Genomic DNA, 54,487 nt, shown 5'->3' with positions numbered 1-54,487 from the left:
GGCTCAAACGAGCCGGTGCTCGATGGACGCCATACGGGGCTGAAATGACCGCCAAAGCGCGAGCAGCCTGGTTGAGCGATGCTTGGTCTCCCACCACCGGCTGGCCCCTTGCTGCCTGATTCTACAACTTATGAGTGCTCCCCCTTTCAGCCTTCCCGTCGCAGCCCCCAAAAACGCGGTAAAATCACCCCATGCGCCGTCCAAAACGCCTTGCCAATTTGGCCGTCATCCTCCTGCTCATTCCGTTCCTCACCCAGAGTCAGGTCGCGGCCTCCGACCGTATGGCGCGCATCCATGCCTTCACCCGCCCGCTGGAATTCAGTTACGGCGAGTGGTTGTGGCAGGCGTGGGAGACCAAACTCTTCGCTGGGGCGCTGGGCGCAGAGCGGCTGATGCCCGCCACCGCCGACCGCCAGGTGGTGCTCGATTACGTGCAACTGATGGGCGAAATCGGCCACACGCAGGCCCGTCTGGCCGACGCGCTGGCCAACCCCAACGGCGTTGATACCGCGCTGGTCGCATCGCTACGCAGCCGCCTGGCCGACGAGCGCGCCCGCAGCGCCTGGCTGGCCCCTCTGGCCGAGCAAGTGCTCCAGGCCCAAATCAGCGCCACGCTCGCCCAAAACGGGCTCGCTTTCTTGGGGCAACCTACGCCGCCAGTGATGTATCGCACCACGCCGGTGCCGATGGCGCTCATCGTTTCCCCCCGCACCGAAATCCGCCAGATTGCCAACATCTCCCTCAAGCCCGACCTGAGCATCGACCAGCAAGTGCAACTGGAAGACGCCGTGGCCCACGCGCTCGACGTGTCCACCCTGGTGGTGCCCATCGGCGGGGTGGGCGTTTACCCTACCATGGTGATGGAAACCGACAACTTCCCCTGGCTGGTAGACACCATCGCCCACGAATGGACCCACAATTACCTCGACTGGCACCCCCTCGGCATGCTCTACGACCACACCCCCGCCCTGCGGACGATGAACGAGACCACGGCCAACATCGTGGGCAAAGAAATCGGGCATCAGGTGCTGGCGACGTTCTACCCCGAATTACTGCCGCCGCCAGCGCCGCCGCCTTCCAGCCGGCCTCAGCAGCCTTCTTCCCCGCCGGCGTTCGATTTTCGCGCCGAAATGCGCAAAACGCGCGTGCACGTCGACCAGTTGCTTGCCGAAGGCAAAGTGGAAGAAGCCGAAGCCTACATGGAACAACGCCGCAAGTTCTTCTGGGAACACGGCTATCACATCCGCAAACTCAACCAGGCTTATTTTGCCTTCTACGGCGCCTATGCCGACGTGCCCGGCGGCGCCGCGGGCAACGACCCCGTCGGTGCAGCCGTGCGCCAGTTGCGCGCCCAAAGCCCTACCCTGGCCGATTTCGTGCATCGCATGGCGTGGATGACCTCTTTCGACGACCTCAAACGCGCCGTAGCAGAAGGGCAATAACTTCGCCTGTCCCCTTGCTTCTGAGGAGAAAACCCCATGCGCATCAACCGAGAAGGCACGCCGTTCATTTTGGCCCCCACCGCCCTGGCTGCGGCTTTAGGGCTGCTGGGCTTCCGCAAGACGGCAGCGGCCAGTGCACTCGCGGCTGCGGGGGTGGCCTATTTCTTCCGCGACCCCGACCGCAGGCCCCCAGCGCCGCGCGACCTCGTGGTTTCCCCCGCCGATGGTACGGTCATCGTGCTCAAGCGCACCTTCGAGCCCCGCTGGCTGAAAGGGGAAGCCTGGCAAGTTGGCATCTTCATGAGCGTGCTCGACGTGCATGTCAACCGCGCCCCGGTCACCGGCACGCTGGAAGCCATCGAACACCGGCCGGGCGCTTTCCTGCGCGCCTACGAAGCCGAAGCCATCACCCGCAACGAGCGCCGCTACTACTACCTGCTGCGCGATGACGGTAAGCGGGTGCTGATGGTGCAGGTCGCGGGCGCCATCGCCCGCCGTACTGTGCCGTTCATCGCCGCAGGGGAAACCTTCCAGCGCGGCGAGCGCCTGGGGATGATTCGCTTCGGTTCACGCGTGGAAGTTTATCTGCCGCTGGAAGCCGAACCCCTGGTCGCGCTCGGCCACAAGGTCCGCGCTGGCGAAACTCCACTTGCCTTCCTGCCTCGGGAGTAAACCATGCCCAAACGTGCTGCGCGCCGTCGGCAGGGCATTTCTTTGCTGCCCAGCCTGTTCACCACCGGCAACCTCTTTCTCGGCTTTGCTTCGCTGGTCTCGGGCATCGGCGGCCACTATACCCGCGCTGCGGCGCTGATTTATGTCGCCATGCTGTTCGATTTCGTGGACGGCCCCCTCGCCCGACTGACCGGCTCTTCCAGCGACTTCGGGGTGGAATACGACTCGCTCGCCGACTCGCTCTCTTTCGGCGTCGCTCCCGCCACTTTGGCTTACCTCTATGCCCTGCAACGCTACGACCGCTATGGTTGGATCGTCGCCTTCCTGTTCGCTGCCGGCGCCGCGCTGCGGCTGGGGCGCTACAACACCACCACCAGACCCGGGAAAGCCAACACCTATTTCCAGGGGCTTTCCACGCCCACGGCCTCGGGCACCCTCGGCGGGCTGGTGTTGCTTTCCACCCGCTATGCCCTGGATGAGCAAACCCGCGCGACCCTGTTTTTCATCGCGGTGCCGCTGCTGGCTTTCCTGATGGTGAGCACCCTGCCCTATTACAGTTTCAAAACCGTGCGGCTCAACCGCAAGCAAGCCTTCTATGCCACGGCAGGCATCGCGGTGGGCTTCGCGGCCATTGCGGCCGAGCCCACGCTGGTGCTGCCGTTGATGTTCCTCGTCTATGCCTTTTCGGGGCCGGTGCTGTGGCTGCTACGGCCACGCCGACGCAAGCAGGCCGCTCAGCAGTCTCCCGACGAAGCCCCCAAACCCTCGTCGGAGCCCTGACCCCACCGTCCTTGCAACCCCAGGAGCACCCAGGGTGGATACTGCCTTTCACGGCGATCCCCGGCACTACGACCAAAGCCGCAGCCTGCCGCCCGGCGTGCAGGAAGCCATCGTGGCGGCGCTGGCCGCGCGCCTGCCCGAGGGTGCGCGGGTGCTGGATGTGGGCGCGGGCAGCGGACGCCTCGCCCTGCCGCTGGCCGCGCGCGGTTTCTGGGTCGTGGCTGCTGACCTCTCGCCGGAAATGCTCGCCCACCTGCGCGCCAAACGGCCTGCGGGCGCGGCTTTTCCGCAGCCGGTGCTGACCGACGCGATGCACCTGCCGTTCCGCAATGCCGCATTCCCCGCGGTGTTCAGCGTGCACACCCTGCACCTGGTGGCCGACCTGCCCGCCGCGCTGGGCGAAATCCGACGGGTGCTTGCCCAGGGCGGCTCGTTTGCCTTAGGTTACATTGACCACGACCCCGCCGCGCCCATCGGCTGGACGCTGCACGCGTGGCGGCAGGCATTGGCCGCCCGCGGCCACGATCTGCACGCGCCCATGTGGCGCGATTACCCCGAAATCGTGGCCGCGCTGGCCGCGCGCTGGGGCACACCCCACACGGTAGAAGCCGCGCGCTGGCAGAAAACCGTGGTGCCAGCGGACGTGCTGGAAAGCGTAAGCACCCGCCAGTTCACGCCCTACTGGGGCCTGCCCGACGACGAGCACGCCGCCATCGTGGCTGAACTGCGCGCCGCGGCTCGCGCGGCCTTCGGCGACCTGCACCGCCCCCGCCCCGACCCCCGCCGCTTCGTCTGGCACTTTTTCAGGCGGTGAGGCGTGCACCGTCCTTCGACTTCGGTGCTCGCCTGCAGCTCGCACCTCCGCTCAGGACGTGGAAACGCGCTGAGCGGAGTGACCAACGGGAGCGAAGTCGAAGCGCATATGTTGAGCGCAGCCGAAGCGCCTGTGCTGAGCACAGTCGAAGCACGTCGCGTGCCGTTCCGCTCCATTTTCTGCCATCTCGTCCTTCGACTTCGGGCGTCGATGCGCTCCGCCCTCCGCTCAGGACGCCCGACCAAACGACCACCCTGACTAACTGACTACCCCAACTACAGGACTACCCCATGCGTATCGCCATCTTAGGTGCCGGCTTTGCCGGGCTGAGCGCCGCTCACGACCTGCTGAAAGCCGGCCACGACGTCACCATCTACGAAGCCGCGGACAAACCCGGCGGCCTGGCTTCCGGCTTCCGCCAGCCCGGCTGGCAGTGGAGCCTGGAATATTTCTACCATCACTGGTTCGCTTCTGACAGGCACGTCCTTGGCCTGATCAAGGAACTCGGCCTGGAAAGCAAGGTGCGTTTTCCCCGCCCCACCACGGTGGTGTACCACCAGGGCAAATTCTACCCCTTTGATTCCGCCCTCGCGGTGCTCGCCTACCCCGGCCTGAGCTGGCCCGACAAAATCCGCTTCGGGCTGGTGGGCGTGTATTTGCGCCTCACGCCCTTCTGGAAGCCGCTGGAACGCCACACCGCGCACGAATGGCTGCGCCGCGCCTTGGGCGAGCGCGCTTACCGCGCCCTGTGGGAGCCGCTGCTCATCGGCAAGTTCGGCCCCTACTATCAGGAAGTCAATATGGCGTGGTTCTGGGCGCGCATTCATGCCCGCACGCCGCGCCTGGGCACCTACGAGGGCGGCTTCCAGGCCTTCGCCGATGATTTCGCCGCCCAACTGGAAGCCCGCGGGGCGGTTTTCCACTACGAAGCCCGCGTCCGTCGCGTGCAGGCCGTCGCGGGCGGCTTCCAGGTAGAAGCCGAAGGCCGCGCACCCGAAACCTATGATCGCGTACTGGCCGCCATGCCGCCCCGCATCTTCGCCGACCTCGCACCCGACCTGCCCGAAGATTACCTCGCCGGCATTCGCGGCCTGAAGAACATGGGCGCGCTGGCGATTGCCCTCGCGCTCAAGCACCCGCTTTCCCGCGAGGGGTACTACTGGTACAACATCCCCAAGCAGGCAGGCTTCCCCTTCCTGATTTTGGTGGACCACACTAACTTCGTGCCGCCGGAAAACTTCGGCGGGGCGCACATTGCCTACGTGGGCGATTACCTGCCGCCCGACCACGAGTATTTTGGCCTCAGCAAAGAGGAACTGCTGGCGATTTACCTGCCCGCGCTGAAGCGCATCAACCCCGATTTCCGCGAAGAGTGGGTGGAAGGCGCGTGGCTTTACCGCACCCGCTATGCCCAGCCGGTGCCGCTGGTGAACCACAGCCGCAACATTCCGGCCATCCGCACCCCGGTGCGGGGGCTTTACCTCGCGAGCATGTATCAGGTGTACCCGTGGGATAGGGGCACCAACTTTGCGGTGGAAATCGGGCGGCGAGCGGCGCGGCTGCTGCTGGAGGATGCGGCATGAGCATTGCGGAAGGCATTTTGCTGGCTTCCCAATCGCCGCGGCGGCGGGAACTGATCAAACTGCTGGGCCTGCCGGTGCAGGCCGCGTCCGCGAATATAGACGAAACCCCGCTGCCCCACGAAGCCCCTGCAGTCTATGTGCGCCGCCTGGCCGCGGCTAAAGTGCGCGCGCTCACCCACGTCCTGAGCGGAGGGCGGAGCGCAGCGACGCCCAAAGTCGAAGGACGTGGGAGCGAAAGGCAGCGCACCGCGTCGGCAGAACCACCAACCTCATCACAGAATGCCCTCACCCCCACCCCCTCTCCCAGAGGGCGAGGGGCGATGCGCTGGGTCGTCGCCGCCGATACCGCGGTGGTGGACGGCGACGAGATTTTGGGCAAGCCCGCCGACGAAGCCGAGGCCGCGGCCATGCTGCGCCGCCTGCGCGGGCGTGAGCACGCGGTGCTCACCGGCGTGGCCGTGCTGGACGCGGCCACGGGCCGCCTGGAAACCGCGGTGGAGCGCACCGCGGTGTTCATGCGCGCGTTCACCGACGAAGAAATCGCCGCTTACGTCGCCAGCGGCGACCCGATGGACAAAGCCGGCGCGTATGCCATTCAAAACCGCGGTTTTTCGCCCGTGGTGCGTATTGAGGGCTGCTATGCCAACGTCGTTGGCCTGCCGCTGTGCACGTTGGCCTGCATGTTGCGCGCGTTAGGGGCTTCCCCCGCGGAAAACACTCCCGCCCGCTGCACCGCGGCTTTGGGGTACAATTGTGAAGGTGCGTTCCCTGCCTGCGGCCAAACCTTCGGCAATGCAGGCCCCTGAAAACCGCAAAAATGCCCTCCCGCGGCTGGAGTGCCTATGTCCCGCTTTCGGTTCCTTTCTGCGTTGTCGCTCTTTTTGCTTGCAGCAGTGCTTCTGGTGGCCTGTACGCCGCCGGGCACCGGCACGCCGTCGGGGCCCACGGCGCTGCCTTCCCCCTTCATCGCCACCACCCACGTGCCCGACCCGCAAGTCGTGGCCGAAGCCTACCTGCGCGCCTGGCAGCAAGATGACTACACCAGCATGTATCACCTGCTGACTTCCGTCAGCCAGGACGCCATTAGCAAAGACGACTTCGCCGCCTATTACAAAGACATTGCGGAAAACGCCGCACTGCAAAGCGTGGATTTCCGCATTCGCTCTTCGCTGCTGGCGCCCCGCAGCGCCCAGGTGGCTTACACTGTCACGCTGCACAGCGCGGTGGTGGGCGACATCACCCGCGACACCGTCATGCACCTCAGCCTCGAAAAGGGCATCTGGCGCGTGCAGTGGGATGAGGCGCTCATCCTTCCCGAACTGCACGGCGGCAAGCGCCTTGCCCTGGACCTGCAAGTGCCTGCCCGCGGGGAAATCTTCGACCGCAACGACAAGGTCATTGCCACCCAAACCGAGGCCATGTCCATCGGCCTGATGGCTGGGCAAGTGGACCCGGAACAGGAAAACAGCCTTTTCAGCCTGCTCTGGCGCGTCACCGGCATCCGCCCCGCCTACCTGCGTGCGGCTTACGAATCTCCCCCGCCGGGCGGCTATGTGCCCATTGCCGAAGTTTCCGCCGACGTGGCCGACAAATATTACAAGCAACTGGTCGGTTATTCAGGCATCGTGCTGCGCCGCTACACCGGGCGGTGGTACTACGGCGGCGGGGTTTCCCCCCACGGTGTAGGCTACATCAGCGCCCTGCAGCCCGACGAACTGGCAAAATATCGCCGCAAAGGCTACCGCGTCGACCAGAAAATCGGGCGCATGGGGCTGGAACGCTGGGGCGAGCCTTACCTGGCGGGCAAAAACGGCGGCACGCTCTACGTGGTGGACGACAAAGGCAACATCGTTCAGGCGTTAGGCAAAGCCTCGCCGCGCCCGGCCGACACCCTTTACACCACCATCGACCGCGACCTGCAACTACAAGCCCAACAGGCCATGAAAGGCTTCGTTGGGGCCATTGTGGTGCTAGAACGCGACACAGGGCGGGTGCTCGCGCTGGTTTCCTCGCCCGGCTTCGACCCCAACGCCTTCGAGGCCGCCAACTTCAACAGCGGCGCGCTGCTGCAACAACTCAACAGCCCGGCCAAACCCATGTTGGACCGCGCCACGCACGGCCTTTACCCCCCAGGCTCAATTTTCAAAATCATTACTATGGCCGCGGCGCTGGAAAGTGGCCGCTTTCAGGAAGACACCATCTACGACTGCGGCTACGAATTCAAAGAAATCCCCGGCCTGACCCTCTACGACTGGACTTACGACCACGGCTTCCACCCCAGTGGCAAACTCAACCTGCCCGAAGGGCTGATGCGCTCCTGCAACCCTTATTTCTGGCATATTGGGCTGGACCTTTACAAACATTACAAACCCAACGCCGTGGCGCAAATGGCCCGCGGCTTTGGGCTGGGCAGTCCCACCGGCATCGAAATCGGCGACGAGGCAGGGCAAATTCTCGACCCCACCAACGAGCGGGAAGCCGTGCAACAGGCCATCGGGCAGGGCACCACGCTGGTCACCCCGTTGCAGGTAGCCGACTATGTCGCGGCAGTGGGCAACGGTGGGACGCTTTACGTGCCACAAATGGTGGAAAAAATCGTCGGCCCTGACGGCCAGGTCGTCGAACAGTTCAAACCCAAAGTGCGCGGCCACCTGCCGGTCAGCCCCGAAAACCTGGCTATCATCCGCAAAGGGATGCGAATGGTAGTCGCCAACCCGCGCGGCACAGCCTACTGGCGCTTTCTCAATTTCGGCATTCCGCTATACGGCAAAACGGGCACAGCCAGCACCGCGGCAGGGAAACCCCATGCCTGGTTCGTAGCCTACACCGACGCCCAGCGGGAAGACAAGCCCGACATCGCCGTGGCTGTGGTGGTGGAATATGGCGGCGAAGGCTCAGAAGTGGCCGCGCCCATTTTGCGCCGCGTGGTGGAAATCTACTTCTACGGCAAACCGCGGGCGCTCTACCCGTGGGAATCGCAAATCGGCGTGACCCGCACCCCCACGCCTGAAACCACCGGCACCCCCACCGCGACCCCCAAACCCTGAAATGCCCAACGACAAAAACACCCCCGACGCTTTGCCCCGCGGGCTGGTCATCCGCTCGCAATCGGGCTTTTACACCGTGCATACCGACGACGGCGAAGAAATCACCTGCCGCCTGCGGGGCAGGCTCAAACGCGGCCCCAGGCGCGGCGACCTGGTCGCTGTGGGCGACTGGGTGCGCTTCCGCCGCCTGCCCGACGGCACTGGCCTGATCGAAGCCATCGAACCGCGCGTCCGCAAACTTTCCCGCATGGCCCCCACCCCGCGCGGCGAATATGAGCAAATCATCATCGCCAACCCCGACCAGGCCGTGTTCGTCTTCGCCTGCGCCCAGCCCGAACCCCGCCTGCGGATGCTGGACCGTTTCCTCGTCATCAGCGAAAAACAAGACATTCCCGCGCTCATCGTAGCCAACAAAGCCGACCTGGTAGGGCTGGAAAAAGCCAAAGCCCTCTTCGGCCACTACGAAACCATCGGCTACCCCGTGCTCTACACCTCCGCGGCCACCGGTCTGGGGGTCGAGGCCCTGCGCGAGCACCTGCAGGGCAAGGTCTCGGTGTTTGCCGGGCCGTCGGGGGTGGGCAAATCCAGCCTGTTGAACGCGGTGCAGCCCGGCCTGGGGCTGGCTGTGCGGGAAATCAGCAAAGCCACCGGCAAAGGCCGGCACACCACCGTGGTGCGGCAAATGTTCCCATTGGAGGGCGGTGGCTGGGTGGCCGACACACCGGGGCTGAAAGCGCTTTCTCTGTGGGATATCGAACCTGAAGAACTCGACGGCTATTTCCCCGAATTTCGCGAATTGGTGCGCCTGTGCCAGTTCAGCGACTGCACCCACATCCACGAACCCGGCTGCGCCATCCGTCAGGCCGTCGCGGAAGGCCGCATTCACCCGGAACGCTATGCTTCTTACGTGCGCATGCGCCTGGGTGAGGAAGGCTACCAGCGCGGCGACCTGATCGACTTGTAAGTTCCCCAGCCTCTCCGGGGAACCTCCTCGCTGTGTGTTGTCCCCGCAAAGCAGCGCGGCGGCTGCTGGCCTTCCTGGTGCTTTCTCTCATGGCCGATTACCTTTTTCTTGGGGCGCTGACCCGCGACTTCATCCTGCCACCGCACGGCAAACCACTGCTGGATGTTCCTGGCGGGGGCGTGCTTTACGCCGCGGCAGGCGCGGCGCTGTGGGGCGGCAAGGTGGGCGTGGTGGCGCGCGTGGGGGAAGATTTCCCTCGCACCTGGCTGGACACCATTCGCCAACGCGGGTGGGACATCCGGGGCATCAAAATTCTGCCTCAGCCGCTGGACACCCGCCGGGTGCTCATCTATCGCCCTGACGGCGGCCTCAGCAACGAACAGCCTGCCAGCGCCTTTGCCCGCCGTGGGCTCGACTTTCCCCGTGAATTGCTGAACTACGCTCCTCACACCCTGCGCCGCGCCGACCTGGAACAACCCACGCCCACCACCCTACGCCTGGCCGATTTGCCCCCCGATTTTGCCGACGCACGGGCTGCCCATTTTTGCCCCCACGACTTCCTGACACACCATTTGTTACCCGCCACACTGCGCACCGCGGGCGTGCCGCTTACCACCCTTTCTCCCCACCCCGCTTACATGACCTCCCTCTTCGCCCAGCGCATCCCCCCCCTGGTGCACGGGCTGACCGCGCTCATCACCCCCGAAACCACGCTCGCCGCGCTGTTTCGCGAACAGTACAGCGACCTGTGGGAAATGGCCACTGCCATAGGCCACTGGCAGGTGGAACTGGTGGTCATTCGGCGCGCAAGCGGCGAGGTATGGCTTTACGAAAGCACCTCCCGCCGCCGCTGGGTGATTCCTGGCTACCCCACCGAGGTGGCCGACCCCACCGGCGCGGACGATGCCTTTGCCGGTGCCTTCCTGGTCGCCTATCGGGAAACCCTGGACCCCGTCCAGGCGGCCGTGCGTGGCGCAGCCACGGCCACGCTGGCTGCCGAAACCCGGGGCGTTTTTGCCCTTGCCGATACCCTGCCCGCCTTGCTCCACGCCCGCGCCGAGGCGCTGATGCGTGATGTCCGTCAGGTGTGACAATGCCCTCGCTGCTTCCACGCCTGCTCGACCTGGCTGTTGCCATCCAGCAAATTCCCGCACCCACGGGGGAAGAAACCGCCCGCGCGGCCTTCGTGAAGGAGCGCTTTGCCGCCGAAGGGCTGGCCGTAGAAACTGACGCGGTGGGCAATGTGTACGCCCGCCTGCCGGGGGCTTCCTCGGCGCGGCCAGTGGTGGTTTCCGCACACCTGGATACGGTGTTCCCAGCCAACACCCCGCTTGCCATGCAGCGCGACGCCCACCGCATTGCAGGGCCAGGCATTGGCGACAACAGCGTCGCGGTGGCAGCCCTGCTCGGCCTGGTGTGGCTGCTGCGCGTCGAAAACCGCCGTCTGCCCACCGACCTCTGGCTGGTTGCCAACGTGGGCGAAGAAGGGTTAGGCAACCTCAAAGGCATGAAAAGCATTGTGGCGCGCTTTGGCGCGCAGGCCCGTGCTTACATCGTGCTGGAAGGGCTGGGGCTGGGCTGGGTGTACCCGCGCGCGCTGGGAGTGCGGCGTTATGCTCTTACCGTCCGCACAGCAGGGGGGCACGCCTGGGCCAATGCCGGTTCGCCTTCTGCCATTCACACGCTGGCAGCGCTCATCACCCGCCTGGAAGCCCAACAGCGCCCGCGAGAAACCTCGTTCAATGTCGGCACCTTCCACGGCGGCGTTTCCATCAACACCATCGCCCCTGAGGCCCGCGCCGAAATTGACCTGCGCGCCGTCCATGCCGACGCTCTGGAAGCCCTGGCCCAAAGGCTGGAAGCCGAAGCCCATCGGGCGCGCCAGCCCGGCGTCGAAATCACCTGGGAACACATCGGTGACCGCCCGACGGGGAGCCTCCCCCTCAGCCATCCCCTGGTGCAGGCCGCGCTAACGGCTCTGCGCCGCCGCGGCCTCAGCGGGCGCACGGCTGTGGCCTCGACCGACGCGAACATCCCCCTCAGCCGCGGTTACCCGGCCATCTGCCTGGGGTTGACCACGGGAGGCGGTGCACACACCCTCAAGGAATTCATCCACACCCGCCCCCTGAGCACCGGCCTCGCGGTGCTCGCCGAGACCGTGGTCGCAGCCAGCCGCCTGTAGCCCGGCGTCTCCCCTCAAGCCCCCCATCAGACCAGAGCGCGGTTTTCCCCGCTTTATGCCCTGGGCACCACCTCGCCTTTAAACAAATTCAGGGCGCAACATTAAAGTTGCACCCTGAAAGTTTTTGCGGTTTCCGAATGCTACTGCCCTTGCTTCGCCACCGTGGTGGTGATGTCGGTATCCATGCTAAAAGGCATCGGCAGGGCATCGGTGTTGTCTTTGCTTTTGGGGTCCACCAGCAACACTTTCCCTTCGACATGCTGAGTTACCTGAGATTCGCGCAAAAGCCCCGTGCCCACATCCACCGTCAGCGTGCCTTGCTGCGTGCCGCTGAGGTCATAGATGACGTCGAAAAGCGGGTTTTGGCCTGTCTCCCGTTTGGTAGCATCAGACTTCAGCGTGGCTTCCATCGCGATCACCGCTTGATTATCCTGCCATGATTTCACGGTGTAAGTGGCATGGACATCCAGCGGGAAAGTGACCTTGAGCTGCGAGTCGGTAGTCCACGTGGACCCCACCTTGAGGGGGGTATCGGGGTAATCGCCAAAGGCCGTCTTGAACTGCTCGGTGATGGCATCTTCGCCAAAGGAATCGGTCAACGCTTTGTAAAACGCGTCGGTAGATTCTTTATCTCCAAAGCCCACCCCTTCGGCCACCTGGCGGAACATCTCATCCAGGCCGTCAATCTTGACCACCTCACCTTTGAGGGTGAATTCCATGCTGAACGACTTGCCGACCAGCAAATCGAGGCCCTTGAAGAAATCGGGCGGCTCCTGCCCGCTGGCAGTATCAAAAGAGCGTTTTTGCCCGCCCTGGTCCTGCTCCATCGCCACACGCGTATAAGTCACCTTGACCGTCGTATTGCCATTCTCGGCCACCTGGGTGACCTCCCAGCGATATTCCATTGTCATTTTCTGGTCAAGGGTCATCTTCTGCCCCATGATTTCTTGCGAAATGTGCTGGTTGGTCACAGTGGTAACTTTGTAAACATCGCCCTGTTTGAGATGCAGGCGCAGGGTGAAGGTCGAAGGGCCACAAGCGGCCAAAAGCGTCATCAGGAAAACGGCCAGCACCCCACTGGCCCACAAACGAACCGAACGCGACATGTTGTTTCCTCCAAATCTGGAAAGAGCGGATAGAACGGAAGGGATTATACCTCAACCTGCGCCTGACCCAACACACGCAGTTCTCCCCACACGGTACGCCCATTGATATGCAACAAGCCCACCGCTCGCGGCACGCCCGGCAGCGCAGGCACCACGGGCGAGCCCGGGTTACACAACAGTTGAACCCCCACCCAACGGCAAACGGGGTAATGGGTGTGGCCGAACACCACCACATCCACCTGGGGGAAAGCAGCCAACGCGCGATAGGCAAAACGGGCAAACGGCGGCGCGCCGCGGCGAAAGTGCTCCCACTTATCCCCCAAATAGCGCCGGAAAGAGCCATGACCGTGGCACATGCCCACACGCACCCCTTCAAACTGCAACACCCGCCGCGATGGCAAGCGCCGCAGGAAATACCAGTCGCGGTTGCCCCGCACGGCATAGGTGGGCGCAATGGCTTCCAGCGTGGTCAGCACCGACGGGCGAATGACATCGCCAGCGTGCAAAATTGCCGCGACGCCAGCCTGCCGAAAGATCTCCAGCGCCTCGGGCGGCACGGCGCGGGCCCGGTCGGGGACGTGGGTGTCGGCAATAACGCCAAGGGTGATCATCTTTCGCTTTCCATCCCCGCGGCGCGGCGAATGAAGGCGCGAGTGCGCCGCGAGAGGCGCGACGCGCCGCCCGTGGCTTCCACGGCATCGAGCAATGCCAAGGTCTGCTCAGGCGCCTGACGCGCCCAGCCGGCATGCAGCACCTGCAAAACGAGCCGAGCCGCTTCACCGCCGCTCTCTTGAAGCCATCTCGCCAACAGTTGCGCCAGCGCCGTTTTGTCTTCATCCGTGCCGAAGGCGCCCACCTGCTTCAGGGCCTCCGCCAACGGCCGCTGCACCTCAGGATGAACCACCTGGGCGGGCGTGAGTCGCGCGAGCAGGGAAAGCACCTGGCGAGGATAGGGCTGCGCCAGCACGGCTGCAGCCTGGAGGGCCGTTTGCCCCACGCGGGGGCCTCGTGCGGGGTCCAGCCAGGCCTTCAGCAAAGCAGCCGCCGCGGGAAAGTGCTCATCGCGGCCATGCTGCCCAAGGGACGTCGCCAGGGCAAAACGCACCTCAGCCCGCCTGTCGCCCGCCAGGCGGGTGAGCAAGGCCGACCACGCGGCTTCCCCCCGCAGGTATCGCAAAGTGAGCGCCACCGCGGCCAGCGCCCGCCCGCCGGCAAGCGGGTGTTCGGCCAGGGAGCGCAAATAAGCCGCGGGCACCGTTGGAGCAGCCAGCACCTCGCCCAACGGCACCAGCACGCGGGCGACATCCTCGGAGGCCAGGCGGGCATTCGCTGTAAACGCCTTCCACGCCGCCAGCCCTTCCAGGGCCAGGTCGAGGGCTTCGGGGCTGCCAATGCGGGCGGCCCCCTTGAGATCGATGAGCAGCGCGTCACGGTCGAGCATACATCCTCCACAGTTTATGGGAACACAAGGCGCCCTCCACGCCAGCGCCTTTAAAGGCAAATGCGCGGGGCCAGCCCGCGCATTGTACCACGGAGAAGCGATGGTTCATTCCATGCCGAGGTAAGTCTTCTGCACCATTTCGTTAGTGCGCAGGTTTTCAGCCGTATCGGCCAGCACAATTTCGCCCGTGCGGAGCACGTAGCCGCGGTGGGCAATGGAAAGCGCCATGAGCGCGTTTTGCTCGACCAGTAAGATGGTTGTGCCTTGCTTGTTGATATCCACGATGGTGTCGAAGATGAGTTCGACCAGCACCGGCGCAAGGCCCATCGAAGGCTCGTCCAGCAACAGCAAACGGGGGCGCGCCATCAGCGCGCGGCCGATAGCAAGCATCTGCTGCTCACCACCCGAAAGCGTGCCCGCCACCTGATTGCGGCGTTCCTTCAAGCGGGGGAAGAGTTCGTAAACTCGTTCCAGGTCGGCTTTGATGCCTTGTTTGTCGTTGCGGCTGTAAGCGCCCAGGTCGAGGTTTTCGGCCACCGTCAAGCGGGCAAAGATACCGCGGCCTTCCGGCACCATCGACACACCTTTGTAAACGATTTCATGGGGCTTGAAAGTCGTCAGGTCTTCGCCTTCCAAAATGACCGTGCCCTGACGCGGCTTGATGAGGCCCGTGATGGTGCGCAGGGTGGTGGTTTTGCCCGCGCCGTTCGCGCCAATCAGGGTCACGATTTCGCCTTTTTCCACGGTCAACGAAATGCCTTTGAGGGCCTCAATGTTGCCGTAGAAGGAATGGACGTCGTGAAGTTCAAGCATAGCCATAAGCGCACTCCTTTACGCCGTTGCCGCGGCCTGGCTGCTTCCCAAACCAGAGGCAGCCCCCCGCCCCAGGTAGGCTTCAATCACCCGCGGGTTGCGCTGAATTTCTTCGGGTTTGCCCTCGGCAATCTTCTTACCAAAGTCCATCACCGCGATTTTCTCGCTGATGGTCATCACCACTTTCATATCGTGCTCAATGAGCAAAATGCTCAAGCCGAGTTCATCCCGCAGGTGGCGGATGAAGCGAATCATCTCGCCAGTCTCGTTGGGGTTCATACCAGCGGTCGGCTCATCCAGCAACAAGAGTTTAGGTTTACTGGCAAGGGCACGGGCAATTTCCAGACGCCGTTGTGCGCCGTAGGGCAGGTTGCGAGCCAGTTGGTCGCCCAAACCGCTCAGCCCCACGAAATTGAGCAGTCGCTGGGCCTCTTCCAGGGCTTCTTTTTCTTCCTTGCGGTAGCGGGGCGTGTGCAAGATTGCATCCCACCAGTTATGATGCATCAGCGGGTGCCGCCCCACCATGATATTTTCCAACGCCGTCATGTTGGCAAACAACCGGATGTTCTGGTAAGTGCGGGCAATTCCCATGCGCGTTACCCGATCGGGCCGGAAGCCCTGAATTTCGTGGCCGTCGAAGATGATTTGCCCTTCTTCGGGCGTGTAGAAGCCAGTGATGCAGTTGAAGAAGGTGGTCTTGCCCGCACCATTCGGACCAATGACCGCAGCGATGCTGCCGGCTTCAATGGTGAAATCCAGGCTGTTGACGGCCACCAACCCGCCAAACCGTTTCGTCACACCTTTTGCAATCAAAATGGGAGCCATAAAACGCCTCCTAATCGCCCGTCTCTTCGACGCGCAGTTCGCGTTTCCGAATGGGTTCCGGCCAGAAGCCCTCGGGCTTGAGCAGCATCATGGCAATCAATGCCAGGCCGTACATCAGCATCCGGTACTCGGCAAATTCTCGCAGCAGTTCGGGCAGCCCCACCAACGCCATCGAGCCGACCACCACGCCGGGCAGGCTTCCCACGCCACCCACGATGATGAGCGAGAGCACGTTGATGGAAATCAGCAGGTTGAAACTGTGGGGGAAAATGGAACCGACATACGAAGCGAAGATAGCGCCCGAAAGGCCGGAGAACGAAGCGCCAAAGGCAAAGGCCGTCAGTTTGGTGACCACCAGGTCGATGCCCATAGCCTCGGCGACGTCCTCATCCTCGCGCATCGCCATCCACGCCCGCCCGAGCCGCGACTCACGCAGGCGGTAGGCCACAAAGAACGCGAGAATGATACCCGCCAGGATGAGGTAGTAGAAGTGAATGGGCGTCTCCAGGGTCCAGGGGCCAAAAGGCGGCTTCTTGATGAGCAAGATGCCCTGCGCGCCGCCAATGAGGGGCTTCAGCCAGTTGGAAAGCGCCAGGATACGGATGATCTCGCCGAAACCTAAGGTCACGATGGCCAGGTAGTCACCCCGCATCCGCAGCACCGGAATACCAAGCAAGATGCCCGCCACCAGCGCCACAAGGATGGAGAACGGCAGGGCTTCCCAAAAAGTGAAGTGCGCAATCCCCAGCGGGCCGGTAGAGGTCAACAGCCCCATGGTATAAGCGCCCAAGGCGAAGAAGGCCACATAACCGAGGTCGAGCAGGCCAGCGTAACCCACCACGATGTTCAGGCCCAACCCCATGATGATATACAGGCCAACCATGTTGAGTACATGGCTGAGGTACGAGCCCAAAATGGCAGGCAAAGCCAGCAGCAGCACCATCAACCCTACGGAAATCGCCCAACGGCGGACACTCGGCGACAGCCGCGCTTGCGGTAACTCGCCGGCGGCTTCCAGGGCGGCACGTTGCTCGGCGCGCTTACGGGCCAGGACGACATAGGCGATCGTCAACCCAAACACCAGCACTGCGCCCACATAATTCAAGCCCTCAGCGTTCATGAACGGCTCAAAGAGCACGCCGATGGTCATGCCTTTGAATAAGTCGGAAAGCATACCCACCGTGATGGTGATGAGCGTGGAGCGAATGATGGCATCGCGCCAGAAAGGTTCAAGCAGTGTCAATCCGGCCAGCACCGCGCCTAACACCGCGCCGAGCACAATCATCAAAATCAAGCCCGTCGTCGGGGGTTGCCCAAACCGCAAAAGGGCATACAACTGCGGCGAGGTACGCACGAACATATAATGAAAATCTATCCACTGACCAAGAAAAGGGTACAACCCCAGCACCAGGCCGCCCACACCCCCCGCAAAGGTGGTGTGCAACAGACGCCCCCCCACAGGCGAGTGGTCCCGCAGCGCAAACACATACAACACCGTGCCTGCTGCCAGCAACAGGGTGATGTGCCCCAAAGAAAGGTCAGCGATCACGGCCCGCTTGCTGAACGTCTGCACCATCCCCACCAGCGTGAAGTAGAGCGCGACAGCACCCGCCAGCAAGCCAGCCCATAACGCTTGTTTCCAGGTCGATTGCTTAGATTCCATATCTCACCGCCTTGGCTACACTTTCTCTTCAGAAAGGCGCTCGCCCAAAATACCGCTGGGGCGGAAAATCAGCACCAACACCAGCAGGGTGAAGGCGATGACGTCCTTCAACTGGTAGGAAGCCGGAATGCCCAGGCCTTCCAGAATCAGCCCCGGCCCCAACGCCTCAAAGATGCCCAGGAAGAAGCCGCCCAGCATAGCGCCAGGCACATTCCCAATGCCGCCTAACACCGCGGCTGTGAAGGCTTTGATGCCGGGGACGAATCCCATGAAGAAGTGAACCTGCTTGAAAATCAGGGCGTAAAGCACACCGGCAATCCCTGCCAGCGCCGAGCCCAGAATGAAGGTGTTGACGATGATGCCATCGACATCCACCCCCATCAGGGCGGCGACATCCTTGTCCTCGGCGACCGCGCGCATGGCTTTCCCGGCCTTGGTATATTGCACATAAGCATACAGGCCTGCCATCAACAGCAACGACACAATGATCACCAGCAGATGGACTTTCAAGATTTTGACGCCCAGCACCGAGACTTTACCCACAAAAATGTTCATATCCGGGTACGCCTCCACACCTGAACCGTAGAAGCCCCGGAAAGTATATTCAATCGTGAACGAGGCGCCAATGGCGGTGATCAGCGGCACAAGGCGAGGGGCGCGCCGCAAGGGGCGATAAGCCACTCGCTCAGTAATCAATGCCACCACCACCGAGGTCGCCATAGCCAGCAGCATCACCAATAACAACGAAATGATGGGGTGCGAGTTGTAAATGCCATACTGATCCAGTTTGGCTGCTAAAAAGTAGCCCGTAAAAGCGCCAGCCATGAAAATATCGCCGTGGGCGAAGTTGATCATGAAAAGAATACCGTAAACCAGGGTGTACCCCAGAGCAATCAGCGCATACACGCCGCCCTGTGAAAACCCATAAACAACAAAATCCATCCACTGCTCTTTGGTGTAATACGCATTGTGGATGGAGCCAAAGACGCCAACAATGGCAATCACGACAATTGCCAGGCCGAACGCCCACACAATGATGTCAACCAGGCTAAGGCGTTCAAGGAAATGTTTGAGTTTATCAGCCATGAAGCCTCCCTCTTGCACTCGCCGCCGGGGGAGCGGCGAACCGTTCCCCCGGCGTGCAGAGGTGGATATGGGTTAGGGGTGCCGGAAGCAACCTCCCGGCACCCCTGCACAGTCCTACGGGAGCCAGAAGTTACTTCTTAGGCCACACCGGGACGTACTTGCCATTCTGAATCTGGTTGATGTTGATCTTCGGGTCAGCGCAGTCACCGTACTGGTTGCAGGTGAGCGTGCCGGTCAGGCCCTTGAAGTCCTTGGTGCTGAAGAGGGCCTGGCAGAGCGCCTTGCGCGGAATGTGGATGGTGCCGTCTTTCTCCACCACCGCCACCTTCTTGATGGCATCGAGCAGCATCATCGCCGCGTCGTAAGCATGCAGGTGGAAAGCGCTGGGCGGTTCCTGACCGTATTTGGCCTCGTATTTCTTGTTGAACTCGGCATTGTTCACCGCTGCGGGGCCGGAGAGGTACATGCCCTCAGCCGCTTCGCCTGCCGCCTTGATGAAGTCCGGCGAAATCATGCCGTCGGAGCCCATCAGCACGGTCTTCTCGAGGCCGGGCACCTCTTTCGCCTGCTGGGTAATCAGGGCGCCTTCCTGGATGAAGATCGGGTAGTAGAGGACGTCGGGCTTGCTGGCCGCAATCTTGGTCAGCACTGGGCGCATGTCGGTGTCGCCGACGTTGATGGCTTCCTGAGCCACGCACTTGCCGCCCAGTTGGGTGAAGACGTCGCAAGCCACTTGCTGCAGCTGCTCGGCATAGGGGCTGCCGTCGTGGATGGTCGCCATGGTGCGGGCACCCAAGACGTTGTAGGCAAATTCAGCCACAGCCTTACCCTGCACTTTGTCGTTGTGGGCAGTGCGCAGGTAGCACTCGGCATGCGTCTTCGGGTCGGTCAGCGAAGGGGCCGTGTTGGAAGGCGAAATCATCACAATGTGAGCATCCGAGAGGATCTTGGAAGCAGGCTCACCCGCGCTGGAGCAGGCCGTCCCGATCACGCCCACAATGGACTTGTCGGCTGCCAGTTTCTGAGCAGCAGTCTGACCGCCCTCAGCGGAGCACTGAGCATCTTCCTTCACCACCTGGATGGTGTGCTTGCCCAACCAATCCTTGTTGGCCGCGGTGAAGTCGTCCACGGCGATTTCCACGCCGCCCACTTCGTCCACGCCCAGCGATTCATTGGGGCCGCTCAACACCACCGCCACGCCCATCTTGATCGGGTCGTTGGGGCCAATGTTGACACAGCCGTAGGGGTCGTCACACTTATAAGTGGACTTCTGACCGCAGGCCGCCAAAGCCAGCACCGCGATCATCACTACGGCGAACAAAATGAACCATCGCTTCTTCATACTTCCTCCTCCTTACACCTTGCAGGGTGAACGGATATTGAAGCCAGGTACACCACCAAGTGCACCCGTTGTTGAATTTTACAACAAAGGAAAGGCACAATCAAGCCTCACCCCCACCACGCCCCTTTTGTTTACGGAAATTTTATACTGGTGCCCCGCCAACACCGCTTCAAGCCGCCCTATGGTAGAATTGAGCCGACTGTGACCGTGGAGGTATCTGTGACACCAACGCCTGACCAAACTTACGACGCCTCAACCATTCAGGTGCTCAAAGGGCTGGAAGCCGTCCGGCGCCGCCCCGGCATGTATGTCGGCGGCACCGACATCAAGGCCCTTCACCACCTGATATACGAGGTCGTAGACAACTCTATCGACGAAGCGCTGGCGGGCGCGTGCGACCGCATCGAAATCATCATCCACCCCGACCAGAGCGTCACCGTGGCCGACAACGGCCGCGGCATTCCCGTTGATATTCACCCCGAAACCGGCAACTCGGCCCTGGAAGTCGTGATGACCACCCTGCACGCCGGCGGCAAATTTGGCGGCGGCGGCTACAAGGTCTCGGGCGGGCTGCACGGCGTCGGCGTTTCGGCCGTCAATGCCCTTTCCGAGTGGTGCGAGGTGGAAGTCAAGCGCGGCGGCAAAATCTACCGCCAGCGCTACGAACGCGGCTACCCTGTCACCCCGGTCGAAGAAATCGGCAAAGCCCCCAAAGGTGAAACCGGCACCCGCACCACCTTCAAATTCGACCCTACCATCTTCAAAGGCGACCTGCGTTACCGCTTCGAAACCTTGGTGCAGCGGTTCCGCGAAATGGCTTTTGTCACCCGCGGCGTAACCATCCACTTTCGCGATGAGCGCACCGACCGCGAAATGACCTTCTACTTCGAAGGTGGCATCAAATCCTTCGTCCGCTACCTCAACCGCAGCCGCCAGCCGCTGCACCCCGTCGTCCACGCCGAAAAAGCCATCGACAACATCCACATCGAATTCGCCCTGCAATACACTGACGCTTTTACCGAATCGGTGTATGCCTTTGCCAACACCATCAACACCATCGACGGTGGCACACACCTCACCGGCCTGCGCTCGGCCATCACCCGCACCCTCAACGACTACGCCCGCAAGGCTGGCCTGCTGAAAGATTCCGACCCCAACTTCACCGGCGACGACACCCGCGAAGGCCTCACCGCCATCGTCAGCGTCAAGCACCCCGACCCGCAGTTTGAAAGCCAGACCAAAGTCAAACTGATGAACCCCGAGGTGCAGACCTACACCGCCCAGGTGGTGAGCGAGGCTTTGAGCACCTTCCTCGAAGAAAACCCCTCGGCCGCGCGCGCCATCGTGCACAAATGCCTCACCTCGGCCCGTGCCCGCACCGCCGCGCGCAAAGCCCGTGACCTCATCATCCGCAAATCGGCGCTCGAAAGCCTCACCCTGCCCGGCAAACTCGCCGACTGCTCTTCGCGCGACCCCGAACATACCGAACTCTACATCGTTGAGGGTGAATCGGCCGGCGGCTCGGCCAAACAGGGCCGCGACCGCCACTTCCAGGCCGTGCTTCCCCTGCGGGGCAAAATCCTCAACACCGAGCGAGCCCGCCTCGACAAAATCCTTTCCAACAAGGAAATCAAAGCCCTCATCTCGGCCCTGGGCACCGGCATCGGCGAAGACTTCAACATCCAAAACCTGCGCTATGGCCGGGTCATCATCATGACCGACGCGGACGTCGACGGCAGCCACATCCGCACCCTGTTGCTCACCTTCTTCTTCCGCTACATGCTGCCACTCATCGAAGAAGGCCACCTCTTCATCGCCCAGCCGCCGCTCTACCGCATTGCCCACAAAAACAAGGTGCGCTACGCCTACACCGAAGCCGAGCGCGAGCGCATCTTGCAAGAAATCGGCGACGGCGTCAAAATTCACCTCCAGCGCTACAAAGGCCTTGGTGAAATGAACCCACAACAACTGTGGGAAACCACCATGGACCCCCAAACGCGCACCCTCCTCAAGGTGACCATTGACGACGCCGCGGAAGCCGACCGCGTCTTCAGTATGCTCATGGGCAGCGAAGTGCCTCCTCGCCGCCGCTTCATCCAAACCCACGCCCGCGAAGTCCGCAACCTGGACATCTAACCCCGAGGTCAAAACATTATGGCGCTTCAAGTTGGCGACATGCTTCAGGGGCGCTATCGCATCCTTTCCGTGCTGGGGCAGGGAGGGATGGGATCGGTCTATCGGGCCCTGGACACCACCCTCAACATCGAAGTCGCCATCAAAGAAAACCTGTTCGGCTCTTCCGAATACGCCGAACAATTCAAGCAGGAAGCCCGCCTGCTGGCCTCCTTGCGCCACCCCAACCTGCCTCGCGTCACCGACTACTTTGTCATCGAAAACCAGGGGCAATACCTGGTGATGGACTACATCGAGGGGGAAGACCTCAAAGCCCGCATCGAGCGCACCGGCAAAATCAGCGTGCAGGAAGCCGTCACCATCGGACTGGCCCTGTGCGACGCGCTGGAATACCTGCACAGCCAGCAGCCTCCCATCATTCATCGCGACATCAAACCCGGCAACGTGCGCATCACCTCCGAGGGGCACGTCTTCCTGGTGGACTTCGGGCTGGCAAAAGTCGGCGGGCACGACCAGCGCACCGTGACCGGTGCGCAGGCGGTCACCCCGGGCTTTTCCCCGCCCGAGCAGTATGGCACCTCCCATACCGGCCCCCATTCCGATATCTACAGCCTGGGGGCTACCCTCTACATGGCGCTGGCAGGGGAAGCCCCGCCCGATGCCTTCGAACGCGCCCTCGACCAGGCCGAACTGCGCCCACTGGACGCGGTCAACCCCGAAGTGCCCGCGGCCCTGGCGCAAATCATCGAAACGGCCATGGCCCTGCAGGCCAGCGACCGCTTCGCCTCAGCAGCAGAAATGAAAGCCGCGCTGCTAAGCCTCGACCTGGTGCCCAACCAGGAACAGCGCCTGCAAGACCATCAATGGGTGATCTCACCCCCCCCGGGCATCGGGGGGTGGCGCAGCGCCCCGGCCGAAGACGGCGGAAGTGGGAAAAAGCCCCCTTCCCAACCGCCCTCAGCCGCCGCAGGCGCGACGCCGGGTTCCCAACCCCGCCCCTCATCCGCCGCCCAACCCGCCCCTTCCCGCCCCCACAAGCGCTACCGCCGCCTGCGGGTGTGGTTCTGGCTTAGCCTGATTGCCCTGGTATTGGCCGCGTGGTATCGCGTCTCCCCTCACACGCTGCAAGCGACGGCGTTGCAGGTCGAACAGTGGGGGCAAGCCAGGCTGGCGCCCTACGTCGCCCGCTGGGTGCCGGGCTGGCAAACCGCTGCCTCACCACCTGCCACGCCCCCCACCGCCCCCGCGGGCGCCACCATCACGCCCCTGGCCGTCGCCGCGCACGCCAGCCCCACCCCTACCCCCAGCCTCACACCTTCCCCCACGGCGACCACCACCCCGCGGCCTTCCCCCACCGCCACACCAACGCCGACCATCACCCCTACCCCCGCGCCCACCCCCATTGGCGGCAGCGGGCAACTGGCCTTCGCCTCACAAAACGGCGACGAAGCCCAAATCTGGCTGGCCGACACCACAGGGCATATCATCCGCCAGCTCACCGAGCGCCCCGGCGGCGCCTGTCAGCCCGCCTGGGCCCCCGACGGCAACGCGCTGGCTTTCACGGCCCCATGCAAAACCAACCAGTCGGTCTACCTGGAAAGCCAGATTTACCTCCTCCATCTGGATTCTGGCAAAGTAGACGAACTGACACCGCCAGAATGGGGCGGCTACGACCCGGCCATCTCGCCCGATGGTCGCTACCTGGCATTCACCAGCCTGCACAGCGGCAGCCCGCGGCTCTATTTGCTGGACCTGAGCACGCACAAGATCACTCCCCTGACCCCTGAGATGCCGCAAACGGCTCAGCCCGCCTGGTCTCCCGACGGCCGCTACCTGGCGTTCACCAGCCTCGATACCTCGCGCATCTGGCTGCTTCCCTTCGACCCCACCACCGGCAAAACTGGTGAGCCGCAACCTTTCTCGCACAGCGGGAGCAAACTGGATGCTCACCCCACCTGGGGCGGCGACGGCGCACTGCTGGTCTTCTCGCAGTTGCCTTCCAAACAAGCCCTGCCTTACCTCGTCAAAGCGCCGCTGGCCCAAAAGGGCTTGCGGGAATTCCCCCTCACCGTCATCGGCATGGCAATGCGGGAACCTGCGGCCTCGCCCGACGGGCGGTGGCTGGCCTTCGAAGGCTGGAAAGACCCCAACCACGACATCTTCCTGCTTTCCATTGATGGCGCCCAGGTGAAACGCCTCACCACTCGCGACGGATGGGATTTCGACCCCGCCTGGCGTCCTTCGCTTCCGTAGCCACGCCGCCCCGGCTTTCGCTTGCACCGCCTCCTGCGGCGTGGAACTTCCCTTCCACAAGGAGCGCGTCATGCAAGCCCTGAAAGAACGCATCCTCGCCGAAGGCCGCTACCTCGGCGGCGGCATCCTCAAGGTGGATTCCTTCATCAACCACCGGGTCGATGCTGGCCTGATGATGGCCTGCGGCCAGGAACTCGCCCGCCGCTTCGCTTCCACTCACCCTCAAAAAGTCTTCACGGCCGAAATTTCCGGCATTGCACCTGCCCTGGCAACCGCTTACCACCTCGGCGTGCCGCTGGTCTTCGCCCGCAAACACCGCCCCGTGACCATGCCCGACCAGATCTTCCTCACCCTCACGCCTTCTCACACCAAAGGGCGTGAGGTGGAACTGATGGTCTCGCCCGAATACCTGCACGCGGGGGAACACATCCTCATCATCGACGACTTTCTGGCTTCTGGAGAAACCATTTTAGGGCTTGTGCGGCTGGTGCAGGCCGCGCAGGCAGAAGTTGTGGGCATCGGCGCGCTCATCGAAAAGACCTTCGAAGGCGGGCGCGCCAAACTGGAACCGCTGGGCGTGCCCATCGAAGCCCTGGCGCGCATCAGCGCCCTGCACGACGACGGACGCATCGAATTCGCGGAGTAACCCGTGAACGCCCCCCTCATCGTCCTCGATTTTGGCTCCCAATATGCGCAACTCATCGCCCGCCGGGTGCGCGAGCAGGGGGTGTATAGCGAACTTTTCCCTCACGATGCCCCAGCCGCCGAGGTGATGGCGCTGCACCCCAAAGGCTTCATCCTCTCCGGCGGCCCGGCCTCGGTCTATGCCCCCGACGCGCCGCAAATTCCGCGCTATGTGCTGGAAAGCGACCTGCCCGTGCTCGGCGTGTGCTACGGGATGCAGGCGCTCACCCACGCCCTCGGCGGCACGGTCAACCCTGCCCCGCAACGGGAATACGGCCCCGCCACGCTGGAAGTGCTGCGCCCCAACCCGCTGCTGCCGGAAGGCCGCTACCCGGTGTGGATGTCCCACGGCGACCGCATCGAGCGCCTGCCGGAAGGCTTCGAAGTGCTGGCGCGCACGGCCAACAGCCCCATCGCAGCGATGGGTGACCTGCGGCGGCGCTATTTCGGCGTGCAGTTCCACCCCGAAGTGCAGCACACGCCCCGCGGCGGCGAAATCTTGCGCCGCTTTGCCGTGGAAATTTGCGGCGCTTCCCCCGACTGGACGCCCGAAAACATCATCACCGAAAGCGTGGCGCGCGTGCGGGCGCAGGTGGGGGATGAGCCGGTGCTTGCGGCGGTCAGCGGCGGGGTGGATTCCACCGTGGCGGCGGCCTTAGTGCACCGCGCCGTGGGCGAGCGGTTGACCGCCGTGTTCGTGGATACCGGTCTGCTGCGGGCGGGCGAGCGCGAGCAGGTGGAAGCCGCGTTCCGCGATGCGCTGGGGGCGCGCCTGGTCGTGGTAGACGCGGCCGACGAATTCCTGCAAGCCCTGCAGGGCATCACCGACCCCGAAGCCAAGCGCCGCATCATCGGCGAAAAGTTCATCCGCATTTTTGAACGCGAAGCCCGCCGCCTGGGCCAGCCGCGCTTTCTGGTGCAGGGCACCATCTACCCCGACGTCGTAGAATCGCGCGCCCCCGACCGGGCCAAAGCCCACCGCATCAAGAGCCACCACAATGTCGGCGGGCTGCCCGAAAAGATGGCTTTCGACCTGGTAGAGCCGCTGCGCTACCTTTTCAAAGACGAAGTGCGCGCCGTAGGCGAGGCGCTGGGCCTGCCGCGGGCGATGGTGTGGCGGCAGCCCTTCCCGGGGCCTGGGCTGGCGGTGCGCTGCCTTGGCGAAGTTACGGCTGAGCGGCTGGCGAAATTGCGCGCCGCCGACGCCATCTTCACCCGCGCGCTGGAAGCCGCCGGGCTACTGGGCGGGCGCGGGAGCGCGGTTTCCCAGGCCTTTGCCGTGCTGCTGCCGGTCAAATCGGTCGGCGTGATGGGCGACCAGCGCACCTATCAGGAAACCCTCGTGCTGCGCGCCGTCACCACCGACGACTTCATGACCGCCGACTGGGCCCGCCTGCCCGCCGACCTGCTGGCCGAGGTCTCACGGCGCATCGTCAACGAAGTGCCGGGCGTCAATCGCGTGGTGTACGACATCACCACCAAACCCCCGGCGACGATTGAGTGGGAATAACCCCATGCGGCTCTGGACGACCATTCTCTCCCAAGCCTGGGAAATCACCCGCCAACGGCGAGCGTTATGGCGGTTCGGATTCCTGGCCGCGCTGCTGGGTTCCCCCTTGCTGCTGAACGCCTTCCAGGCCCCACCCTTGAGCGGCGATTACCTACGGAACACACCGCCGCGCGCCCTGACCATGACGGGCTGGCAACCCCCAACCCTGTGGCTGAAAGTCTTTACGGCATTGTCTCCTCACACCGCCACGAGCATGGCCGAGGCAATGGCGGTGAGCACCCTGGCACTGATGCTGGCGTTCTACGGGCTTTCCGTTGTGGGCAAAGCCGCGCTGCTCCACAGCGTCGCCCCCCACCACCGCAGCGCCCCCCTCCATCCCAGCGCTTTGTGGTCCGAAAGCCGACAATTCTTCTGGCGGCTGTTTCTCTTCCCTTTGCCGGCCACGCTGGCATTCGGCCTGGCCGCCGTGGGGGCTGGAGTGCTCGTTGGGCTGGTGGCATGGCTGGCGGGGCTTGTAGCGGTGGTAGTCGCGGTGCCGCTCTTTGGCGCGCTCGTGCTGCTGGCCTGGCTGCTCCACATTTACGTGGAACTTGGCAGCAGCGCCATCGTGCTCGAAAACCGCACCTTCCGGCAGGCTCTGGTGCAGGGGTGGAAAGCGTGGAAAGCCCGTTTTTGGCAGGTTGTGATGGTCGCCCTGGTATTGAGCATCATCCAGTGGGTCATTGCAACCGTGCTGTTCTACCTTGGTTCCATTCTGATGCTTGTGCTTGCTACCCTGTTACAAATGTGGAAAGCCACGCTGATTCCCTGGTTCGTTGCCCACCCCTTCGTGCTGGCGGCGGCTTCCGTCGGCCTGATGTTGAGCGGGAAACTGGCTTTAGCGGCCGTGCTGGCCCCGGTTACGACCTTCGTCTTGGTAAGTTGGGGCTTGCTTTACCAGGCGCTGGTCACGCCTGAAGCCCCGTCGCCAGCCTCTCCATCCCAAGCCCTCCCCAGCACGCCTTGATGGCATATCATCCAATACCTGTAAAGGAATTTTTGGACAGGCTTCTAAGGAGGAAAAAACCATGCCTTACCAGGAAATTCTGAGCCGCGCCTGGCAAACTCTCAAACGCCAGCCAGCATTGTGGTTGTTTGGCTTGCTGAGCGCCTGCGCAGGCGGGACTTACGGGCGCATTGCCCTGCCCTCCTTCAACTTTCAAACACCGTCCTTCTCGTCGCCGGGAACGATCGGGCACGGCTCCCCCAACATTCCCCCCGAACTCGAACACTGGTTGCACGCGCTAAGCACCATTCCAGAGCGCACGTGGGTACTCATCGCCCTTGGGTTCCTGACGCTGCTGCTGGTGTGGCTCGTCGTCATGCTGGCCGTGCGCGCCATCGCCGACCCGTCGCTCCTGCGGGGCATCCTGAGCGACATTCGCGACGGCCACCCGCTCACCACAAGCGAAGTCTTCAACGAAGGCAAACGCTTCTTCTGGCGCATGGTGGGGTTCGCCCTGCTCATCGGAGGAAGCGCGGTCCTGCTGGCGATCATCTTTTCCCTGCTCACCCTCGTTCTCACCTTCGCCACCTTCGGGGTGGGGTTGCTCTGCCTCATCCCCCTGATCATTCTCGCCATCCCCTTCATCTGGCTGGTGGAACTCTACCTGGAAATGGCGCGGCTGGCGCTGGTGGTGGAAGACCTGCCCCTGCTGGCCTCCTTTTCTCGCGGCTGGGAAGTGCTGAAAAACAACTTCTGGAACGCGGTGGTGATGGGCGTGTTGCTGACCGCCATCCACCTGGGGGTGGGTATTGCCCTCGGCGCGCTTTTCGTGGGCATCGTCATCGTGGTGCTGGTCGGGCTGGCCCTGCTGGCCGCGCTTTCCGCGGCTGCCGGGTCGTTCCTGCCGGTGATCTTCGTCGGCATTTTGGCGGGGTTCATCGTCTTCGTGCTCTACCTCTTCTTGCTGGGCCTGTTGCAAACCTACCTGCAAAGCGCCTGGGTGCTGGCCTACCTGCATTTCATCGGCGGCGAGCCTCAGCCGCAGGAAACCACCTCGCCAGCGGGTGCCCCTGCAGCGCCGGAAAGCACCCCCGACGCACCGCCCGCCGACCGCGCCGCGTCCTTCCGCGCGGCCTGACGCCCGCCTCCCTCCTCGAGGTTTCATGCTGCACAACAACATCCTGGCCTTAGCCCTCACCTTTCTCATCTCGCTCGTCTGGCTGCGGCTGAACGACTTTGCCGCGGCGCGCGGCTGGGTGAGCAGCCGCCTGAGCCGCAAAATCATCCACATCGGCACCGGCCCGCTGTTCGTGCTCTGCTGGCTGCTTTTCGACAACGCCCCCGAAGCCCCCTACCTTGCCGCGTTGGTGCCGCTGCTCATTACCGCCCAGTTTGCCCTCATCGGCCTGGGGCTGTGGCGGGATGACGCCGCGGTGCAGGCCATGTCGCGCACGGGCGACCGGCGGGAAATTCTGCGCGGGCCGCTCTTTTATGGCCTGATTTTCGTGCTCCTAACCGTGCTCTACTGGAAAAGCCCCGCGGGCGTGGTGGCGCTGATGCTGCTCTGCGGCGGCGATGGCATCGCCGACTTGGTGGGGCGGCGCTGGGGCAGGCACCCCCTCCCCTGGTCGCGGCGCAAAACCTGGGAAGGCAGCCTGGCCGTTTTCCTGGGCGGGTGGCTGCTGGCCGCGGCGGTGCTGGCGGCGTATGTCGCCGCGGGCGCTTTCCCCGCGCCGTGGGCGGCTTACCTTGTCCCGCTGACCGCGGTGGCTTTTGCGGCCGCGGTGGTTGAATCGTTGCCTTTGGAAGAGATCGACAATCTCACCGTGCCACTGGCCGCCGTGCTGCTGGCACGCCTTTGGTGGTAAACCATGCTCACGATCGACGGACATCACCTCACGCTGGAAGAAATCGCCGCGGTGGCCCGCCGCGGCGAACCCGTCCAACTGGCGCCTGCTGCCCGCGAGCGGCTGGTGCGCGGCCACCGTTGGGTGCAGGAAATCCTGGCCGCGGGCAAGCCGGTCTATGGCATCAACACCGGTTTCGGCATTTTTGCCGACCGCCGCATCTCGGCGGAACAGGCCGCCCAACTGAGCCGCAACCTCATCCTCAGCCACGCGGTGGGCACCGGCGCGCCCCTGCCCGAAGAGGTGGTGCGCGCCGCAATGCTGATTCGCGCCAACACCCTCGCCATCGGCTATTCGGGCGTGCGCCCCGTGCTGGTGGAAACCCTGCTGGAAATGCTCAACCGCGGCGTCACGCCCGAAATCCCCTCGCAAGGCTCGATGGGCTCTTCGGGCGACCTTGCCCCCCTCGCCCATCTGGGGCTGGTGATGACCACCGATGCCGCCGACCGCGCCGAGGATTCCGGCTGGGCCATCTACCGCGGCCAGCGGATGCGCGGTAAGGAAGCCATGCTGGCTGCGGGCATTCCCCGGTTGGTGTTGGGGGCGAAAGAGGGGCTGGCCGTCACCAACGGCGCCACCTTTTCGGCGGCCATCCTCGCCCTGGCCGTCCACGACGCCGCCCACTGGCTGGATGTGGCCGAAATCACCCTCAGCATGAGCCTGGAAGCCCTGCTGGGAGCGTCCAACGCTTTCGACGAGCGGGTGCACCGCGCCCGCCGCCACCCCGGGCAAATGGCCGTGGCCGCCCGCGTGCGCGCCCTTACCCGCGGCAGCACCTTCGTGGACGCGGGCGGCAGGGTGCAGGATGCCTATTCGCTGCGCACCGCGCCCCAGGTGCAGGGCGCGGCCCGCGATGCCTGGGCTTTTGTGGCCGGCGTCGTGGAACGGGAAGTCAACGCCGTGACCGACAACCCCCTCATCTTTGGCCCCCACGACGCCATCTCCGGCGGCAACTTCCACGGCGAACCGGTGGGCATGGCTGCCGATTTCCTCGCCATTGCGATGAGCGAAGTGGCCGCCATCAGCGAGCGCCGCATCTTCCGCCTCACCGACGGCAACCTGAACTACGGCCTGCCTTCCATGCTGGTCGATACGCCCGAAGCCGCGGGGCTGAATTCCGGCCTGATGATGCCGCAATACACTGCCGCTTCGTTAGTGCTGGAAAACCAGACCCTCGCGGGCCCCGACAGCACCCGCTCGCTGCCGACTTCCGGCGAGCAGGAAGACCACAACGCCAACGCGATGACCGCCGCCCGCCACGCCCGCGCGGTGATTGCCAACACCGCGCATGTCCTCGCGGTGGAAGCCTACACCGCCGCCCGCGCCCTCGACCTGCGCCTGCGCCAGATGCCGGAAGCCCGCTTGGGGCGCGGCACCGCGGAAGCCTACCGCCGCCTGCGGGAAGCCGTGCCCTACACCCCCGGCGACGCGTGGTGGGGACCGGAAATCGCCCGCACCCGCGAGGTGCTGGCTTCCTGCGAATTTCTGCACGCCGTGAACGCCCGGATAAAAGACGCATCCACCGATTAGCACCGATTGGAGATCGGTGATTGACAGATCTCATTGCTCTGGTTTCCATGCTTGATCTCTCCCTACCCCCGCTTTCAGCGACGCTGCAGCGTCGCTGAAGCCGCCCCCTTCCCTCCCTTGCCAAGGGAGGGAAGGGGGCAGATGAGCGGAGCGCCTGGCCTGAGCGAAGTCGAAGGCCAAGCGAGGCTCATCGGGGGATAGGAGAGATTGGGCTGCCTGGCAGCGTTTTGTCAGTCAATCAGCCGAGTAGAGAAGGAGCACAGAAAATCCGTGCGCCTCGGTGAAATTGGCAGATCATCCCCTGTTTTCGGAGCATCCCATGACCATGCCCTCTGTATTCGTCACCGGCGGGGCGGGCTACATTGGCTCGGCCGCTGTGGAAGCCCTGCTGAAAGCCGGTTATGCCGTCACCGTGTACGATTCCCTCGTCACCGGCCACCGTCAGGCCGTTCCGGCGGGCGCTGAATTCATCCACGCCGACCTGAGCGACGAAGAAACGCTCAGCGAAGCCCTGCACGCCCGCGATTACCTCGCGGTGCTGCACTTCGCGGCCTTCATTCAAGCCGGGGAAAGCATGGAAAAGCCCGGCATGTACTTCCGCAACAACGTTGCCAACGCCATCCGGCTGATTGACGCCGCCACGGAAGCGGGCATTCGGCGGTTCGTGTTCTCCTCCACAGCGGCGGTATATGCGCCCCGCGATGAACCGTTAGATGAAAACGCCCCCCTCGGCCCCACCAATGTGTACGGCCAGACCAAGTTGATGGTCGAGCAAATTCTGGAATGGTACCGGCGCACCCGCGGCCTGCACTATGCCGCCCTGCGCTACTTCAACGCGGCGGGCGCCCTGCCCGACCGCGGCGAAGCTCACCCCCACGAATCGCACCTCATCCCGCTGGTGCTGCAGGTAGCCCTGGGCCAGCGGGAGAAAATCTACATCTTCGGCGACGACTACCCCACCCCCGACGGCACGGCGATACGCGACTACATCCACATTGCCGACCTGGTGGCCGCTCACCTGCTGGCGCTGGATGCGCTGGCCGAGCGCGACAAACTCATCTACAACCTGGGCAACGGTGTGGGCTATTCCGTGCGGGAAGTCATCGACACCGCGCGGGAAGTCACCGGCCATCCCATTCCTGCCGAAGTGGCCCCCCGCCGCCCCGGCGACCCCTCCCGCCTGGTGGCCTCTTCCGAGCGCATCCGCCGGGAACTGGGCTGGCAGCCGCAAATCCCGGCCCTGCGCGACATCATCGCCAGCGCGTGGGCCTGGCATCAAAGCCACCCTTACGGCTACGAAGATTGAGGCACGGCCTTTTCAAAAAAAAAGCCAGAGCAATGCGCTCTGGCTTTTGCTTTTCCGGCTTTGCGGGGGCTAATGTGCAGCGCCGGCGTGGGCTTCCCCAGGGCGCAAGAGCAATGTGCCTTCGGCATGGGCTTTCACCTCCTCACGCGACCACAACATGGGATGATAGCGCCCCTCATACCACAACGGCACCATGTCGGCGTAATGGGGGCTGGCAAGCCGCCCCGACTGGCCGGGCAAGATCACCATACGGGCGTTGTCCCAATCGGTGAAGTCGAAGATCTGGCGGTGAGAGGGCACAAAGTTGAGGGTGGCGTAAGGCGTTTGGGGCAAAATGGCGGTTTGGAAGGGGGTGTCGGTGTCACCGCCAATTTCCAGAGCGGGCAGGTTGAAAATTTTATCCAACGGTGGCTGCGTGCCCAACAAATGCTCCAGCGGCAGGCGGTGGAGTTTGCCCCATCGCCAGCCTTCCGGTTGAGCGCCCAGGTTTTCCCGCAGCCATGTTACGGCCGCTTTCAAGCCACGCGTCAGCCAGGCTTCCCGTCCCCCGGCCTGCTGCACCCACCAGTTGTCGGGGGCGCGTAAAAAGCGCAGCAGCGCCACCACGTCATGACCGTAAAATTCCGAAGCATACAGCGTTAAAGGATGATAACCCTCGCCCATGATGCGATTGGCAAGGGCTTCGTCTACAACAGCCAGCAACAGATTGCGCACCAGCGTGTAGCGGGCGACTTCGTAGACGGTGCCGCCTACCGTGTCGGGCGTGAGTTGGAAATCCCATGCCCGCAGCAGGCGCAGCGCCAGGGCAGCGTCGGGGTCGTCGCTCTGGAAATCGGCCAGGGCTTCCACGAATTCCTGCCCCGGCAGGGAAGTGACGTCCACCTGCATGGCCGCGTGGTCATCGAGGGTGAGTTTATCCTTCGCCGTGAGCATTTGTTCCAGACGGCGGGCGCGGTAGCCGTTCATCCAGATATTGCCGAGGAAGTGGGGGTAATCATCGCCCACGACTTTGTTGTTGGTGTTGACCAGATAGCCACGCTGGGGGTTGAGCGTATGGGGCATTTCCTCGAAAGGCACCTCGCCCACCCATTCATATTCGCCCGTCCAGCCCGGCACCGGCACGCTGCCGTCGCCCCTGGCACGCACGGGCAGTTTGCCCGTCACCCAGCAGCCAATGTTGCCTTCCACATCGGCGTAACTGGTGCAAAGTTGCGGCGCTTCGATCCAACGCAGGGCCTCCACGAAGTCATCCCAGTTGGCGGCTTTGTTGAGCAGCCACCAGCCGCGCACCATTTCGCCCGGCTGCAGGGCCATCGAAGCCACCGTCAGCCGCTCCACAAAGTCGGCCTCGGCCCGCAGCGCCGGGCCATACGAAACCACCGGCGAAATCACCGGGCCGTGATGGGTGATCACCACCTTTTCGACCACCGGCTCGCTGCGCCCTTTGACGACAATGGGCTCCTCCACCACCTCTGCCGTGCGCCATTCGCCACGGAAGAGGTAACGCGTGGGGTCCTGCGGGTCGAAACGCTCCACAAAAAGGTCTTCGGCATCCACATAAGCCAGGGTCATGCCCCAGCCGAGGCGGGCGTTGTGCCCCACCAGCACTAACGGCACGCCGGCGATGCTCACGCCGCTTACTTCCAGCGCGTCCCCGGCCACCAGGTGGTTTTCATACCACACGCCGGGCACCCCCACCTTGAGGTGCATATCGTTGGCCAGCACCGCGCCGCCCGTGGCGCTGCGGGAAGCCGCCACGGCCCAGGTGTTGCTCCCCTGCCCGCGGGCGAGGAATGGCCCTCGCGCGTGGTGCAGGCTGCCGTCGGGGTCCAAACGGTTGAATTCAATGCCCTCCGGCAAGGTGAGCGGATTGCGCGCCGGGTAGTGGATTTCCCAATCGGCGGCGTGCTCAGCCCCCACGGTTTCGGCGAGTTCCGCCCGCACCAGTTCGCCCTGCCAGCCGTGCGAGAGTTCCCAAATCATCACCCGCACGATCGCCAGGGTGTGTTCCGGGTGCCAGTCTTCCGGCGTCAGGCGCAGCAGCGAGAAGCCCACCTCTTTGGTGTCGCCCATAGCGTGAATGAAAGCATTGACGCCGTCGGCGTAAGCCAGCAACATCCCCTGCAGGTCATCGGGGGCGCTTTCCCATTCCTGCCGGGCCAGGCGCGGGAAGCCAAAACGGCGCGCCATGCGGTCGGTATCCAACGCCATCTCGCCGAAAATCTCGCTCAGGCGGCCCAAGGCCAGCCGCCGGGCGATTTCCATTTGAAACAGCCGATCCTGAGCGTGGACATAACCCTGGGCGAAGAAAAGGTCGTGCTCGCTTTGGGCGTAAATATGCGGCACGCCCCAACGGTCGCGAATGACCTCCACGGGCGCCTGCAGCCCCTCGAGGTGCAGTTCGCCGTCGGTCATCGGCAGGCGGCGCTTGCTCATGCGGGCCAGGATGGCTTTCAAGGGTGGGGTGAGAAGGGTGTGGAGCAGGGACATGGGGGGCCTCCGGGGGTCGGGTAGTCAGATCGTCGGATAGTCGGGTAGTGAGGTGAGCGGGGAAGGGATTATTTTGGGGGAATCTGGCTCAGCACATATTCGGCCAGGGCGGTGATGGTCAGGCTGGGGTTGACGCCGGGGTTGGCGGGTACGATGCTGCCGTCCACCACATAGAGGCCGGGGTAGTGATGCACCTGGCCGTCCAGCCCTACCACGCCTTCCTGCGCGTCGCGGCCAAAGGGCACGCCCCCAAGGATGTGCGCTGTGATGGGCAGGCCGAGCAGGCTTTCGGCGGCTGAACCGGCCACCATGCCGTCAATGCGGGCTGCGAAGCGGCGGGCGGCTTCGTGGCCGCCGGGCACGCCCACCGGAATGGGGCGCAGGGGGTCGTGCTGCACTACCAGCCCGCGGCGGAAGGCATAGAGGGGATGCCGCCCGTAGCGCAGGCTGAGGCGGTTGTCGGCGGTTTGCATGACCAATAGGATGGTCGTGCGGTCGGCCCAGCCGGGCAGGATGTAGGTGCGGGCGACATGCCCGGGCGTGCGGAAGAGCGCCGCCACCGCGCCGAGCCAGCGTTTGCCGCGCGGGGTGCGCGGGTCGGGCAGGGTGGGGGCGGCAATCAGCCGCATGAGGGAAGAGCCGCGCGGGTAGCGCACCGGCTCGATGCGGGTTTCCGCATCCGCGCGGGCGATGCTGGTGATGGCAATGCCCTGGGAAAAGTCCACCTTGCGGGTGCGCGCCACCGCGCCCACCAGTTCTTCGCTGTTGGTGCGCACGTTTTCGCCCAGCCGCGGGGAAAGCCGCGGCAGGCCGCCGCTGACCTCGCGGGCGTGGAAGAGCAGTTTCAGGGTGCCCAGCACCCCCGCTGCGACCACGACATGGCGGGCGCGCACCACCGCGGCTTCCCGCGGCAGCAGCGCCGTGCTGCGCCGAAAGCGGACTTCGTAGCGGGCTTCATCGGGCTGGTCGGGCGGCAGGGCGCGCAGGTCGGTGACTTCCCGCTCGGCCAGCACCTGCACGCCGCGCTTTTCAGCCAGGTAGAGATAGTTCTTGACCAGGGTGTTTTTGGCATTGTGGCGGCAGCCGACCATGCACGCTCCGCAAAACTGGCAGCCGCGGCGGGGCGGGCCTTCGCCGCCGAAAAAGGGGTCGGGCACTTCTTCGCCTTCCGGGCCGAAAAACACGCCGACCTCGGTGGGGCGGAAGGTGTCGCCCTGGCCGAGGTCGGTCACGACGGCCTGCAGCGCATGGTCGGCGGGGGTCAGACGCGGGTTGCGGGCAACGCCCAGCATCCGGCGGGCGGTCTGATAGTGGGGGGCGAGGAGGGTTTTCCAGTCCGCGAGGTCGCGCCAGGCGGGGTTGGCAAACATATCGTCGGGTGGCACTTCCAGCACGTTGGCGTAGCCCAGACTGCCGCCGCCCACGCCCGCGCCGTGCAGCACCATCAGGCCGTTCAGCAGGCTGATTTCCAGAATGCCGAAACTGCGCAGCGGCGGCGCCCAGAGGTATTTCCAGAACTGCCAGTTGGTGGTGGCGAAATCCTGGTCGCGAAAGCGCCTGCCGCGCTCCAATACAAGCACCGAATAGCCCTTTTCGGCCAGCCGCAGCGCCGAAACGCTGCCGCCGAAGCCGCTGCCGATGACCACGAAGTCGTAGGTGGGGAGAGGCAAACAACACCTCCTTGCACGGTGCGAAAATTTTTAACCCCCTCCATCATACCATTTTTTGCCCGCAAGCAGGGGGAGGTAAGGGCGCAAAACGTCGCCAGGCCTTGCACGCGCCAAGGTCGGAGCACCAGGGCATCCACACTTTCCCCCTCAACCGCTCACCTTCGCTGCCGCACCACCTCGAACATCAAAACCGCCGCTGCCACTGCCGCATTGAGCGATTCCGCCGCGCCGGGCATGGGAATGTGCACAACCTGGGTGGCGGCTTGCCGCGCGGCTTGCCCCGCGCCGTGGGCTTCCCCGCCCACGATGAGCGCGAGGGGCTGGCGAAAGTCGGCCGTCGTGTAGGGCACCCCTTCGCCCCCCGCGGCCAGGAAGCGGGCCTTGCCTTCCAGCAGGGGAAGCAGCGCCTCCCACGGCGCGCGGCGCAGCGGCAGGTGGAAATGCGCCCCCATGCCTGCCCGCACCACTTTGGGGTTGAAGGGGTCGGCGCAATCGGGGGAAAGCAGCACGCCCTGCACCCCCGCCGCCCAGGCCGTGCGCAACATCGTGCCCACATTGCCAGGGTCGCGCACACCGTCGAGCACCAGCAGGAAATCCGCGTCATCCGGCCAGCGGGGCGGGGGCAACGGCAACACCAGCAGCACGCCCTGCGGCGTTTCGGTGGCACTGGCCGCCTGCATGACCTCTGGCGAGGCCGCAAACACCGGCACCCCCTGCTGCCGGAAGGCTTCCACCACCGCCTGCCCGCGCGCGCCGATGTCGTCGGAAAACAGCACCCACACCGGCTGCCAGCCCGCGGCCAGCGCCTCTTCGGCCAGCCGCACGCCCTCGGCCACAAACTGCCCTACCTCACGCCGCACGCGGGCGCTGCGCAGCAAGCGGCGCACATGCTGCACCTTCGGGTTCCGGCGGGAGCGAATGCGGTCGCTCATGCGTCACGCAGCGTCCCCGGCATCCCACACGGCGAGAAACGCCTCCAGCGTGGGGCGGTCGTAGAGCACCAGGCGCACATCGCGCAAGGGGCTCTGAGGATGGACAGCGAAATAATCGGCGATGGCCCGGTAGAACACCTCCGCAGCCCTCCCTTTGGGGAAACCGTAAATGCCGGTGCTGATGGCCGGGAAGGCGATGGAAGTCAAACCCAATGCTTCAGCGCGCTGCAATGCGCCTTGCACCGCAGCCCGCAGTTTGGCGTCTTCGTCATCATGACCGCCATGCCACACCGGCCCCACCGCGTGAATGATGTAACGGCAGGGCAAATTGCCGCACGAGGTGTAAGCCGGGCAGTCATGGGGCACCGGGCCGTGTTCCTGCACCCACCGCCGGGACTGCTCCCACACCACGCGGCCGCCCTTGCGGGCAATGACAGCAGCCACCCCGCCGCCGTGGGCAAGGTGGCTGTTGGCCGCGTTCACGATGGCGTCCACCGCCTGCGCGGTGATGTCGCCGTGCACCAGCCGCAGCACGCCGCCGTTGGACAACGGACGCTCACGCAGGGTTTCCATGGGTCCCTCCGGGGGAAAAGTCCGCAGATTAGCACAGATCTGCACAGATGGGGAAGATGAGCGGAAGCGGCTCTCTACGGGGCAGCACGCCGAGGCGCTCCGTAGGGCGGGACGGCGTCCCGCCCTGTTCAGCACCTGCACAATCTGCGCCCCTCCGCTGCTTTCCAGATGTAATCTGTGCTCATCGGTGAAATCTGCGGATTACTTCTTCGGCGTTCCCTCGCCGTTGCGCTTGGTCGGGCCGTAGGGTATCGGAATGTATTGCACCGAAGGGCGCCGTTGTGCCGTTTGCGGGTAGAGATTCATCAGCTTGTAAACCTCGGCGGGCATGTCGGTGGAAACCGGCAGGCCGAGTTCCTTCGCCTCTTCCACCGTGATGGGGTAATCGTGCGTCCACCGGCCGGTGGCTAAGGTTTCAGCCAGTTCCTCCGCTTTGTCGGGAGGCATCTTGCCTTCCAGAATGCGGGTCACCGTGCGTTTCACCTGCTCAATGGCCTTGCGGGAAACATCGGCCAGGATGAGAGTCTCATCGTCCACCCGATTGATGTCCTTTTGCTCCACCACCTTCAAAATGGAAGCCGCAGCATACTGCCCCAACTGTGGATCCACCGGCCCCAGCACTGCGTTCTCGTCCATCACGATCTCATCCGCCGCGAGGGAAATCAACGTACCACCCGACATGGCGTAGTGCGGCACGAACACGGTGACTTTGGCGGGATGCTTTTTGAGTGCGTAGGCAATTTGCTCCGCCGCCAGCACCAGGCCGCCAGGGGTATGCAAAATCAGGTCAATCGGCACGCTATCGTCGGTCAGTTTGATGGCGCGCAAGATCTGTTCGGAATCTTGAATATCAATGTAGCGCGCCATCGGGAAACCGAGGAACGAAAAGGTTTCCTGCCGATGGATGAGCGCAATGACGCGCGAGCCGCGCTTCTTTTCCATCTCGCGCATCATCCGAACCCGGGCGTTTTCCAGCATCCGCTGACGCAGCCACGGCTCCAGAGAAGCGATCATCAAGAAAAGCCAAAACAGATCCCAAAAACTACCACCCATCATTCACCTCCATTACCAGCGATAAAATTCATCGGCATAGCGCCGATAGTGCTTTTGTGCGAACAGGTTGGCAAAAAGGAGGCCGAACATAAACCCGCCAATGTGCGCCCACCAGGCAACGCCTCCCATCGTGTGGGCACCGTAAGGCAACAGCGCCATCCAGCCGGAATACAACTGGGTGAGGAACCAGATGCCGATGAAAATCCAGGCCGGGATTTCCACGAAAGTGATGAAAAAGAAAATCGGCACCAAAGTCAACACCCGGCCGCGGGGGTAAAACAGCATATAAGCGCCCAACACGCCGGCAATCGCACCGCTGGCCCCCACCGTGGGCACGTGACTGGTGGGCAAAATCGCCGCCTGCGTCAGCCCGGCTGCCAGCCCGCTCAGCAGGTAAAACAGCAGGTAACGGAACGACCCCATGCGGTCTTCCACGTTATCGCCAAAGATGAAAAGCACCCACATATTGCTAAGCAAATGGAACCACCCTCCGTGCAGGAACATGCTGGTAAAGAGGGTAGGCCAGGCTTCCAGAGGGTGCAGCCACAGGCGAGCAGGCACCATGCCATAGGTGTCAATGAAGCGCCGCAACGCCATTTGGCTCAGGTGGTCTTCGTGCAGGAAAACCAACACGTTGGCCGCGATGAGCAGCCAGTTCATCAGGGGGAACGAGCGCGAACGGACAGTGTCTTTGATGGGGAACATACCAGGCCTCAGAAAACTGATGGGCGGGGCGGGAGAACGCCCCCTTTCACGGGCTGCGAAGAAATTGTATCACGCTGACCGCAGGAATTGCCGGGTACGGTGAATGCGGGCTGCCCCAAGGGGAATGTCGAGCGCCGCGAGCACCTCGTCGGGGCGACCGGTGGCGCCTTCGCGCGCGCTGAGACGCATTTGCAAGCGGGGGCGGCCAGCATCATCCGGCGGCAAGATTTCCAACGCCTCAATCAACGGGCGCAGGTCGTAGGGCTTGCCGCGGCGTTCTCGCGGCAGGTGCTCGGCTTCCAGCAAACGGTGGACACGCACTGCCAGGTCGGGTACGGTTTCCAGCAGCGTGACGCGATATTCGCTTGCCACCACCTGGTTGGGCAAGGGCGGTTCCCCGGCCGGGACGGCTTCCACAGCCAGAACGCGAATACCCGGCGGCGCAGCCTGCCGCAGGGCCGCCTCGATGGTTTCCAAAGGCAGCGGCTCGGTCAGCCAGAAATCGGCCAATTCGTGTTCGCCGGTGCACCCCAACGGCAGCGCCGAGGCCAGGTGCATCTTGGGGCGGGGGTGATAGCCCTGGCTGTGCAGCAGCGGCAACCCGGCACGGCGGAAGGTGCGCTCTAAGGTGCGCTGCACGTCCAAATGGCCGGTGTAGCGCATGGCATCGGTTTTGGCGTAGGTCAGGCGGATGCGGAGGGGCATGGCAGAATACTGGGGGCAGGGCGGGATGTCGTCCTGACCTGCGAACTACGGGGTGAGGGCAAGGCTGGCGCTTTCCAATGCCAGCAGGCGGGCTTTGGTTTCGAGACCGCCCGGCCCGCTGTAACCATGCAGGCGGCCGTCAGCACTCACCACCCGGTGGCAGGGGATGACAATGGGCATGGGGTTGGAAGCCAGCGCGCGCCCCACGGCGCGAGCAGCCCCAGGCTTCCCGATGGCAGCGGCAATTTGCCCGTAGGTGCGCGTTTCGCCGTAAGGAATGGCCGCCGTGGCCTGCAGCACCTGCCGCTGGAAGGCCGACAAGGTACGCCACGCGATTTCCAGAGGGAAGACCTGCCGCTTTCCAGCAAAATATTCCCGCAGGTGCGCCAGCCACTGGGAAGCCGCGCAGCGCAGCGCCTGGGCAACCGGCGCATCGGCTTCGCCCGCCAGCCCGCCAGGGTGCGCGGGGGAAGGCCCCCAATGCACGGCCACCAGGCCCGCCGGGGAGACAGTGACCCCCAGCGTGCCCCACGAAGGGATGTCGGTAAAGGCGGTGTAAGCCGTCATGGATGCTCCAAAACCATCACTGTTGCGGGTCGGCGCGCCGAAATGCTCGCACTTCCGCTCAGGGCGCTTAGCCGAAATCCAGGTTAAACAAACAGCCCAGACGACCGCCTGGGCTGCGGGAGATGCCCCCACCGCGACTCGAACGCGGGTCTTCGGCTCCGGAGGCCGACGCTCTATCCACTGAGCTATGGGGGCGGGTAGCGGCGCACATTATACCACAACGTCCCCCTGGTCAGGCTTCCGGCGGCGCGACAGGCGGCGGTTCGGCCGCGGCCTGGGTTTGCTGCAACGCCTGAATGCCGTTCTGCACCTCGGCCATCATGCGCGCCAGGGCCATTTCCAGCTCTTGCAGTTTTTGCAGCGCGTAGTCGTCGGCTTCCCGCCGGATGGCTTCGGCGTCTTCGCGTGCCTGAGCAATGATTTCTCGCGCGCGGGCTTCGGCTTCCTGCACGATGGCATCGCGCTGGATCATTTGCTCGCGACGTTCCTGTGCCAACTGAATGGTGCGCTGGGCCTCTTCCTTCGCCTGCGCCAACACCCGTTCTTTCTGATTGAGCAACTGCCGCGCCTTGCGCACCTCGTCGGGAATGGTAATACGCATCTGGTCGATGATGTCTAACATGCGGTCTTCATCTACGATGACGTTGTGCGTGAAAGGCACAGCACGGCTTTCGTTGAAAAGTTCTTCCAAACGGTCGACCAGTTCCAGAATGTCCATAATCGGCTCCCCAAGCGGCCTGGGTAGAGGGAAAGGTTTCCTTTAGGTTACACGTACCTGCGGTTTTCGTCAAGCGCGGCGCCTCGCTATGTGCACGGTGCAATTCTTGGGCCTGAAATAGCAACTTCAGGAAGCATCCACAGCATAAGAAGGCTCATCGTGCCCCTGGTCATCGTAAATTTCATAGCGCACGTGGGGCTTCCCCTGGGCGTCAAAACGCACTTTCACAATGCCCACATTGGGGCGGGCCATGCGGAAGTGGATTTTATGCTTGATGATAGGGTAAGTGTGCACTTTGCGGGCAGCGAAGAGGGTCAACTTGTTAGTCATCTGCTCAAAAGGCGAAGAGCAAAATTCCCACACCTTGAGCGGGGGGCTGCCCTCAGGTTGCAGGGTAGCCTCGACGGCATAGGCGCTGTGCAGGTCGCCGGTGAGGAAGTAAACATGCTCGACGTGATTGGCAGCGAGCAAGTGCAACAGGCGGCGGCGCTCATCCGGGTAGCCGTTCCAGCGATCGCGGCTGAAGTCGCCCCAGAGTTCAAAAATGACCGCCACCGACGAGATAATGAACTTCACCGGGAAAGTGTCTTTGACTTCCAGCAGCCAGGTCTCCAGGGCTTCCCATTGGGCGCGGTTGAGCATCCGCTGGCCGTGGATGCGCTGGGTGCGGGTATCCATCACAAAGAAAGCCGCGGGGCCAAAGGTAAAGGTATAGGCAAAATGGCCGTCGTCGGCAGGGAGGATGAGCGGGCGGTCGTGCTTGACGCCCTCCGGGGGGTGCAACAACGGCGGGGCGTGCATCATCTGGTGTTCCCAATAGGTTTGCAGCGCCGCCTGAATGCGCCGATGGCTGAGGCGGCGGGCTTCTGGGGGCAGGCGGCGCAACCACCGCTCCACATAGTGCCAGCAGGGAATGCGCCCCTCATAGCGCTCCGGCGAAGTCCACGCCCAGTCGTCATCCACTTCGTGGTCGTCCAGGGTCATAAACACCGGCAAGTTTTGCAGCGCCTGACGCCACGCGGGGTGCTCCCAGGTGTGACGATACACCGCCCGGTAATCCTCTTCCGTGAGGGCGACTTTGTCAATGCCATTCTTCCACCAGGCATCGGCGTAAATCTGGTCGCCCAACATGAGCAAGAAACGGAGGTCCAAGCGGGGGCGCAAGGCGTCGAGCCGGCGGAAGATCTCGCCGTCGTTCAGCAAGCCAGGCATGAAACACGAGCCAAAGGCAAAAGCGAAGTCGGCAATCTCACCCGGGGGCAGCGCCGTGGTGAACGACGGGTAAGGCGCTTCGCGAGAGGAAGGCCGGTTTTCTTCCAGCGTGAGGGTGTAGTGATAAGTGGTGTTGGGTTCCAGGTGGTGGACGTGCACCCGCCCCGAAAAGCCCGAGGCGGCCACCAGCAAGGCCGCGCCGACGTGCCGCGCGTCACTCAGGTCAGGCTTCTGCCCAACCCAGGCGTGCAACATGCCGGGGCCATCGGCGCGGGCCCACAGGTTCACACTGCTGTGGCTCAGCCCACCCACCAGGGGGCCGAGAAGGATTTGACCAGCCATGAGCGGTTACACAACCCGCCAGCGAAGGTCTTCGCCCTTCAGCGCGGCCAGCACTTCGGTAGCAATATCCACCGCGACGCGCGTTTGGGCTTCTTTGGTCTGCGCGCCAATGTGGGGCGTGGCAACCACCCGCGGGTGGGAAACCAGCGGAGAAGCGCCCGGCGGCTCGGTGGCGTAGACGTCCAGCCCCGCGCCGCCAATATGCCCGCTTTCCAGGGCTTCGTAGAGCGCGGTTTCGTCAATGACGCCGCCCCGCGCCGCACAGATGATCAACGCGCCCTGCTTCATCTTGGCAAAGGCTTCCGCGTTCACCATGCCGCGCGTCTGGGGTGTGAGCGGCACGTGCAGGGTAATGACGTCGGCCTGAGCGTAAAGGTCGTCCAGTTCGGCGATGGGTTCCGCACCACGGCGGGCAATTTCTTCGGCAGGGATGAGCGGGTCGTAGCCGATGACCGACATACCGATGGCTTTAGCCAGTTCTCCCACCCGGCTGCCGATGCGGCCCATGCCCACCACACCCAGGGTTTTGCCGTGGAGTTCCGTGCCGGTCAGTTGCTTTTTACGCCACTCGCCGCGCTTCATGCTGGCATCGGCCTCAGCAAGGCGGCGCGCCAGGGCAAACATCATGCCCAACGCCAGTTCGGCCACCGCGTTGGTCGAGGCTTGCGGGGCGTTGACCACCGTCACGCCGCGGGCCTTGGCGGCTTCCAGGTCAATGTTATCGACCCCCACGCCGGCGCGCCCCACCACTTTCAGGTTAGCGGCGGCCTCCAGCACAGCAGCGGTAATTTTGGTACGGCTGCGCACAATGACGGCATCATACTCGCCGATCGTTTCCTGCAGTTCCTCGGCGCTGATGCCATTGCGGTCGGCAACTTCGGCCTCGCGGCTCAAAATCGCCTGCCCCTCGGCCTTCAGTCCGTCAGTGAGAAGGATTTTCCAGCGCATGGTGTTGACTCCTGAGGAGTGATAGAATAGCGATACGTTTATTGTACTCCATTCGCGCCTCCAGGCGTAGCGAGGTGAGCGATGAAAACATCGTTGAAAGGCAAAATTGTGTTGATTACGGGGGGCTCCAGCGGCATTGGGCTGGCATTGGCACGGCAAGTGGCGGCGGAAGGCGCGCGCGTCGCGCTGGTCGCCCGCCGGCGCGGGAAACTGGAAGCCGCGCTGGCATCGTTGCCGGGCGAAGGGCACCGCATGTACCCTTGCGACGTCGCCGATTTTGCCGCGGTGGAAGCCATGGCCGCCCAGGTGCAGGAAGACATGGGCACGCCCGACTGGCTGATCAACTCTGCCGGCGTGACCCGCCCCGGCTATTTTTGGGAACTGCCCGTTGAGGTGTTCCACGAAATGATGGAAATCAATTACTACGGCACCGTGCACGTTTGCAAGGCCTTCATCGAGCCTATGCGGGCCAGGCACAGCGGCCACATCATCAATCTTTCGTCGGTGGCGGGCTTTTTGGGCGTTTTTGGCTATTCGGCCTACGGCGCTTCGAAATTCGCGGTGTGGGGTTTTTCCGACACGTTGCGCGCCGAACTCAAGCCGGAAGGCATCTCGGTGCACGTCGTCTTCCCCCCCGACACCGATACGCCTCAACTGCACTACGAAATGCCGCTCAAGCCACCGGAAACCAAAATTCTGGCCGAAACCGGCGGGCTGCTGACCGCCGACCAGGTCGCCACCGAAACCCTCAAAGGCGTGGCGCGCGGCAAATATGCCATTTTGCCCGGCAGCGACCCGAAATGGATGTGGAAGGCCAGCCACTTCCTGGGCTGCGGCACTTACAAGATCATGGACTGGCTCATCGCGCGTGCCCGCCGGCAAATCGCCCGCCGCAGAGCCAAAGGCGAAGAGATCTAACCCCGGTCTCAAAGAGATAAGGAAACCCGCCATGGCGCCAACCACTTCCCCCGTGATTGCCGCACTGCTCATTTTCGTCATGCGGCTGGCAGGGATTACGCTGGACACCCTGCGCACGCTGCTGGTGATGCGCGGGCACAAGCTGTGGGCATGGCTGGCAGCCTTTGCACAGGCCTTCCTGTTCGTGGTAGCCCTGACGTGGGTGGTGGCGGGGACCATGCACCCGCTGGTGATTGCCGGTTACGCGTTGGGGTATGCCACCGGCGGCGTTGCGGGCATCATGGTGGAACGCAAACTCGGCCTGGGGTATGTGCATTTGCGCATCATCAGCCCGCGGCGGGGGGCAGCCATCGCCGAGCGGCTGCGCGAGGCCGGTTTTGCATTCACCGAAGTGCCCGCCTCGGGCCGAGACGGCACGGTGGATTTCATCAACTGCGGTGTGGTACAACGGCAGGTACCCAAGGTGCTGGAAATCGTGGAAACCACAGACCCGGATGCCTTTGTGACCTCAGAAGTGGTGCGCCCGATGCGGCGAGGCATCTGGCGGGCCAGCATTGGAGGGCGTTCATGAGCATTCAGCCATTGACCTGGGCTGCCCTGGCTTCGGCGGCGTTCATCTTTGCTTTACGCGTGGTAGATGTGTCTATCGCTACGGTGCGAATGCTGGCGATTATCCGCGGCCAACGGCTGTTTGCCTGGGTGCTGGGCTTCTTCCAGGCCCTGGTGTTTGTACTCGCCATCCGGCAGATTTTCGCCAACCTCAACAACGTCTGGAACATGCTGGGCTACGCCGCCGGTTTTGCCACCGGCACGGTGGTGGGCATGTGGCTGGAAGAGCGCCTCGCGATGGGATACAGCCACATGCGGGTCATCAGCCCAGGCCGGGGCACGGTGCTGGCCGAGCGGCTGCGCGAGGCCGGTTTTGCCGTGACCGAGGTGGCCGGGCGGGGACGCGACGGCACGGTCGACGTCCTCAACCTGACCGTGCCGCGCAAACGCGTGCCAGAAGTGCGCCGCCTGGTCACCGAATTTGACCCCAAGGCCTTCATCACTGTGGAAGACGTGCGCCCGCTGCGGCGGGGCTATTTCCGCGCCTGAACGCCGAAGGTGCCCATGCCCACCCTTTACCTGGTTTCCACGCCTATCGGCAATCTGGAAGACATTACCTTGCGGGCGCTGCGGGTGCTGCGCGAGGTGACGCTCATTGCTGCGGAAGACACCCGCCGCACGCAGAAACTCCTCAACCATTACGACATCCATACCCCCCTCATCAGTTACCACGAACACAACCAGCGCCGCCGCGAGCGCCGCTTGCTGGAAGCCCTGGCGCAAGGCGATGTCGCGCTGGTTTCCGACGCCGGCACGCCCCTCATCAACGACCCCGGCGCGGCCTTAGTGCAAGCCGCGCTCAAGTCAGGCCATCGGGTAATGCCGATACCCGGCCCCAGTGCGCCACTGGCCGCGCTGGTGGCTTCCGGCCTGCCCACCGAGGCATTCCTTTACCTGGGTTACCTGCCGCGCAAAAGTGCAGCCCGTCGCGCTTTCCTGCAAAGTGTGGCCGATCTTCCCTACACCCTGATTTTTCTGGAAACACCCCAACGCCTGCAAGCCGCGCTGGACGACCTGGCCGCCGTGCTCGGCCCCCAGCGCCCGCTGACCGTGGCGCGGGAACTCACCAAACAGCACGAGGACTTCCTGCGCGGCACCGCGGCCGAGGCGCAGTCCCATTTTGCCGTGCATCCCCCGCGAGGGGAGTTCGTGCTCGTGGTGGGCGGGGCCGCTACGGCTTCCCAAACATGGGGGGAAGAAGCCCTTGACGCCGCCATTGCCGCCGGTCTGAAAGCAAGGGAAAGCCCCTCCGCGCTGGCGCGCCGCCTGGCCGCCGCCAGCGGCTGGAAGCGCAGCGACGTGTACGACCGCATTTTGGCACAGAAACAACGCAAGGGGAAATAAGGCGCCACCTGCTCATAGCATTTCGCCCGTCGGCTTCAGCGCCTTACAACGCTTCCGCTCAGCCTTCCCGGACAGCCGGGCACCACACGAGAAGGCCACTCACTCCGCCGGGCGCAGGTCTTTGATGTTCAACTGGGGGCGACGCTGGCCGTTGTATTCGTTCCATTCGTAGGTGAACAAAATATCCACCGCGGGCGGCATCTTTTCCGCCCATTCCCCCTGCCGGAAGGCGATGGCTTCGTGCCGCGTGCCGCCGTCTTCCAGAATGAGTTTGAGGTGCTGGCCTTCCTTGCCCACGGTGCGGGCGCTGTGCACTTTCACCCCGCGCGCCACGAAGCGCGGCCGCGGGTTGCCATAGCCCGTGGGCTCCAGCCAGCGGAAATCGGTGAGCACCTGGGCATTGAGCTCGCGCAGGCGCACCTCGGCGTCGGCGCGCAGGGTGGGGCGCAAGTCCAGCCCGCCGAGCGCGGCCTCGGCCTGGGCATGCAGGCATTCCAGCAGCGCGGGCAGGCGGTCGTTGCGCACGGTGAAGCCTGCCGCCGCGGCGTGACCGCCGTAGTGCTCCAGCAGGTGGCCGCAGGCTTCCAGCGCGTGGGTGATGTGGAATTCGGGAATGCTGCGGCACGAGGCGCGGGTAAATTCTTCGCCGCGCTGGCCTACGATGGCCGGGCGGTAGTAGCGTTCCACTAAGCGAGAAGCCGCCAGGCCGACCACGCCCGGGTTGAAATCAGGATGCGCGGCAAAGAGCAGCAGGGGCACCTCGCCGTCACGGATAGCGAGTTCCTGGGCTTTTTCCTGCACTTCGCGGGTCTGGCGCTGGCGCTCGCGGTTTTGGGCATCCAGTTGCATGGCGAGGCGGCCGGCTTCCATGTAGTCGTCGGTGAGCAGCAGTTCCAGCGCGGCAAGGGCCGATTCAAGACGTCCAGCGGCGTTGAGCCGCGGCCCGAGCATGAAGCCGATGTGGGTGGCGGTGAGGCGCTCGGGCTTCAGCCCCGAAACCTGAATGAGGGAAAACAGCCCCTGGCGGCGAGGCTGGCGCAGGCGGTGCAGGCCTTCGCGCACGAGGTAGCGGTTTTCGCCTTTCAGGGGCGCGAGGTCGGCCACGCTGCCCAAGGCGACCAAATCCAGCGCGTCGCGCACGGTTTCGGCTTCCCGCGGGCGCAGGCGCAGGTAGAGGGCCTGCGCGATTTTGTAGGCCAGCCCCACGCCCGCGAGGAATTTTTCGGGGTAGGTGTCGTCAGCGCGTTTGGGGTTGACCACCGCGAGGGCAGGCGGCAGCTCCTCGCCGGGGATATGGTGGTCGCTGACGATGAGGTCAAGGCCGAGGTCGCGGGCGTGCTCCGCCTCGGCCACCGACCGGATGCCGCAATCCACTGTGACCACCACCCGCACGCCCTCCGCGTGCAGGGTGTCTAAGGCCCCGAAGTTCAGCCCATAGCCCTCATCGAAGCGGTTGGGGATGTAGGGGCGGACGGTGGCGCCGAGGCGGCGCAGGGTCTGGGTGAGCAGGGCGGTGGCGGTGACGCCATCCACGTCGTAATCGCCGTAAACCGCGATGGGCTCGCCGCGCCGCACCGCGGCCGCGAGGCGGTCTACGGTAGCGTCCATGTCGCGGATGGCGAAGGGGTTTTGCGTGCCTTCGGGAGGGCGGGCTTCCAGGAAGGCGCGCGCGTCGTCGTAAGTGCGGAAGCCGCGCTGATAGAGCACCTGCCGCAAAATGGGCGGAAAGCGGCGCAGGGCTTCTTCGGCCTCCGGCGGGGCTGGGGGAGCGATGTGCCAGTGGGTTTTCATGGTGTTCGCACCCACGCGGCAAGGATTTGGAGCCATCCGGCGACGGTGCTCGCCCGACGCGGAATGGTGCTTTGGGAGAGCGCTTTGATCTGCTTGCTCTCAATGGCTTGAACAATCCATTGTTCAATTTGCCCCTTTGTGGGCAATTTGGCAGTGGTTGCCCACCACTGCAGCGCCTCGTGGAAAACCGGGCGCTGTGCCAGCCGTTGCAAAATCAGCCTTGGCCTTTCGTTGAGGGCAGAGGCCAAAAGCCTCTTGCCATCCTTGCTGATTACGAAAGCGTTTCCCCGTTTTCCCAGCCAGCCAAGCCATCGCGCTGCCGAGGCATAATAGTTTCCCTGACGCAGGGTAAACTCTTGGTGTTCGGCAATCTCGTTTGCAGTGAGCGCACCTTTGCGTTTGATTTCCTCCAAAATATCGTACAGCCGCAGGAACGAGTCGGCCTGAGGAAACGGAACATTCCGAACATTTGCCGGTGTGTGAGTTTGCACTATTTCTCTAATGTAGGCTAAGGTTAGCGGCGGTGCACCAAGCACATACCATCCTGCGCGCACAACATAAAGCGAGTTGAGCACATCCTCTTTTTCTACGGTGAATTCGTAGAGAAAATAATTGTGCGCGGTGTAAACCATGTAAATGGGACGGACGGTTTTAGTGGTATTTCGCCCGCGTAGATAATCTTTCCAAAATAGGTAGGGAAACATTACCTGTCGCAAGTTGAAAGTTTTGTGGGCTTTGTTTTTGGCTTCCAGAAGGTACACATGGCGGGGAGACTCGTAGCCCCCGTCCACCTCTATTTGGAAACCGTGCGCTTTCAAAGGAAACTCGGTCACCCTGCCTTTGAGTGAGAAACGCAGAGGCAAGGATTTCTGAAACCACCTTCGCCCCCGTATAGTGAGCACAAGTCTTTCGTCGCCCACAAAATTCTGTAAAATGTGTGCCGCCAGTGCGGCATCAATGGCTTGAGACTCGCTGGTGAAATGTTCCTCCCACGGCAGGGTCACGATACGCCGAGCGCAATTTTCAATGTGTATATGCGTCGGCCTGCCAATCACAGGCGGCAGTTTCGGAAAAAGAGGTTTGCCTTTGTTCCCTAAGCGGAGGATGGCATACTCTTCATTAGTCAGCGAAAGCAGCGCCGCGTCGTTTTTGCGGAACACTTCGGGAAGCGCCTCATAGGCATCGGTTTTTGCTAAAAGCCGTGGTTCTTTGTGATACTTTTTGCGGATGACCTCTGTCGTGATCGTTGCCCAGCCTTGCTTCTCCAGCGTTTGTGGAATGTGCTCCCCCTCAAAAATGGCTTCCCATGCTTTGTCGCGTTGGGTCATTGCGATGCTCCTGTTTCAGTAATTGCGCACGAGAATTTCATTGACCGGGCCCCGTTTGTCGCCTTTGCTGTTGATATTGCGGCGAGCCTGCACGGTGAATACAGCAAAGCCCGTGTAGAGCGCTCGCACCCACGGCAAATCGCTGTTGGAAAGCAAAAACATGACGCCGCGGCGGTCTAACTCGCGGCATACGCTCGCCAGATGCCGTTGTTCTGCCTCTCCAAAACCGCCTGAAGTGTAGGTGGTGAAGGATGCCGTCGCTGATACAGGCGCATAGGGAGGGTCAAAATAGACAAAATCGCCGCTTTGGGCGTTGTCCAACACAATTTCAAACGATGTAGCTTTCAGAAAAACGGCAAACCTTTGCAAAACGGCCGCGGCATCGCGCAACAATTGTGGGCGGTAAAGCGCGGGGCGTTTGTATCCACCCCACGGTACATTGAACAAGCCTTGCCGGTTGATGCGATAAAGACCGTTGAAGGCGGTTTTGTTGAGGAAATAAAACCTAACTGCCCGCCGCAAGGGGGACCATTTTTTGAATTCCGGGCTGCGGTCGGCGTTGCGCCATTCGTAATACAATTTCTCGCGTTCTGCTTCGCCAAGACGGAGGTAAGTTCCGTGCAATGCCTGCACTTCCTTGAGTAAATCATCCACTTGATCGCGAAGCACAATGTAAAAATTGATGAGTTCTTCGTTGAGATCAGAGAGAAAAGCCTTAACGCCACGCTGCGGGGATAGGTAAAAAAATACAGCTCCTCCCCCGAGAAACGGCTCATGGTAACGCCCAAACACCGCGGGAAAATGCTCTCGCATTTGCGGGAGCAAAGCCGCTTTTCCCCCGGCCCACTTCAACGGCGGTGGCACCGGTGAAAGTGTCCTCTTAGTGATTGCAGGGAGATATGGAGCCAATGGCTCTTTGGATGAAGGCGTGCTTTTGGGCATGGAAAGGCCTTTTGCAAAACGAGGTGCCACGATTATAACATTCCCAAACACAAACAGGCGACGATGCAGCCGTCGCCTGTTTGTTGGAATGTTGTGCATCCTCACCGCTGCCACGGACAGGGCGTCTGGTTGTAGGCCCCGGGCCCCTGGTCGGGCACGGGTTTGAAGCAGACCACCTCTACCATAACTTCCACATGGTCGCGGTTTTCCGGTGAAGGGTTGGTATCCACCTTAAAGGTGTGGCGGTAAGCGCCCGGGCCGGCGTTATCGGCCTCGGTGAGGGTGGTGGTGTAATCGGTCGGGTCGCCGGAAATGGCCGCGCCCCAGCCGTAGAGCAGGTTGCTCAGTTCCCAGGAGAAGTCGGCCCGGCCACACGCGCCGGTCATCTGCTCCTGCGGCGTCGTGTCAAACGAGAAGGTGATGACGAACTGGCCGTTTTCGTAGGTCGCCATGGGGAGCGCAGCAAACTTATTCCCCCGAATTTCAGCGTGGCATTCGTCATCACCGGCGTAGTCGGTGATGGCGGCGTCCTGGTAGTAGCCGTTGGGCTTGAAGTCGTCGGGGTTGTAGCCGTGGGCGGTGAGCACATCGGGGTTGTTGGTCAACACCCAGCGGTTTTCGCCATCGGGGATGATGAGCACCAGGTTGATGCTGGCGGCTTCTAAGCGCATGCCCCACCAGTTGGCACCGTTGGTGCAGTGGGAACTCTTCCAGGGGGCAATGCCGCAGGAGCCGAAGCCGGGATCGCGGTTGAGCAGGATGTGGGCGTCAATGGCGCCTACCATGATTTCGCCCTGGGCGGCGGGGGCCTCTTCCTGGGGCGGTTGCACCTGGAAGGTGCCCTGGGCGCGCCGCGGCGGGCGCTGGGGCGGGGGCGTGCCCGCGGGAGGCTGGCCGGGGCGGCGGGGCGGGGGTGTGGCAGCGGGGCTACTGCTCAGGCCGGGCAGGGAACAGGCCATGACCGTCAGCAGCAAGGTGGCCAGCAAGAGGAAAAGCCAGGGAAAGCGTTTCATGGTTCACCTCCGGGGGTTTAGATGGGTGGGTTGTCGAACCTGTGGGTGTTGTGGCAGCGTGCGCGGCGTGCTCGTGGTCGGCCTGCCGCCCGGCGGCATCCGAGGGAGGGGTGAAGGCTTCGCTGCTTGATCTCCCCAACCCCCGCCCTGGCAGCGGTGCGCTGCCAGGGCTGCCCTCTTCCCCTCTTAGTAAGAGGGGAAGGGGGCAAGGAGCCGAGCGGTAGCGAGGCTCCGTGGGGGGAGGGGAGATCTGAGCCATTGCCGAGACAATAGTAGGGGCACAGCGCCGCTGCGCCCCTACCCCTGCTTAATGACGGCTTTCCAGAAAAGCAGCCAAATCACAGGCCAAGGTCAAGAGGAAGTGCAAAGTGGCGCAATCCTGCACCACACCTGTCCACTGAAGTTTGAGCGCCGTGTCGTCGCTCGTCAGCCAGAGGTAGGGCAGGGCAGCTTTCAGGCGGGTTAGCAGGTCGGGGCGGGTTTCCAGCGCGGCGGCCAGGGAGGGCGGCAGGCGCTTCTGCCCGCGCACGATGGTCATGGCCGGGAGCGAGGGCACATCTGCAGCGATGGTGATGCAGGTGGTGTCTGTGTCGCGTGGCCCAAAGCAGCGATAGCCGCGCCGCCACCGTCGGCGCTGGATGCCCGCAAAAACCTCCCGGCCGCGGAAAGTGCCCGTCATGGTGGGGACGTAGGTAGTGGGGTCAAAGGCATAGGTCAGCCCTAAGCAGGCAGCGAGGGCTTCCCAGGCGGCTTTTTCGCTGGCAAAGCGGCGCACGGCCCACACCGCCACTCCCGCAAAAGCACCGGCTACCAGCACCGACCACATCGCGATGACAAAGGTAGGGGACTCGGCGAAGAGCAGGGAAAGCCCGGCCATGCCCAGCACCACGAGGAAGGCCAGCATGGCCAGCGCTTTGGGGCGCGCGAAACGGGCAAGAGCCTGGGCGGCGTTGTAAGAGAGGCCGGAGCGACGGGCATGGGCTTCCACTGCGGCGGTCACCCGCCGGTAAGTGGCGACATCCTCTCCCAGCGAGGCTGCTACTATCCCCAGCAGACCTGTTGCCAGCGAGCCAAGCACCCACGCGGCGGGCTGGTCGGTAAAGGCCAGCCCCAGGCCGAAGAAAACGAGGAGCGTTGCAAGAAATCGTATGAGGCGGAACATAGCAGGTTCGTTTGCAGCATGTGGGGCGACAGTGCTGCCTTTGGAGTGCGATGCCCTGGCACCGCTTTCCAAAGCGGCGACATGTCGCCGCGCTCCAAAACCTACGGCTTCAACAACACGGGAATATCGCTGAGGGGAATCTGCTGCCCTGGGCTGACGGCTTGCCAGGCGAAGTTGCCGTCCCCGTTGGGCACGACCGAGGTCATTTGCGCCAGGCCCGCGGGCACGGTGAACGTGCCCTGCCCCCAAACCACAACCTTCACCGCGCCGGCGCGGGTGGTGATGCGGTAGACGTTGCTGCCCCGTGCGCCCACCTGGAGGGCTTCCACCTTTTGGAAGGGCACCAGTTCCGTGGTCAGCAGGCGGAAGGTGTAGAGGGCGGGCTTGGGGCTGCCGTCGGCTTCCCGCAGGCCGTATTCGCGCCAAACGTTTTCAGGCTCGTCGGGTGAGCCGATGTAGGTGTGCCAGAGCGCCACCTGGTCGCCCGCGCCCCAGGCGGCCACTAAGCGGCGGAAGACGTCGGCGGCCTGCTCTTCAGGGCTGTTGGGGTAATCGGTGCGCTCGGTCAGCGTGGGGCTGGAGGTGGTGCCGGTTTCCGTGACCCACACGGGCTTGTCGGCGATGCCGTGGGCCCGCAGGAAGGCATCCAGGTTGGCGCGCAGTTTGGGGTAGCGCACCCAGGGGCCGTAGTAGTGATAGTTGACGATGTCGAACCAGTCGGTGCCGCCGCCCTCAATCACCCCGGCAAACCAGTTGTTGATGTTGTAGTCGCTCAGGCCGATCATGCCGGGCATGAGGATGACCGCGTCGGGGTCGCGTTCCCGAATGTATTGCGCCACCTGGGCGAGGAAGCGCCCCTGCTCCTGGGGCGAGAAGCCGTCGGGGGGCACGCACCTGGGCAGGGTGTCCACTTCGCGGTCGTTGTCCGGGTCGGCAGCCCGCCAGTGTTCCATTTCGTTGCCGATTTCCCAGTATTTCACATGGGGGCCGTAGCGGGCGAGGATGTGGTCGAGGTAGTCTTTGGCTTCGGGGCCGAGGGTCTTCTGGAAGTCAGCGGGGTCGGTGCACCAGGGCGGCGTGCCGGAGGCGTAGGAGTAGTCGAACACGGTGGCGATGAAGGGCTGGGGGGAGTTGAAAATGATGCTGTCGGCGACTTCAAAGTGCCACTGGTCGTTTTGGGGTTCGATGTTGCGCCAGGTGAGTTCGGCTTTGACCAGGTGGCGGTACATCTGGACGCCCAGGTCGTCAAAGTCGGCGAAAATGGTTTCGGGCTTGAAGGGGTCGTCGCCGCCGAAGTAGAAGCGGATGAAACTCACGCCCACCTGGAAATCATCCTGGCCGAGGTAGGTGGGGGTGGGGGGCAGGGAAGCCCACGGGGTGAGTTCCTGCGGCGGTTG

The 54,487-nt window shown here is 63.5% G+C and carries 47 protein-coding genes and 1 tRNA gene; 22 read left to right on the top strand and 26 right to left on the bottom strand.

Annotation, left to right across the window (positions count from 1 at the left end; genetic code table 11):
* Nucleotides 1-191: 191 nt before the first annotated feature.
* From ENJ54_02410 to ENJ54_02365, 10 genes are all read left to right on the top strand, one after another.
* The gene (locus tag ENJ54_02410) at nucleotides 192-1,442 is read left to right on the top strand and encodes a hypothetical protein (GenBank protein ID HFC08698.1); all 1,251 of its coding nucleotides are present in this window, start codon (nucleotides 192-194) and stop codon (nucleotides 1,440-1,442) included.
* Between the two features lie 36 nt (nucleotides 1,443-1,478).
* Nucleotides 1,479-2,114 (top strand): phosphatidylserine decarboxylase family protein, encoded by a 636-nt coding sequence (locus tag ENJ54_02405; protein ID HFC08697.1) that lies wholly within the window; start codon nucleotides 1,479-1,481, stop codon nucleotides 2,112-2,114.
* A gap of 3 nt (nucleotides 2,115-2,117) precedes the next feature.
* The gene (gene pssA / locus ENJ54_02400) at nucleotides 2,118-2,894 is read left to right on the top strand and encodes a CDP-diacylglycerol--serine O-phosphatidyltransferase (GenBank protein HFC08696.1); all 777 of its coding nucleotides are present in this window, start codon (nucleotides 2,118-2,120) and stop codon (nucleotides 2,892-2,894) included.
* Nucleotides 2,791-3,708, top strand: coding sequence for a class I SAM-dependent methyltransferase (locus ENJ54_02395; GenBank protein HFC08695.1), 918 nt, complete (start codon nucleotides 2,791-2,793; stop codon nucleotides 3,706-3,708). The genes pssA and ENJ54_02395 overlap by 104 nt, the downstream gene beginning before the upstream one ends.
* Nucleotides 3,709-3,998: 290 nt before the next feature.
* The gene (locus ENJ54_02390) at nucleotides 3,999-5,291 is read left to right on the top strand and encodes an NAD(P)/FAD-dependent oxidoreductase (protein HFC08694.1); all 1,293 of its coding nucleotides are present in this window, start codon (nucleotides 3,999-4,001) and stop codon (nucleotides 5,289-5,291) included.
* Nucleotides 5,288-6,097: a septum formation protein Maf gene (gene maf, locus ENJ54_02385; GenBank protein ID HFC08693.1), complete on the top strand. Its 810-nt coding sequence runs from the start codon at nucleotides 5,288-5,290 to the stop codon at nucleotides 6,095-6,097. Before ENJ54_02390 ends, maf begins: the two co-directional genes overlap by 4 nt.
* A 36-nt stretch (nucleotides 6,098-6,133) precedes the next feature.
* Nucleotides 6,134-8,338: a hypothetical protein gene (locus ENJ54_02380; protein ID HFC08692.1), complete on the top strand. Its 2,205-nt coding sequence runs from the start codon at nucleotides 6,134-6,136 to the stop codon at nucleotides 8,336-8,338.
* A gap of 1 nt (nucleotide 8,339) precedes the next feature.
* Nucleotides 8,340-9,302, top strand: coding sequence for a ribosome small subunit-dependent GTPase A (rsgA, locus tag ENJ54_02375; GenBank protein ID HFC08691.1), 963 nt, complete (start codon nucleotides 8,340-8,342; stop codon nucleotides 9,300-9,302).
* 32 nt (nucleotides 9,303-9,334) lie between these two features.
* Entirely contained in the window at nucleotides 9,335-10,393 is a 1,059-nt protein-coding gene (locus ENJ54_02370; protein HFC08690.1) for a carbohydrate kinase family protein, read from the top strand.
* A gap of 2 nt (nucleotides 10,394-10,395) precedes the next feature.
* Nucleotides 10,396-11,484, top strand: a complete 1,089-nt coding sequence (locus ENJ54_02365) for a M20/M25/M40 family metallo-hydrolase (GenBank protein ID HFC08689.1) — start codon at nucleotides 10,396-10,398, stop codon at nucleotides 11,482-11,484.
* Between the two features lie 140 nt (nucleotides 11,485-11,624).
* Here the strand turns inward: ENJ54_02365 and ENJ54_02360 are convergent, their stop codons facing one another.
* The 8 genes from ENJ54_02360 to ENJ54_02325 all read right to left on the bottom strand — a co-directional run bounded on the left by ENJ54_02360 (nucleotide 11,625) and on the right by ENJ54_02325 (nucleotide 19,760).
* Nucleotides 11,625-12,590 carry a hypothetical protein gene (locus ENJ54_02360; GenBank protein ID HFC08688.1) on the bottom strand — a complete coding sequence of 322 codons (966 nt, stop codon included), beginning with the start codon at nucleotides 12,588-12,590 and terminating at the stop codon, nucleotides 11,625-11,627.
* Between the two features lie 44 nt (nucleotides 12,591-12,634).
* Nucleotides 12,635-13,201 carry a metallophosphoesterase gene (locus ENJ54_02355; GenBank protein HFC08687.1) on the bottom strand — a complete coding sequence of 189 codons (567 nt, stop codon included), beginning with the start codon at nucleotides 13,199-13,201 and terminating at the stop codon, nucleotides 12,635-12,637.
* Nucleotides 13,198-14,031: a hypothetical protein gene (locus ENJ54_02350; protein HFC08686.1), complete on the bottom strand. Its 834-nt coding sequence runs from the start codon at nucleotides 14,029-14,031 to the stop codon at nucleotides 13,198-13,200. Before ENJ54_02350 ends, ENJ54_02355 begins: the two co-directional genes overlap by 4 nt.
* Before the next feature lie 105 nt (nucleotides 14,032-14,136).
* Nucleotides 14,137-14,850, bottom strand: coding sequence for an ABC transporter ATP-binding protein (locus ENJ54_02345; GenBank protein ID HFC08685.1), 714 nt, complete (start codon nucleotides 14,848-14,850; stop codon nucleotides 14,137-14,139).
* Between the two features lie 12 nt (nucleotides 14,851-14,862).
* Nucleotides 14,863-15,669: an ABC transporter ATP-binding protein gene (locus tag ENJ54_02340; GenBank protein HFC08684.1), complete on the bottom strand. Its 807-nt coding sequence runs from the start codon at nucleotides 15,667-15,669 to the stop codon at nucleotides 14,863-14,865.
* Between the two features lie 10 nt (nucleotides 15,670-15,679).
* A complete protein-coding gene (locus ENJ54_02335) occupies nucleotides 15,680-17,332 on the bottom strand; it encodes a leucine/isoleucine/valine transporter permease subunit (protein ID HFC08683.1) in 1,653 nt (550 codons plus the stop codon).
* 15 nt (nucleotides 17,333-17,347) lie between these two features.
* Nucleotides 17,348-18,418: a branched-chain amino acid ABC transporter permease gene (locus ENJ54_02330; GenBank protein HFC08682.1), complete on the bottom strand. Its 1,071-nt coding sequence runs from the start codon at nucleotides 18,416-18,418 to the stop codon at nucleotides 17,348-17,350.
* Between the two features lie 130 nt (nucleotides 18,419-18,548).
* Nucleotides 18,549-19,760, bottom strand: a complete 1,212-nt coding sequence (locus ENJ54_02325) for a branched-chain amino acid ABC transporter substrate-binding protein (protein HFC08681.1) — start codon at nucleotides 19,758-19,760, stop codon at nucleotides 18,549-18,551.
* 219 nt (nucleotides 19,761-19,979) lie between these two features.
* Between ENJ54_02325 and gyrB the strand changes: the two genes are divergently transcribed.
* The 9 genes from gyrB (at nucleotide 19,980) to galE (ending at nucleotide 32,068) form a co-directional block, all read left to right on the top strand.
* On the top strand, nucleotides 19,980-21,896 hold the full coding sequence (gene gyrB / locus ENJ54_02320) for a DNA topoisomerase (ATP-hydrolyzing) subunit B (GenBank protein ID HFC08680.1): 1,917 nt from the start codon (nucleotides 19,980-19,982) through the stop codon (nucleotides 21,894-21,896).
* A gap of 18 nt (nucleotides 21,897-21,914) precedes the next feature.
* Nucleotides 21,915-24,146, top strand: coding sequence for a serine/threonine-protein kinase (locus ENJ54_02315; GenBank protein HFC08679.1), 2,232 nt, complete (start codon nucleotides 21,915-21,917; stop codon nucleotides 24,144-24,146).
* A gap of 70 nt (nucleotides 24,147-24,216) precedes the next feature.
* The gene (xpt, locus tag ENJ54_02310) at nucleotides 24,217-24,792 is read left to right on the top strand and encodes a xanthine phosphoribosyltransferase (GenBank protein ID HFC08678.1); all 576 of its coding nucleotides are present in this window, start codon (nucleotides 24,217-24,219) and stop codon (nucleotides 24,790-24,792) included.
* Between the two features lie 3 nt (nucleotides 24,793-24,795).
* Nucleotides 24,796-26,340 (top strand): glutamine-hydrolyzing GMP synthase, encoded by a 1,545-nt coding sequence (guaA, locus tag ENJ54_02305; GenBank protein HFC08677.1) that lies wholly within the window; start codon nucleotides 24,796-24,798, stop codon nucleotides 26,338-26,340.
* A gap of 4 nt (nucleotides 26,341-26,344) precedes the next feature.
* A complete protein-coding gene (locus ENJ54_02300; GenBank protein ID HFC08676.1) occupies nucleotides 26,345-27,346 on the top strand; it encodes a hypothetical protein in 1,002 nt (333 codons plus the stop codon).
* Nucleotides 27,347-27,407: 61 nt separating this feature from the next.
* Nucleotides 27,408-28,463, top strand: a complete 1,056-nt coding sequence (locus ENJ54_02295) for a hypothetical protein (GenBank protein ID HFC08675.1) — start codon at nucleotides 27,408-27,410, stop codon at nucleotides 28,461-28,463.
* 25 nt (nucleotides 28,464-28,488) lie between these two features.
* On the top strand, nucleotides 28,489-29,193 hold the full coding sequence (locus tag ENJ54_02290; GenBank protein ID HFC08674.1) for a phosphatidate cytidylyltransferase: 705 nt from the start codon (nucleotides 28,489-28,491) through the stop codon (nucleotides 29,191-29,193).
* A 3-nt stretch (nucleotides 29,194-29,196) separates the two neighbouring features.
* The gene (hutH, locus tag ENJ54_02285) at nucleotides 29,197-30,762 is read left to right on the top strand and encodes a histidine ammonia-lyase (GenBank protein ID HFC08673.1); all 1,566 of its coding nucleotides are present in this window, start codon (nucleotides 29,197-29,199) and stop codon (nucleotides 30,760-30,762) included.
* 325 nt (nucleotides 30,763-31,087) lie between these two features.
* On the top strand, nucleotides 31,088-32,068 hold the full coding sequence (gene galE, locus ENJ54_02280) for a UDP-glucose 4-epimerase GalE (protein HFC08672.1): 981 nt from the start codon (nucleotides 31,088-31,090) through the stop codon (nucleotides 32,066-32,068).
* Nucleotides 32,069-32,137: 69 nt separating this feature from the next.
* Here the strand turns inward: galE and ENJ54_02275 are convergent, their stop codons facing one another.
* The 12 genes from ENJ54_02275 to ENJ54_02220 form a co-directional block, all read right to left on the bottom strand.
* Nucleotides 32,138-34,558, bottom strand: coding sequence for a penicillin acylase family protein (locus ENJ54_02275; GenBank protein HFC08671.1), 2,421 nt, complete (start codon nucleotides 34,556-34,558; stop codon nucleotides 32,138-32,140).
* A 68-nt stretch (nucleotides 34,559-34,626) separates the two neighbouring features.
* Nucleotides 34,627-36,228, bottom strand: coding sequence for a GMC family oxidoreductase (locus tag ENJ54_02270; GenBank protein HFC08670.1), 1,602 nt, complete (start codon nucleotides 36,226-36,228; stop codon nucleotides 34,627-34,629).
* A 155-nt stretch (nucleotides 36,229-36,383) separates the two neighbouring features.
* Nucleotides 36,384-37,160 carry an RNA methyltransferase gene (locus ENJ54_02265; GenBank protein ID HFC08669.1) on the bottom strand — a complete coding sequence of 259 codons (777 nt, stop codon included), beginning with the start codon at nucleotides 37,158-37,160 and terminating at the stop codon, nucleotides 36,384-36,386.
* 3 nt (nucleotides 37,161-37,163) lie between these two features.
* Nucleotides 37,164-37,733, bottom strand: a complete 570-nt coding sequence (locus ENJ54_02260; protein HFC08668.1) for a macro domain-containing protein — start codon at nucleotides 37,731-37,733, stop codon at nucleotides 37,164-37,166.
* 201 nt (nucleotides 37,734-37,934) lie between these two features.
* Nucleotides 37,935-38,786 carry a hypothetical protein gene (locus ENJ54_02255; GenBank protein HFC08667.1) on the bottom strand — a complete coding sequence of 284 codons (852 nt, stop codon included), beginning with the start codon at nucleotides 38,784-38,786 and terminating at the stop codon, nucleotides 37,935-37,937.
* Nucleotides 38,787-38,798: 12 nt separating this feature from the next.
* Nucleotides 38,799-39,491, bottom strand: coding sequence for a rhomboid family intramembrane serine protease (locus ENJ54_02250; GenBank protein ID HFC08666.1), 693 nt, complete (start codon nucleotides 39,489-39,491; stop codon nucleotides 38,799-38,801).
* A 69-nt stretch (nucleotides 39,492-39,560) separates the two neighbouring features.
* Nucleotides 39,561-40,196: a DUF2344 domain-containing protein gene (locus ENJ54_02245; protein ID HFC08665.1), complete on the bottom strand. Its 636-nt coding sequence runs from the start codon at nucleotides 40,194-40,196 to the stop codon at nucleotides 39,561-39,563.
* Between the two features lie 45 nt (nucleotides 40,197-40,241).
* A complete protein-coding gene (locus ENJ54_02240) occupies nucleotides 40,242-40,763 on the bottom strand; it encodes a methylated-DNA--[protein]-cysteine S-methyltransferase (protein HFC08664.1) in 522 nt (173 codons plus the stop codon).
* A gap of 123 nt (nucleotides 40,764-40,886) precedes the next feature.
* Nucleotides 40,887-40,958: transfer RNA gene (locus ENJ54_02235), tRNA-Arg, on the bottom strand.
* Nucleotides 40,959-40,995: 37 nt separating this feature from the next.
* Nucleotides 40,996-41,481 carry an ATPase gene (locus ENJ54_02230; GenBank protein HFC08663.1) on the bottom strand — a complete coding sequence of 162 codons (486 nt, stop codon included), beginning with the start codon at nucleotides 41,479-41,481 and terminating at the stop codon, nucleotides 40,996-40,998.
* A gap of 126 nt (nucleotides 41,482-41,607) precedes the next feature.
* Nucleotides 41,608-43,035: a hypothetical protein gene (locus ENJ54_02225; protein ID HFC08662.1), complete on the bottom strand. Its 1,428-nt coding sequence runs from the start codon at nucleotides 43,033-43,035 to the stop codon at nucleotides 41,608-41,610.
* Nucleotides 43,036-43,041: 6 nt separating this feature from the next.
* Entirely contained in the window at nucleotides 43,042-43,983 is a 942-nt protein-coding gene (locus tag ENJ54_02220) for a hypothetical protein (GenBank protein ID HFC08661.1), read from the bottom strand.
* An 81-nt stretch (nucleotides 43,984-44,064) separates the two neighbouring features.
* Between ENJ54_02220 and ENJ54_02215 the strand changes: the two genes are divergently transcribed.
* From ENJ54_02215 to rsmI, 3 genes are all read left to right on the top strand, one after another.
* The gene (locus tag ENJ54_02215; GenBank protein HFC08660.1) at nucleotides 44,065-44,901 is read left to right on the top strand and encodes an SDR family NAD(P)-dependent oxidoreductase; all 837 of its coding nucleotides are present in this window, start codon (nucleotides 44,065-44,067) and stop codon (nucleotides 44,899-44,901) included.
* Nucleotides 44,902-45,051: 150 nt separating this feature from the next.
* Nucleotides 45,052-45,999 (top strand): DUF2179 domain-containing protein, encoded by a 948-nt coding sequence (locus ENJ54_02210; GenBank protein HFC08659.1) that lies wholly within the window; start codon nucleotides 45,052-45,054, stop codon nucleotides 45,997-45,999.
* Between the two features lie 15 nt (nucleotides 46,000-46,014).
* Complete coding sequence (rsmI, locus tag ENJ54_02205; protein HFC08658.1) at nucleotides 46,015-46,854, top strand: 16S rRNA (cytidine(1402)-2'-O)-methyltransferase; 840 nt, start codon at nucleotides 46,015-46,017, stop codon at nucleotides 46,852-46,854.
* 99 nt (nucleotides 46,855-46,953) lie between these two features.
* On the opposite strand, the gene recJ is transcribed toward rsmI, so the two are convergent.
* The 6 genes from recJ to ENJ54_02175 all read right to left on the bottom strand — a co-directional run.
* Nucleotides 46,954-48,681, bottom strand: a complete 1,728-nt coding sequence (recJ, locus tag ENJ54_02200; GenBank protein HFC08657.1) for a single-stranded-DNA-specific exonuclease RecJ — start codon at nucleotides 48,679-48,681, stop codon at nucleotides 46,954-46,956.
* Entirely contained in the window at nucleotides 48,642-49,973 is a 1,332-nt protein-coding gene (locus ENJ54_02195) for a hypothetical protein (GenBank protein HFC08656.1), read from the bottom strand. The genes recJ and ENJ54_02195 overlap by 40 nt, the downstream gene beginning before the upstream one ends.
* A gap of 15 nt (nucleotides 49,974-49,988) precedes the next feature.
* Nucleotides 49,989-50,915, bottom strand: coding sequence for a DNA adenine methylase (locus ENJ54_02190; GenBank protein ID HFC08655.1), 927 nt, complete (start codon nucleotides 50,913-50,915; stop codon nucleotides 49,989-49,991).
* A gap of 101 nt (nucleotides 50,916-51,016) precedes the next feature.
* Nucleotides 51,017-51,928, bottom strand: a complete 912-nt coding sequence (locus tag ENJ54_02185; GenBank protein ID HFC08654.1) for a hypothetical protein — start codon at nucleotides 51,926-51,928, stop codon at nucleotides 51,017-51,019.
* A 307-nt stretch (nucleotides 51,929-52,235) separates the two neighbouring features.
* On the bottom strand, nucleotides 52,236-53,090 hold the full coding sequence (locus ENJ54_02180) for a hypothetical protein (GenBank protein HFC08653.1): 855 nt from the start codon (nucleotides 53,088-53,090) through the stop codon (nucleotides 52,236-52,238).
* Between the two features lie 101 nt (nucleotides 53,091-53,191).
* Nucleotides 53,192-54,487, bottom strand: a 1,296-nt coding sequence (locus ENJ54_02175; GenBank protein HFC08652.1) for a hypothetical protein, incomplete at its 5' end; no start/stop codon positions are given.

The sequence above is a fragment of the Chloroflexota bacterium genome, from assembly GCA_011322445.1.
In the GTDB taxonomy this organism is placed as follows: Bacteria; Chloroflexota; Anaerolineae; order Anaerolineales; family DRMV01; genus DRMV01.
Note: the sequence above shows the minus strand (reverse complement) of the source record. Positions and strands in the feature narration are given on the sequence as shown.

Bases quoted from the DNA above. Each gene is read 5' to 3' on its own strand.
- ENJ54_02410 (HFC08698.1), top strand. From the start codon at position 192: ATGCGCCGTCCAAAACGCCTTGCCAATTTGGCCGTCATCCTCCTGCTC.
- ENJ54_02315 (HFC08679.1), top strand. From the start codon at position 21,915: ATGGCGCTTCAAGTTGGCGACATGCTTCAGGGGCGCTATCGCATCCTT.
- ENJ54_02330 (HFC08682.1), bottom strand. From the start codon at position 18,418: ATGGCTGATAAACTCAAACATTTCCTTGAACGCCTTAGCCTGGTTGAC.
- hutH (HFC08673.1), top strand. From the start codon at position 29,197: ATGCTCACGATCGACGGACATCACCTCACGCTGGAAGAAATCGCCGCG.
- ENJ54_02365 (HFC08689.1), top strand. From the start codon at position 10,396: ATGCCCTCGCTGCTTCCACGCCTGCTCGACCTGGCTGTTGCCATCCAG.
- rsgA (HFC08691.1), top strand. From the start codon at position 8,340: ATGCCCAACGACAAAAACACCCCCGACGCTTTGCCCCGCGGGCTGGTC.
- ENJ54_02245 (HFC08665.1), bottom strand. From the start codon at position 40,196: ATGCCCCTCCGCATCCGCCTGACCTACGCCAAAACCGATGCCATGCGC.
- ENJ54_02395 (HFC08695.1), top strand. From the start codon at position 2,791: ATGCCTTTTCGGGGCCGGTGCTGTGGCTGCTACGGCCACGCCGACGCA.
- ENJ54_02295 (HFC08675.1), top strand. From the start codon at position 27,408: ATGCCTTACCAGGAAATTCTGAGCCGCGCCTGGCAAACTCTCAAACGC.
- ENJ54_02290 (HFC08674.1), top strand. From the start codon at position 28,489: ATGCTGCACAACAACATCCTGGCCTTAGCCCTCACCTTTCTCATCTCG.
- ENJ54_02185 (HFC08654.1), bottom strand. From the start codon at position 51,928: ATGAAACGCTTTCCCTGGCTTTTCCTCTTGCTGGCCACCTTGCTGCTG.
- pssA (HFC08696.1), top strand. From the start codon at position 2,118: ATGCCCAAACGTGCTGCGCGCCGTCGGCAGGGCATTTCTTTGCTGCCC.
- ENJ54_02360 (HFC08688.1), bottom strand. From the start codon at position 12,590: ATGTCGCGTTCGGTTCGTTTGTGGGCCAGTGGGGTGCTGGCCGTTTTC.
- ENJ54_02300 (HFC08676.1), top strand. From the start codon at position 26,345: ATGCGGCTCTGGACGACCATTCTCTCCCAAGCCTGGGAAATCACCCGC.
- recJ (HFC08657.1), bottom strand. From the start codon at position 48,681: ATGGCTCCAAATCCTTGCCGCGTGGGTGCGAACACCATGAAAACCCAC.
- ENJ54_02255 (HFC08667.1), bottom strand. From the start codon at position 38,786: ATGGGTGGTAGTTTTTGGGATCTGTTTTGGCTTTTCTTGATGATCGCT.
- ENJ54_02325 (HFC08681.1), bottom strand. From the start codon at position 19,760: ATGAAGAAGCGATGGTTCATTTTGTTCGCCGTAGTGATGATCGCGGTG.
- ENJ54_02340 (HFC08684.1), bottom strand. From the start codon at position 15,669: ATGGCTCCCATTTTGATTGCAAAAGGTGTGACGAAACGGTTTGGCGGG.
- rsmI (HFC08658.1), top strand. From the start codon at position 46,015: ATGCCCACCCTTTACCTGGTTTCCACGCCTATCGGCAATCTGGAAGAC.
- galE (HFC08672.1), top strand. From the start codon at position 31,088: ATGCCCTCTGTATTCGTCACCGGCGGGGCGGGCTACATTGGCTCGGCC.
- ENJ54_02250 (HFC08666.1), bottom strand. From the start codon at position 39,491: ATGTTCCCCATCAAAGACACTGTCCGTTCGCGCTCGTTCCCCCTGATG.
- xpt (HFC08678.1), top strand. From the start codon at position 24,217: ATGCAAGCCCTGAAAGAACGCATCCTCGCCGAAGGCCGCTACCTCGGC.
- ENJ54_02350 (HFC08686.1), bottom strand. From the start codon at position 14,031: ATGCTCGACCGTGACGCGCTGCTCATCGATCTCAAGGGGGCCGCCCGC.
- ENJ54_02405 (HFC08697.1), top strand. From the start codon at position 1,479: ATGCGCATCAACCGAGAAGGCACGCCGTTCATTTTGGCCCCCACCGCC.
- ENJ54_02275 (HFC08671.1), bottom strand. From the start codon at position 34,558: ATGTCCCTGCTCCACACCCTTCTCACCCCACCCTTGAAAGCCATCCTG.
- ENJ54_02230 (HFC08663.1), bottom strand. From the start codon at position 41,481: ATGGACATTCTGGAACTGGTCGACCGTTTGGAAGAACTTTTCAACGAA.
- ENJ54_02190 (HFC08655.1), bottom strand. From the start codon at position 50,915: ATGCCCAAAAGCACGCCTTCATCCAAAGAGCCATTGGCTCCATATCTC.
- ENJ54_02345 (HFC08685.1), bottom strand. From the start codon at position 14,850: ATGGCTATGCTTGAACTTCACGACGTCCATTCCTTCTACGGCAACATT.
- ENJ54_02260 (HFC08668.1), bottom strand. From the start codon at position 37,733: ATGGAAACCCTGCGTGAGCGTCCGTTGTCCAACGGCGGCGTGCTGCGG.
- ENJ54_02390 (HFC08694.1), top strand. From the start codon at position 3,999: ATGCGTATCGCCATCTTAGGTGCCGGCTTTGCCGGGCTGAGCGCCGCT.
- ENJ54_02240 (HFC08664.1), bottom strand. From the start codon at position 40,763: ATGACGGCTTACACCGCCTTTACCGACATCCCTTCGTGGGGCACGCTG.
- ENJ54_02225 (HFC08662.1), bottom strand. From the start codon at position 43,035: ATGGCTGGTCAAATCCTTCTCGGCCCCCTGGTGGGTGGGCTGAGCCAC.
- ENJ54_02195 (HFC08656.1), bottom strand. From the start codon at position 49,973: ATGACCCAACGCGACAAAGCATGGGAAGCCATTTTTGAGGGGGAGCAC.
- ENJ54_02265 (HFC08669.1), bottom strand. From the start codon at position 37,160: ATGAGCGACCGCATTCGCTCCCGCCGGAACCCGAAGGTGCAGCATGTG.
- ENJ54_02210 (HFC08659.1), top strand. From the start codon at position 45,052: ATGGCTGGCAGCCTTTGCACAGGCCTTCCTGTTCGTGGTAGCCCTGAC.
- ENJ54_02220 (HFC08661.1), bottom strand. From the start codon at position 43,983: ATGCGCTGGAAAATCCTTCTCACTGACGGACTGAAGGCCGAGGGGCAG.
- ENJ54_02355 (HFC08687.1), bottom strand. From the start codon at position 13,201: ATGATCACCCTTGGCGTTATTGCCGACACCCACGTCCCCGACCGGGCC.
- ENJ54_02335 (HFC08683.1), bottom strand. From the start codon at position 17,332: ATGGAATCTAAGCAATCGACCTGGAAACAAGCGTTATGGGCTGGCTTG.
- ENJ54_02180 (HFC08653.1), bottom strand. From the start codon at position 53,090: ATGTTCCGCCTCATACGATTTCTTGCAACGCTCCTCGTTTTCTTCGGC.
- ENJ54_02380 (HFC08692.1), top strand. From the start codon at position 6,134: ATGTCCCGCTTTCGGTTCCTTTCTGCGTTGTCGCTCTTTTTGCTTGCA.
- maf (HFC08693.1), top strand. From the start codon at position 5,288: ATGAGCATTGCGGAAGGCATTTTGCTGGCTTCCCAATCGCCGCGGCGG.
- ENJ54_02215 (HFC08660.1), top strand. From the start codon at position 44,065: ATGAAAACATCGTTGAAAGGCAAAATTGTGTTGATTACGGGGGGCTCC.